Source organism: Rheinheimera muenzenbergensis, assembly GCF_036984005.1.
Taxonomy (GTDB): Bacteria; Pseudomonadota; Gammaproteobacteria; order Enterobacterales; family Alteromonadaceae; genus Alishewanella; species Alishewanella muenzenbergensis.
Map to the genome: position 1 here is coordinate 115344 of NZ_JALAAR010000001.1, position 57671 is coordinate 173014.

The 57671-nt window shown below is 50.3% G+C and carries 53 protein-coding genes and 1 pseudogene (2 of these 54 cut by a window edge); 28 read left to right on the forward strand and 26 right to left on the reverse strand.

What is annotated here, in order from left to right:
* Positions 1–2851 carry the 3' portion of a S8 family peptidase gene (locus MN202_RS00505; RefSeq protein ID WP_335734122.1) on the forward strand. It extends 1163 nt beyond the left edge of the window, so only the last 2851 of its 4014 coding nucleotides appear in the window; the start codon falls outside the window, past its left edge; the stop codon is at positions 2849–2851.
* Between the two features lie 25 nt (positions 2852–2876).
* On the opposite strand, the gene MN202_RS00510 is transcribed toward MN202_RS00505, so the two are convergent.
* On the reverse strand, positions 2877–3323 hold the full coding sequence (locus MN202_RS00510) for a helix-turn-helix domain-containing protein (protein WP_335734123.1): 447 nt from the start codon (positions 3321–3323) through the stop codon (positions 2877–2879).
* Between the two features lie 78 nt (positions 3324–3401).
* On the opposite strand from MN202_RS00510, the gene MN202_RS00515 reads away from it, so the two are divergent.
* Complete coding sequence (locus tag MN202_RS00515; RefSeq protein ID WP_335734124.1) at positions 3402–3893, forward strand: DUF2938 domain-containing protein; 492 nt, start codon at positions 3402–3404, stop codon at positions 3891–3893.
* Positions 3894–3924: 31 nt separating this feature from the next.
* On the opposite strand, the gene MN202_RS00520 is transcribed toward MN202_RS00515, so the two are convergent.
* Genes MN202_RS00520 through MN202_RS00530 form a run of 3 tightly spaced genes read right to left on the reverse strand, consistent with a single transcriptional unit; the run spans position 3925 to position 5531 of the window.
* Positions 3925–4488 carry a flavodoxin family protein gene (locus MN202_RS00520; RefSeq protein ID WP_335734125.1) on the reverse strand — a complete coding sequence of 188 codons (564 nt, stop codon included), beginning with the start codon at positions 4486–4488 and terminating at the stop codon, positions 3925–3927.
* 54 nt (positions 4489–4542) lie between these two features.
* Positions 4543–5094, reverse strand: coding sequence for an NADPH-dependent FMN reductase (locus MN202_RS00525; protein WP_335734126.1), 552 nt, complete (start codon positions 5092–5094; stop codon positions 4543–4545).
* Positions 5091–5531: a VOC family protein gene (locus tag MN202_RS00530; protein ID WP_335734127.1), complete on the reverse strand. Its 441-nt coding sequence runs from the start codon at positions 5529–5531 to the stop codon at positions 5091–5093. Before MN202_RS00530 ends, MN202_RS00525 begins: the two co-directional genes overlap by 4 nt.
* Before the next feature lie 103 nt (positions 5532–5634).
* On the opposite strand from MN202_RS00530, the gene soxR reads away from it, so the two are divergent.
* The 4 genes from soxR (at position 5635) to MN202_RS00550 (ending at position 10325) form a co-directional block, all read left to right on the forward strand.
* Positions 5635–6108: a redox-sensitive transcriptional activator SoxR gene (gene soxR / locus MN202_RS00535; RefSeq protein ID WP_335734128.1), complete on the forward strand. Its 474-nt coding sequence runs from the start codon at positions 5635–5637 to the stop codon at positions 6106–6108.
* Between the two features lie 208 nt (positions 6109–6316).
* Positions 6317–7402 carry a flavin reductase family protein gene (locus MN202_RS00540; protein WP_335734437.1) on the forward strand — a complete coding sequence of 362 codons (1086 nt, stop codon included), beginning with the start codon at positions 6317–6319 and terminating at the stop codon, positions 7400–7402.
* 11 nt (positions 7403–7413) lie between these two features.
* Positions 7414–8523: a fatty acid desaturase family protein gene (locus MN202_RS00545; RefSeq protein WP_335734129.1), complete on the forward strand. Its 1110-nt coding sequence runs from the start codon at positions 7414–7416 to the stop codon at positions 8521–8523.
* A gap of 71 nt (positions 8524–8594) precedes the next feature.
* A complete protein-coding gene (locus tag MN202_RS00550; protein WP_335734130.1) occupies positions 8595–10325 on the forward strand; it encodes a DUF885 domain-containing protein in 1731 nt (576 codons plus the stop codon).
* Between the two features lie 71 nt (positions 10326–10396).
* Here the strand turns inward: MN202_RS00550 and MN202_RS00555 are convergent, their stop codons facing one another.
* Entirely contained in the window at positions 10397–11269 is an 873-nt protein-coding gene (locus MN202_RS00555; RefSeq protein WP_335734131.1) for a DMT family transporter, read from the reverse strand.
* A gap of 166 nt (positions 11270–11435) precedes the next feature.
* On the opposite strand from MN202_RS00555, the gene MN202_RS00560 reads away from it, so the two are divergent.
* Entirely contained in the window at positions 11436–11984 is a 549-nt protein-coding gene (locus MN202_RS00560) for a TetR/AcrR family transcriptional regulator (protein ID WP_335734132.1), read from the forward strand.
* Here MN202_RS00560 and MN202_RS00565 read toward each other — a convergent pair.
* The 3 genes from MN202_RS00565 to MN202_RS00575 form a co-directional block, all read right to left on the reverse strand.
* Positions 11981–13231 carry a DUF2254 domain-containing protein gene (locus tag MN202_RS00565; protein ID WP_335734133.1) on the reverse strand — a complete coding sequence of 417 codons (1251 nt, stop codon included), beginning with the start codon at positions 13229–13231 and terminating at the stop codon, positions 11981–11983. The two genes, MN202_RS00560 and MN202_RS00565, sit on opposite strands and share 4 nt — an antisense overlap.
* A gap of 81 nt (positions 13232–13312) precedes the next feature.
* On the reverse strand, positions 13313–14980 hold the full coding sequence (locus tag MN202_RS00570; RefSeq protein WP_335734134.1) for a M28 family metallopeptidase: 1668 nt from the start codon (positions 14978–14980) through the stop codon (positions 13313–13315).
* Positions 14981–15067: 87 nt separating this feature from the next.
* The gene (locus MN202_RS00575) at positions 15068–15805 is read right to left on the reverse strand and encodes an SIMPL domain-containing protein (protein WP_335734135.1); all 738 of its coding nucleotides are present in this window, start codon (positions 15803–15805) and stop codon (positions 15068–15070) included.
* Between the two features lie 136 nt (positions 15806–15941).
* Between MN202_RS00575 and MN202_RS00580 the strand changes: the two genes are divergently transcribed.
* A complete protein-coding gene (locus tag MN202_RS00580; protein WP_335734136.1) occupies positions 15942–17780 on the forward strand; it encodes a M1 family metallopeptidase in 1839 nt (612 codons plus the stop codon).
* Positions 17781–17820: 40 nt separating this feature from the next.
* On the opposite strand, the gene MN202_RS00585 is transcribed toward MN202_RS00580, so the two are convergent.
* On the reverse strand, positions 17821–18753 hold the full coding sequence (locus tag MN202_RS00585; protein WP_335734137.1) for a LysR family transcriptional regulator: 933 nt from the start codon (positions 18751–18753) through the stop codon (positions 17821–17823).
* Positions 18754–18882: 129 nt separating this feature from the next.
* Here MN202_RS00585 and MN202_RS00590 point away from each other — a divergent pair, with 129 nt between their 5' ends.
* Entirely contained in the window at positions 18883–19818 is a 936-nt protein-coding gene (locus MN202_RS00590) for a sodium-dependent bicarbonate transport family permease (RefSeq protein ID WP_335734138.1), read from the forward strand.
* A 24-nt stretch (positions 19819–19842) separates the two neighbouring features.
* On the opposite strand, the gene MN202_RS00595 is transcribed toward MN202_RS00590, so the two are convergent.
* Complete coding sequence (locus MN202_RS00595) at positions 19843–22089, reverse strand: heavy metal translocating P-type ATPase (RefSeq protein WP_335734139.1); 2247 nt, start codon at positions 22087–22089, stop codon at positions 19843–19845.
* 2 nt (positions 22090–22091) lie between these two features.
* A complete protein-coding gene (gene cueR / locus MN202_RS00600; protein WP_335734140.1) occupies positions 22092–22493 on the reverse strand; it encodes a Cu(I)-responsive transcriptional regulator in 402 nt (133 codons plus the stop codon).
* 387 nt (positions 22494–22880) lie between these two features.
* Here cueR and MN202_RS00605 point away from each other — a divergent pair, with 387 nt between their 5' ends.
* The gene (locus tag MN202_RS00605) at positions 22881–23333 is read left to right on the forward strand and encodes a PA2169 family four-helix-bundle protein (RefSeq protein ID WP_335734141.1); all 453 of its coding nucleotides are present in this window, start codon (positions 22881–22883) and stop codon (positions 23331–23333) included.
* Between the two features lie 359 nt (positions 23334–23692).
* Positions 23693–24043, forward strand: coding sequence for a hypothetical protein (locus tag MN202_RS00610; RefSeq protein ID WP_335734142.1), 351 nt, complete (start codon positions 23693–23695; stop codon positions 24041–24043).
* Between the two features lie 20 nt (positions 24044–24063).
* On the opposite strand, the gene MN202_RS00615 is transcribed toward MN202_RS00610, so the two are convergent.
* Positions 24064–24702 carry an NAD(P)-dependent oxidoreductase gene (locus MN202_RS00615; protein WP_335734143.1) on the reverse strand — a complete coding sequence of 213 codons (639 nt, stop codon included), beginning with the start codon at positions 24700–24702 and terminating at the stop codon, positions 24064–24066.
* Between the two features lie 117 nt (positions 24703–24819).
* On the opposite strand from MN202_RS00615, the gene MN202_RS00620 reads away from it, so the two are divergent.
* The 6 genes from MN202_RS00620 to dinF all read left to right on the forward strand — a co-directional run bounded on the left by MN202_RS00620 (position 24820) and on the right by dinF (position 29844).
* The gene (locus MN202_RS00620; RefSeq protein WP_335734144.1) at positions 24820–25716 is read left to right on the forward strand and encodes a LysR family transcriptional regulator; all 897 of its coding nucleotides are present in this window, start codon (positions 24820–24822) and stop codon (positions 25714–25716) included.
* A 337-nt stretch (positions 25717–26053) separates the two neighbouring features.
* A complete protein-coding gene (locus MN202_RS00625) occupies positions 26054–26347 on the forward strand; it encodes a hypothetical protein (protein ID WP_335734145.1) in 294 nt (97 codons plus the stop codon).
* Between the two features lie 175 nt (positions 26348–26522).
* The gene (locus tag MN202_RS00630) at positions 26523–26675 is read left to right on the forward strand and encodes a hypothetical protein (RefSeq protein WP_335734146.1); all 153 of its coding nucleotides are present in this window, start codon (positions 26523–26525) and stop codon (positions 26673–26675) included.
* A 147-nt stretch (positions 26676–26822) separates the two neighbouring features.
* Positions 26823–27620 carry a PhzF family phenazine biosynthesis protein gene (locus MN202_RS00635; RefSeq protein WP_335734147.1) on the forward strand — a complete coding sequence of 266 codons (798 nt, stop codon included), beginning with the start codon at positions 26823–26825 and terminating at the stop codon, positions 27618–27620.
* Between the two features lie 170 nt (positions 27621–27790).
* On the forward strand, positions 27791–28507 hold the full coding sequence (locus MN202_RS00640; protein WP_335734148.1) for a helix-turn-helix domain-containing protein: 717 nt from the start codon (positions 27791–27793) through the stop codon (positions 28505–28507).
* A gap of 5 nt (positions 28508–28512) precedes the next feature.
* Complete coding sequence (dinF, locus tag MN202_RS00645) at positions 28513–29844, forward strand: MATE family efflux transporter DinF (RefSeq protein WP_335734149.1); 1332 nt, start codon at positions 28513–28515, stop codon at positions 29842–29844.
* Positions 29845–29879: 35 nt separating this feature from the next.
* On the opposite strand, the gene MN202_RS00650 is transcribed toward dinF, so the two are convergent.
* Both MN202_RS00650 and MN202_RS00655 read right to left on the reverse strand, forming a co-directional pair.
* Complete coding sequence (locus MN202_RS00650; protein ID WP_335734150.1) at positions 29880–30932, reverse strand: aldo/keto reductase; 1053 nt, start codon at positions 30930–30932, stop codon at positions 29880–29882.
* A gap of 92 nt (positions 30933–31024) precedes the next feature.
* The gene (locus MN202_RS00655; protein WP_335734151.1) at positions 31025–33484 is read right to left on the reverse strand and encodes a serine/threonine-protein kinase; all 2460 of its coding nucleotides are present in this window, start codon (positions 33482–33484) and stop codon (positions 31025–31027) included.
* Between the two features lie 128 nt (positions 33485–33612).
* On the opposite strand from MN202_RS00655, the gene MN202_RS00660 reads away from it, so the two are divergent.
* Together MN202_RS00660 and MN202_RS00665 are read left to right on the forward strand one after the other, a co-directional pair.
* Positions 33613–34170, forward strand: coding sequence for an ECF-type sigma factor (locus tag MN202_RS00660; protein WP_335734152.1), 558 nt, complete (start codon positions 33613–33615; stop codon positions 34168–34170).
* Positions 34171–34334: 164 nt separating this feature from the next.
* Positions 34335–35267 carry a universal stress protein gene (locus tag MN202_RS00665; RefSeq protein ID WP_335734153.1) on the forward strand — a complete coding sequence of 311 codons (933 nt, stop codon included), beginning with the start codon at positions 34335–34337 and terminating at the stop codon, positions 35265–35267.
* 15 nt (positions 35268–35282) lie between these two features.
* On the opposite strand, the gene MN202_RS00670 is transcribed toward MN202_RS00665, so the two are convergent.
* Positions 35283–35828 carry an OmpA family protein gene (locus tag MN202_RS00670; protein ID WP_335734154.1) on the reverse strand — a complete coding sequence of 182 codons (546 nt, stop codon included), beginning with the start codon at positions 35826–35828 and terminating at the stop codon, positions 35283–35285.
* 204 nt (positions 35829–36032) lie between these two features.
* On the opposite strand from MN202_RS00670, the gene MN202_RS00675 reads away from it, so the two are divergent.
* Complete coding sequence (locus tag MN202_RS00675) at positions 36033–36926, forward strand: hypothetical protein (protein ID WP_335734155.1); 894 nt, start codon at positions 36033–36035, stop codon at positions 36924–36926.
* Between the two features lie 7 nt (positions 36927–36933).
* Here the strand turns inward: MN202_RS00675 and MN202_RS00680 are convergent, their stop codons facing one another.
* Positions 36934–37665, reverse strand: coding sequence for a substrate-binding periplasmic protein (locus tag MN202_RS00680; RefSeq protein ID WP_335734156.1), 732 nt, complete (start codon positions 37663–37665; stop codon positions 36934–36936).
* A gap of 420 nt (positions 37666–38085) precedes the next feature.
* Between MN202_RS00680 and MN202_RS00685 the strand changes: the two are divergent.
* The 4 genes and pseudogenes from MN202_RS00685 to MN202_RS00700 form a co-directional block, all read left to right on the forward strand.
* A pseudogene (locus MN202_RS00685) lies at positions 38086–38346 on the forward strand (GreA/GreB family elongation factor); the annotation flags it as partial.
* Between the two features lie 69 nt (positions 38347–38415).
* Positions 38416–38820: a nucleoside diphosphate kinase regulator gene (gene rnk / locus MN202_RS00690; protein ID WP_335734438.1), complete on the forward strand. Its 405-nt coding sequence runs from the start codon at positions 38416–38418 to the stop codon at positions 38818–38820.
* Positions 38821–38949: 129 nt separating this feature from the next.
* On the forward strand, positions 38950–39336 hold the full coding sequence (locus tag MN202_RS00695) for a glutathione S-transferase N-terminal domain-containing protein (protein WP_335734157.1): 387 nt from the start codon (positions 38950–38952) through the stop codon (positions 39334–39336).
* A gap of 107 nt (positions 39337–39443) precedes the next feature.
* Positions 39444–40196: a class I SAM-dependent DNA methyltransferase gene (locus tag MN202_RS00700; RefSeq protein WP_335734158.1), complete on the forward strand. Its 753-nt coding sequence runs from the start codon at positions 39444–39446 to the stop codon at positions 40194–40196.
* A 145-nt stretch (positions 40197–40341) separates the two neighbouring features.
* On the opposite strand, the gene MN202_RS00705 is transcribed toward MN202_RS00700, so the two are convergent.
* From MN202_RS00705 to MN202_RS00725, 5 genes are all read right to left on the reverse strand, one after another.
* Positions 40342–42900 (reverse strand): TonB-dependent receptor, encoded by a 2559-nt coding sequence (locus tag MN202_RS00705; RefSeq protein ID WP_335734159.1) that lies wholly within the window; start codon positions 42898–42900, stop codon positions 40342–40344.
* A gap of 67 nt (positions 42901–42967) precedes the next feature.
* The gene (locus MN202_RS00710) at positions 42968–44605 is read right to left on the reverse strand and encodes a glycoside hydrolase family 3 protein (protein ID WP_335734160.1); all 1638 of its coding nucleotides are present in this window, start codon (positions 44603–44605) and stop codon (positions 42968–42970) included.
* Positions 44606–44615: 10 nt separating this feature from the next.
* Entirely contained in the window at positions 44616–45404 is a 789-nt protein-coding gene (locus MN202_RS00715; RefSeq protein ID WP_335734161.1) for an ATP-binding cassette domain-containing protein, read from the reverse strand.
* Complete coding sequence (locus MN202_RS00720; protein ID WP_335734162.1) at positions 45397–46371, reverse strand: ABC transporter permease; 975 nt, start codon at positions 46369–46371, stop codon at positions 45397–45399. Before MN202_RS00720 ends, MN202_RS00715 begins: the two co-directional genes overlap by 8 nt.
* A 4-nt stretch (positions 46372–46375) precedes the next feature.
* Positions 46376–47410 carry a substrate-binding domain-containing protein gene (locus MN202_RS00725; RefSeq protein ID WP_335734163.1) on the reverse strand — a complete coding sequence of 345 codons (1035 nt, stop codon included), beginning with the start codon at positions 47408–47410 and terminating at the stop codon, positions 46376–46378.
* A gap of 179 nt (positions 47411–47589) precedes the next feature.
* On the opposite strand from MN202_RS00725, the gene MN202_RS00730 reads away from it, so the two are divergent.
* Positions 47590–48789: an ROK family transcriptional regulator gene (locus MN202_RS00730; protein WP_335734164.1), complete on the forward strand. Its 1200-nt coding sequence runs from the start codon at positions 47590–47592 to the stop codon at positions 48787–48789.
* A gap of 11 nt (positions 48790–48800) precedes the next feature.
* Here MN202_RS00730 and MN202_RS00735 read toward each other — a convergent pair whose 3' ends face one another.
* Entirely contained in the window at positions 48801–50171 is a 1371-nt protein-coding gene (locus MN202_RS00735) for a ribonuclease J (protein WP_335734165.1), read from the reverse strand.
* Positions 50172–50276: 105 nt separating this feature from the next.
* Positions 50277–50837 (reverse strand): GNAT family N-acetyltransferase, encoded by a 561-nt coding sequence (locus MN202_RS00740; protein WP_335734166.1) that lies wholly within the window; start codon positions 50835–50837, stop codon positions 50277–50279.
* Positions 50838–51203: 366 nt separating this feature from the next.
* On the opposite strand from MN202_RS00740, the gene katG reads away from it, so the two are divergent.
* On the forward strand, positions 51204–53366 hold the full coding sequence (katG, locus tag MN202_RS00745; RefSeq protein ID WP_418333813.1) for a catalase/peroxidase HPI: 2163 nt from the start codon (positions 51204–51206) through the stop codon (positions 53364–53366).
* A gap of 53 nt (positions 53367–53419) precedes the next feature.
* Here katG and MN202_RS00750 read toward each other — a convergent pair whose 3' ends face one another.
* Positions 53420–53935: a SixA phosphatase family protein gene (locus MN202_RS00750; protein WP_335734168.1), complete on the reverse strand. Its 516-nt coding sequence runs from the start codon at positions 53933–53935 to the stop codon at positions 53420–53422.
* A gap of 54 nt (positions 53936–53989) precedes the next feature.
* A complete protein-coding gene (locus MN202_RS00755; RefSeq protein ID WP_335734169.1) occupies positions 53990–54301 on the reverse strand; it encodes a cupin domain-containing protein in 312 nt (103 codons plus the stop codon).
* A 204-nt stretch (positions 54302–54505) separates the two neighbouring features.
* Between MN202_RS00755 and MN202_RS00760 the strand changes: the two genes are divergently transcribed.
* Both MN202_RS00760 and MN202_RS00765 read left to right on the forward strand, forming a co-directional pair.
* Positions 54506–54958: a CreA family protein gene (locus MN202_RS00760; protein WP_335734170.1), complete on the forward strand. Its 453-nt coding sequence runs from the start codon at positions 54506–54508 to the stop codon at positions 54956–54958.
* Between the two features lie 236 nt (positions 54959–55194).
* Positions 55195–56316: a hypothetical protein gene (locus MN202_RS00765; RefSeq protein ID WP_335734171.1), complete on the forward strand. Its 1122-nt coding sequence runs from the start codon at positions 55195–55197 to the stop codon at positions 56314–56316.
* Positions 56317–56771: 455 nt separating this feature from the next.
* Here the strand turns inward: MN202_RS00765 and MN202_RS00770 are convergent, their stop codons facing one another.
* On the reverse strand, positions 56772–57671 hold the 3' portion of the coding sequence (locus MN202_RS00770; RefSeq protein ID WP_335734172.1) for a hypothetical protein. The gene runs 156 nt beyond the window's last position; only the last 900 of its 1056 coding nucleotides appear in the window; the start codon falls outside the window, past its right edge; its stop codon occupies positions 56772–56774.

A 57671-nucleotide genomic window follows, 5' to 3' on the forward strand; every position in this document is an offset into this window, starting at 1 on the left:
CGAATCGATTGCCGGTGCCGGCTTAAAGCCCGAACTTGCCGCCCCCGGTAGCGATATCATTGCACCTTACCTTTCACATGATACGGCGTCGTTAAGCGGAACCAGCATGGCCAGCCCGCATGTTGCAGGTGCCGCCGCACTGTTACGTCAACTCTATCCGCAGGCCAGTGTAGCCGATATTCGCGGCATGCTAATGGCCAGCAGTGTTGATTTGGGCCTGCTACCCTATGAGCAGGGCGCCGGCCGGCTGGATATTACCGCCGCCACCAAGGTCAGTTTTTATGCCGACAAGGGCATACTGGCGTTTGGCAATATAGATAACAGCCTGAGCCAATGGCAAAGCAGCTTACCACTAACACTGCAAAACCTGACAGCAGAAGATATTGCTATAACGTTGGCCTTAAGTGAGGATATTGCCTCAACTATGCCGGCAAATGTGCAAATTAGCTGGCCGCAACAAGACTATGTCATTCCGGCCAACGCCAGCCTAAGCATCGATGTTAGCTTAACCGTAAGCGATGCCCAGTCTTTGCCTTACCCTGATAATGGCGCTTACGCCTTTGTTGATCGTATAGTTATCAGCTCTGCCCAACAGTCCTTAACCGTACCGGTGACGTTTGATAAGGCAACTGAGCTTACGATTAAGATGGATAACGAGGTGGCGGGCAATTTGGTGTTGCACTCGGATGACAATACGTTTCAACGAAATTTCTATATGGAGCCGGCCAGTTCTCGCACCATTAAAGTGCCACAAAAAGCCCTTAATGCTAAGGTTCTGTTTGAGGCGCATTTCCCCATTTTCTACCCACAGTTTAATTTGCCAGACAACGTCGCAATTCATTCTTTTGACCTAAGGCGAATTAACCCGACAACAAATACCGCTATTGAGTTTCAACTTAGCGATATTGATACCCTCGTCGGCTTTGACGAGTTATTAGATGCCAATGGTGACAAAGCTGATACAGATGATGTCGCACTTAATTTTTTGTCTTACGGCAATTTTTATTACGGCGACAATCAACATTACGGTTTTTTTGCTGGCGGCTATGAACGGCCACCTTTGTTGGGAATATCCAGCAGACATAGTTTTATTTATGCCGACATTGGCACATCAGGTGTTATACCAGCGGCAAGCGCGACTGAGCCTCCAACCATTCTGCTATTGCAACGTAAAATCGAGCAACCTGCGGCAGGGTTGGATTTGTTTAGCCCGAGCCTTGCACAGCTACGTAACTTTACTGTTTGGCTTCCTGAACAGCAGACAACCGATGTCAGGACCGTAAGTTACAGTCTGCACGCTCTATCGGGAAATAGCATAAGTAGTAGAATAAACACCAATTTCGCTTTCGCCAATATCGCGGTAATTCCGGAATTGGCAACTCAGAGTAGTTTTGATGTCGGTGTGGTGAAAGATGAGGTGCCCTGGCTCGACTATCAGGCAAGATCAGAGCAGTTAACACCGCTAGAAACAAAAGGTATTAATGCCAAACAGTTTTATGGGCCAGGTCAAATTACTTACCCGGGCGATATCATAGATTTTCGCCGTGCTGGCAGCTATTTTAGTGGAACGTTTTACTCATCAGACAGCGGCATACAGTTTAATATTGGCATGTCTATGTCGTTTGTATCCTTTGTCGCCGATATTAACCTGAACCGCTTCGGCCACGGTGCGACAAATCTGCAGTTAAGCTGGTTTTGTGATGGTGAGTTACAGCAGCAATACCCTATCTATCCAACGCAAGCTGAAGCCATCCCAATACCTGAGCTGTCGTGCGACTTAGCTACGCTTGAACTTGGTTTTAACAGCTGGCTGCATGGAATACCTTATTGGTCGTGGTTAACGCTTAATGAAGTTGACATTACCAATTTTTCTGTTCAGGCAATAAACAATATTAGTGTTTTCGAAGCAGAGCAGAGCGTCAGCGACCAGATAGTTAACCAGCTTAATGCCCGTATAGAAATACACCTTCCCTACCACGCAGCTAATCTGAATCTGAAGGCTGAGTTAAAACTTGGTAACGGCGAGTTTATGCAGCTGACGCCAATACCCGAGCTTAACAACGCTGACTATGCCATCTTTGCCTTGCCAATGGTTGCCGGCGAGCATGTCGCCTCTATCAGGCTGACATATGGATATAGGAGTCACATCACGCAAACTCTTAATGGCCTATTCTTGCTAGGTGCCGATGCCGGAGAGGCTGATGTCGACGGCGATGGCACACCAAATAGTGAAGATGCCGACAATGACAATGATGGTGTAAACGATACCGACGACGCCTTTCCTTATGATGCGACCGAATGGCTGGATACCGATGGCGATGGTATTGGCAATAACGCTGATACCGATGATGATAACGATGGTGTTGCTGATACGCAGGATGCGTTTCCATTAGACGCCACAGAATGGCAGGATAACGACGGCGATGACATCGGCAACAACGCTGATCCTGATGATGATAACGATGGCGTCGCTGATACGCAGGATGCCTTTCCGTTATATGCCGCAGAATGGCTGGATAACGACGGCGATGGTATCGGCAATAACGCCGATACTGATGATGATAACGATGGTGTCGCGGATACGCAGGATGCCTTCCCATTAGATGCCACTGAATGGCTGGATACCGACGGCGATGGTGTCGGCAATAACGCCGATACCGATGATGATAACGACGGCGTAGCCGATACGCAGGATGCCTTCCCGCTGGATCCCAGTCGCAGTGCCTTGCCGACGCCACCGGCTAAAGCTAAAGATTCAGGCGGCGGTAGTCTCTCGCTGTTTTGGCTGTTATTGCTAACGCTGTTGCCAGCCATACGCCAGCAAAAACGCAACTCCGTTAAGCAGATCTAAACACTAGCGCCCGACTTCACTGCAATCATTTTGCAGTGCTTCGGGCCATTGGCTTCTTCGGCAACTTAGCTTTGCTATCTGCATTTATAACACCTTTAGCGGCTAGCCCCAGCAATCTGCGAAACTTGGGGCACTGCAGATGGCTTGGTGCAGAGCAAACTGCAGCATGGCGCAGGCCAACACGCATTGCGCTTAGCTGCGTAATGGTTTTGTCCAGTTCATCTGCTTTACTCAGCAGTAGCGTGCGATCTATATCCGGCGGGCCTTTTTCACCTAACATCGGCGCTATTTCATCCAGGGTAAAGCCAGCGGCACGGCCCAGCGCAATCAGTGCCAGTCGCTCTAATACATTGTCATGAAACACCCGGCGGATGCCCTGACGGCCAATCGAGCGGATTAAACCTTTTTCTTCATAGTAGCGTAAAGCTGACGCCGGCACGCCCGAGCGTTTGGCTACTTCGGCAATATCCATTACCACCCCTTGACTTAAAGTGAACTTGAAGTTGTACGCTAGCATCAGTGTCAACTTCACACAAGCCAGGAGAGCTAAATGAATCAACTTCTTTCAATCGTAATCATTGGCATCGGCGCTACAGCGCTAATGGATGTATGGACTGTGCTGCGTAAAGCACTGTTCGGGGTAGCGCCGGCCAACTATGGCATGGTTGGCCGCTGGCTGCTGCATATGACTAAGGGCCAGTTCCGTCACGACGCCATTGCTACAGCGCCAGCTATGCCCTTCGAGCATAGTGTTGGCTGGATTGCCCACTATTTAATTGGCATTGCCTTTGCCGGCTTATTAATTGCTGTGTGCGGCGAAACCTGGCTGCATAACCCGGCACTGCTACCAGCACTGGCTGTTGGCATAGTTACTGTTGCTGCGCCTTTTTTGCTGATGCAACCGGGTATGGGGGCAGGTATCGCTGCCAGTCGCACACCGCATCCGCCAACCGCCCGGCTGCACAGCCTGATCACCCACGCGGTTTTTGGCCTGGGCTTATATGCATCAGGCTGGCTGGTTAAGCTGTTGTCGATACTCTGAAGCCAAATCGCTGTCGTCTGGACAACAAATTTTAGGTTATCAGCCTGTTACAGATCTGAGCCACGCGCTGGCCTAAGTAGCGCGCCGTGAGTAAATCGGTTTCGTGTAGCACTCCGTCAGCAGATTGGGCGATAAGGCCGGACTGCGCACCCAACCGGTTAAGGCCGGCGCTGTTGTGGTTGCCGGCAATATTCAACCCTGCCCATAGCATGCCGTGCTGATTGGCCAGAATTTGCAAGTACTGCAAGGTATGCAGCTGATCGCCACTAAAATTGCTGCCGATGGTAAAGCCGGCAGCAATTTTATTAGCCCAGAGCTGACTCTCCCATCGTTCACTTGTCGCATCAGCAAAGGCTTTAAACTGCGCTGACACTGAGCCCATATAAGTAGGAGAGCCAAAAACTATTGCATCAGCGCTGTCTAGTTGCGCCAGCAGTTTGTGATTACAAAAGCGCCCGGCGTTAATATCAGCGCCGGTAATTTCGGCCTGTATTACAGTAACGTCAGGCATAGCAGCAACACCGGCCGCCAGCGCCATAGCCAGTTGCCTGGTAGTGCCACCGGCAGAATGAAACACCACTGCGATATTTTTCACCTAACAGCCCTAATCATTTATTATTCAATAACTTATATTGATGACCAGCCGCCATTAGGCGGCTTTGGTCTGGACAATATGCTGCTGCAGCGTTAACGCCGCTTGTTGCAGTTGTAAAAACAGCGAGCTGTCTTTTACCTGCTGATGCTGTGCATCAAACACCTGATGAAAATTAGGCACCGACACTGTAGCGCTTAGCTCTGCCCCCATATAAGGCGCCGCTTGCACTGCTGCCTGCAGCACACTTTTGGCACCACCCGGCCCGGGTGCGGCGGCTAAAAATAAGGCCGGTTTATGCTGAAAAATGCGCCGCTCACTGCGCGAAGCCCAGTCGTACAAATTTTTAAATGCTGCAGTAAAGCTGCCGTTATGCTCAGCAAAGGACACGATAAGGCCATCAGCCCTGGCGATTTGCTGTAAAAATGCCGTTACCAGGGCTGGCTTGCCCAGCTCAGCTTCGCGCCGCTCGCTGTAGATCGGCAGTTCGTAGTCATCAATATTTAATGTCACCACCTGCGCCTGTGGCAGCAACCGCGCCACGCTCAGCGCCAGTTGCTGATTAATAGACTGCGGGTTATTGCTGGCAGCAAAAGCAAGTACTCTCATAACACCTCCTTGCGGGCTTTTTCCAGGTTTAAGTTACGCTCGGCTGGCAGATCACTTAAATACTCGACAAACTCCACTTCAAAGCCTGCCGGATCAACAAAGTAGATATTTTTACGGTAAGGGTCTTCTGCACCGGGCTTGGCAATGGCATACCCCGCATCCTGCAACCTTGCGATAACCGCATCCAGGTTGTTAGTTACATAAGCAAAATGGGCAAAACCAACACTGTGTCCGGCCAGGTCACGGTTTTCACCTTCGCCATGATCGCTCAGCGCCAGATAATGATAATCGTCACCAAAATGCAGCCATTTACGTGGCTTGCCATACCAACTGCCGTGGCCTTCATCGCGGATACGCCAGTGCGGAAAAACAGCGCGGTAAAAATGCAGCATGGCATCAATGTCGGCCACTACCAGGTTTACATGTTCCAGATACATAGTTGTCTCCTTGCAATTAACTTGGCAGCAGGTTAAAACCTCAACTAAAGTTGAGGTAAAGTGTTTTTTTCAAAAAAATCGCAGAAAAATTAAGGAGCTTAAAATGACAGACGCAAACTGGAGTGTCGGCCGTGTAGCAAAACGCTGTGGGATCAACGTCAGCACACTGCATTTTTACGAGCAAAAAGGCCTGATTAAAAGCTGGCGTAATGACGGCAATCAACGCCGCTACAAGCCGGAAGTACTGCGGCGGATAGCCGTAATTAAAGCCGCACAAAAAGTGGGCATTAGCCTGGAAGAGGTTAAACAGGCTTTTTTATCTTTGCCGGATAACCGCACACCAACACAGGAAGACTGGCAGCTGTTATCTAAAAATTGGCACACTATGCTTGATGCACGCATTGCCTATATGCAAAAGCTACGGGATTACCTGACCGGCTGTATCGGCTGCGGCTGCCTGAGTATGGTCAAATGCCCGCTGTATAACCCGGAAGATCGGATGGCCGCTGAAGGCACCGGCGCTGTGATCCTGGATAACGAAGAAAAGCGGGTATTAGCCGGTGAAACACCGGACTAGCACCGGGCAACTGCAAACTAAAAAAAGAACAGCTGTGCGCTTAAAATAATCAGAGATAAATTTAAGCTTAATTTTTTTATACATATATTCATGAATTTAGCAAAATCACATAGCAAGCTCTGATAGTTTAACTGGCCTTACCAGATATTTTAGTGTACAACTGTACGCCGAAATACCAGGCAAAGCTGCGAGCTAATTTACTGTGAAGATGTTTTTACGCCGTCTGTGGCGCAATTTTTGTTTAATGCTGGGCAACCAGCACTCGTTAACGCTATATTTTTTGCCCTTGCTACAGCGGCTTTGGCCAGGCTTTTTGCCCGGTCAGTACCGCGCCCACCTGCTGACTAAACAGTGGCAAACAGCTGATATGCTGCAGTTAACCTTTAAGGTATCCGGCCGTTGGCCCGGCTTTATAGCGGGCCAGCATCTGCTTCTGACCATTCACCACAATGGCCGCTGTAGCAGCCGGCCTTTCAGTATTTGCTCGCCTGTCAGCCTGTGGCAAAGCCGACGGCAAATACAGCTGTGCTGTAAAATTAACCACGCCGGCGAAATTACCCCTTTGCTACAACAATTACAGAGCGGTGCTGTGGTAAATATCAGTGCGGCGCAGGGTAATTTTTACTGGCAGCAACCGGCAACACCAGCGGTGTTTGTTGCCGCCGGCTCCGGCATTACGCCCATTGCAGCTATGTTGCTAAGCCAACGCCACTGGTTGGCAGCGGTCACTTTGTATTACAGGGTACGGGGTACAGAAAACGCCGCCTTGCTGTCAGAGCTGCAGCAGTTGGCCGCCAGACAGCCATTGTTTACATTAGCGCTGTCAGACAGTCGTACTGAGCCGGCAGAAACACTGCAACAACAGCTGTGTACTGATAGCTGCAACAAGCAATTTTATTTGTGTGGCCCGGCAGCCTTTATGCAGCAACTACGCCTGGCACTAAGCCAGAGCGGCGTCAAACCGGCGAGTATCCGGCACGAGCAATTTGGTCTAACCATGCCGACAGCGTCAGAACCCGCTAGTGCAACAAAGCAATTGACGGCCAGCTTTATCCGCGCCGGCATCAGCACCGAGGTAACACTTAGCACGCAACACAGCCTACTGCAAAACGCCGAGCAACAAGGCTTAGCACCGCGCTTTGGCTGTCGTATCGGCGTGTGTTTTCAATGTGTCTGCGACAAGGTATCCGGCCAGGTGCGTGATATCCGCAGCGGTGCGCTAAGCGGGCTTGGCGCCGAGCAAATTCAGCTCTGTGTCAGCCAACCGGTAACCGCATTAGTGATTAAGCTGTAACAGGACTTATGATGAAACTTTCCACTGAACAATTTACCGCGCTGCAGCAGGAGCTGGACAGCATAAAACAGCAGGTGCAGGCACAATTGGGTGAGGCCGATGCACGCTATATCCGCCGCGTATTACTGCTGCAGCGCTTAAGCGCGATCAGCGGGCGCATTTTGCTGGTATTGGGTTTTATTACCCCCTGGCTTTGGCTTGCCGGTGTGTTGCTGTTGGCGCTGGCGAAGATACTCGACAACATGGAAATTGGCCACAATGTGCTGCATGGCCAGTATGACTGGATGAATGATCCGGTGTTACATTCCAAACGCTTTGAGTGGGATATTGCCTGTGATGCAGCCAGCTGGCAACGTACGCATAATTTTGAACACCACACTTACACCAATATTATAGGCTTGGACCGCGATTTCGGTTATGGCCTGCTGCGCTTAAGTAACGATTTTCGCTGGCGTCTGCGTAACCTGTGGCAAGGCGGCACTTACCTGCTACTTAGCATGTTATTTCAATGGGGCGTGTCCTATCACGAACTGGCCGCGCAGCGGGTATTTTTTGGCAAAAAGAAAGCCGATCGCCATACACAGGTAAGCGATAGCGAGCTGAAACGGGCATTTTTTGGCAAGGGCGCTCGCCAATTGATTAAAGACTACCTGTTTTTTCCACTGATTGCCGGGCCTATGTGGTTGTGGGTGCTAGGCGGTAATCTGCTGGCCAATTTATTGCGCAATGTATGGACATCGACAGTGATTTTTTGCGGCCACTTTACCAAAGAGGTATACGCCTTCAGGCCAGAAGATTGCGAAAACGAAAGCCGTGGCCAGTGGTATTACCGCCAAATGCTGGGTTCATCTAACTTTACCGGCCCTACCTGGCTGCATATTTTAACCGGCCATTTAAGCTGCCAGATAGAGCATCATCTGTTTCCTGACATTCCGGCGCGGCACTATCCGGCTATGGCCAGGCAGGTGCAGGCTATTGCGGCTAAATACGGCATCCCCTACAACAGCGGCAGTTTTGTGCGCCAGTACAGTACAGTGTTTTGGCGTATTATGCGCTATTCGCTGCCCGGTGGTAACCGCGCTACTGCGCCTGGCCAGTTGCAGCAAATCGGGCCGGTATAACACCGGCCATGACGGCGCAGCGCCGGCTATGGTATAACAGGGCAAAACGCTAACTCACGTCGGACCCTATTATGCTATTTCGTGCTATTTTCGTCGCTATGGCGGCGCTGCTGTTATCTCATCAGGCTGAGGCCACAAGTGCCAGCGAACAGCTACAACAGCTGTTGGACGAGCACTGGCAGCACGCCAACCAGGAACAGATATTTTTTCGCAAAGACCCCGATACCTTTCGCATGAATGGCCCGCTGCCGGATGTATCGGCAAAAGGGCGCGAACGGCGGCAAGCCTTTAACCAAAAAATGCTGCAACAAGCGGCAAAAATAACATTAAGCCAGCTAACTGCGGCAGAGCAAGTGACCTTACGGCTATTTAACTACGAGCGTGAAGCCGAAGCGAAAAGCTACCTGCAGTTCGACCATTTGTTCCCAATGCAGGCGTACGCCGGCTATCACAGCTATTTTGCCGGCGCAGTTGATAATATGTCGTTTTTAACAACAGCTGACTACGACAATTACCTGATCAGCCTGGCCGACTTTACGCGCTATAACCAGCAGCATATCGACAACCTGAAACAAGCCATTGCCAAGGGATATACCCACTATTGCGCCAGTTTTGCCGGTTACGATAAAACCATTAGCAAACATATCGTCGACGATGTCACCGACAGCGTTTTTTATGCGCCGCTGGCGCAGCAACCCGCCCGGTTTAGTGACAAGCAGCGCCAGCATTATTTAACTGCCGGCAGCAAACTGATTACTGACACAATATTTCCCGGGTATAAAAAGCTACATCGCTTTTTTACTGACGAATATATGCCGGCCTGTCGCAATGTTGTTGGCATCGCTGAGTTAGAAGACGGCGCGGCCTATTATCAGTACCTGATAAATTTTTACACCACCACCAATATGACGCCAGAACAGATCCATCAGTTAGGACTGGACGAAGTAAAACGTATTCGCAACCAGATGGACAATATTATTCAAAAGCTACAATTTAACGGCGACTTCGCAGCTTTTGTCCGCTTTTTACGCACAGATCCGCAGTTTTACGCCAGTAACTCTCAGCAACTACTGGAAAAGGCCAGTTTTATCAGCCGTAAAATGGCCGGCCAACTGCCCAAATGGTTTAGTACCCTGCCCCGCGGCACCTTTGATATTAAAGCCAGCCCCAATGGCGGCGCTTATTATGTTGCATCCGACGGCAGTGGCACCACATCCGGCACCTACTTTATCGGCGCCAATGATGTACGTAGCGAACCGCTATATAACCTTGAAGCCCTGACCTTTCATGAAGCCGAGCCGGGACATCACCTGCAAAGTGCACTGGCACAGGAAATGGATATGGCGGAGTTCCGTAAAACCTTGTATCACAGCGCTTACGGCGAGGGCTGGGGTTTGTATGCCGAAAGTCTGGGTAAAGAAATGGGCTTTTATCAGGACCCTTACAGCGACTTTGGCCGCTTAACCTATGAAGCCTGGCGTGCCTGCCGTTTAGTGGTTGATACCGGTATGCATGCTATGGGCTGGAGCCGCCAGCAAGCGATTGACTATCTGGCCGCCAATACTGCGCTGACTATGGCGGAAGTAACAGCGCAAATAGACCGTTACATAACCTGGCCGGCACAGGCGTTATCCTACAAAATTGGTGAAATTAAGATCCGCCAGTTGCGCCAACAGGCCGAACAACAACTGGGCGCTAAATTTGATATCCGCGCCTTTCACGACCACATTTTAAGCTCTGGCAGCCTGCCGCTGGATTTACTGCAAAAGCTGACACTAGAGTGGATTGCAAGCCAACGATAAAGCGGAAATGCCGCTCAGGCTAACTGAGCGGCTTTGCCAGGCCGGTACGCTTTTACTGCAGTAGCAGCAGATCAGCGACGGTGCTGCCACAGCAGATAAAGGCCGCTTAGCATTATTACCGCCGCGCCGGCCAGCATTGAAAACGCCGGGTACAGCTGCCACAGTACAATATCAAAACCTATACCCCATAACAGCGCGGTATATTCAAACGGCGCAACCAAAGCCGCCGGTGCCACCTTAAACGCCTGGGTAATGGCAATTTGTCCGCCGAAACCGGTAACGCCAAGCAAAACAAAACTCAGCCACAGCTCACTGGTCAGCGGCTGCCAGTCGGGCCAGGCTAAGATGCCGGCACCGAGTGATAACAGCGTCATTAACCAGAACACCATATTGCCGGTGCCTTCGGTACGGCCGAGAATACGTACCGTAACGGCTGACACCGCATAGCAAAATGCCGCCAGCAGCGCCATTAACGCACCAAAGCTAATTAATTTGTCGCCATCCGGCTTTAGCATAAACAACACGCTGACAAGACCAATAGCTATGGCGATCCAGTGCCTGGGCGCAACATATTCTTTTAGCCAGAATGCCGACATAGCAGTAATTAACAGCGGCGCGGTAAAAAAGATACTATAGGCTTCGGCCAGCGCCAGTGTTTGCAGGCTAAACACAAAGGCCCACAACATGACAACACCCAGTACAGCCCGCAACATATGCAGGCGCCAGCGGGTTTTTAACAGGGTTTTATGCCGCCCGCTACTAACCAGCCACACCACCACTAACGGCCAGGCCAAAGCCCCGCGCAAGCAGGCTATTTGCATGGCGCTGTAATAAGGCGTCAGCGATTTCATTGCCGCATCCATCGCAGCAAACAGCGCCACAGCAACAAGCATGCACAAAATTCCGCGCAGCGGGTTATCAACATTAGATACAGCAGCAGACATTGAAAAAACACCAGATTAGACAGGGCGCTATTGTAGCGCCCTGTAAGCGTAAAACGGCAGTAGCCTAAGTTATTTTTTTGCTGCAGCGCCGCCATATAAATATGTATTGCCAGCGGTTTACCCGGAGCTATCTATACTTAAAGCCTGCACAAACCAGGGAGCGCCAATGCAACAGCAAATTCTCGATACCGCACTGCAACTGGCCGCGAAAACCGGCTGGGAGCAGCTGACGCTGCAGCAACTTGCCAGCACGATGCAGATCAGCCTGGCTGATATTTACTGCCATTACCGCACTAAAGATGAGTTAGTTGATGCCTGGTTTGACCGCGCCGATTTGGCACTGCTAAGCACGCACATAAGTACAGAATTACCGGCCAGCGCCAGGCTAAAACAGGCAATACAGCACTGGCTGGCAGCGCTTGCGCCATACCGCAAGCTTAGCGGCCAGATGTTGTTATATAAACTGGAACCGGGCCATATTCATTTGCAGTTAGGCGGTATTTTGCGCATTAGCCGCACCGTACAATGGCTGCGCGAAGCGTCGCATTTACAGGCCAGCGGTGTGGCACGTATTGGCCAGGAACTGGCACTGAGCACAATGTTTGTTGCAGTGTTTATTTGCTGGCTAAATGACACTACTGCACAGCAACAATGCAGCCTGCAATTATTGCAGCGTAAACTGGCACTTGGCGCAGCGGTTAATTTATGGCATTAAGCGTCCATCAACTTACGGTGTAAAGCTTTAAGCCGGGCAAGATCACTGGCATTGCTTAGTGCCTGTTCGGCCCTCTGCAGTGCCGCTTCAGAATGACGCCGAGCCTGTAACCGTAGCTGAGTATTAATTTTTGCCAGGGCTATAAAGCTTTTTTGCAAGCGGATATGGATCTCGACCAGCGTGGCACCATCACGCGCTATCGGCGTAAAAAAATCATCGAATAAATCGGTCAGTTCAAGCCCCAATTGCCATACCTTTGGATAATTGATTGCCGCTTCAGACGGTTCAGGCATTTGCCAGTTACTCAGCACACGCATACCGCGGCCAATAATTTCTATCGCAGTTCCCGGGTCATTTACCGCTGGCGATAACGCTTTAGAGGCAATCTCTGCCAATACCAGTAAGCCAAAGCGCGGGTCCTGATCGAAGCTACGAAAATCATCAATGCTAAACGCCTTGTTTAAGCTGTCAGTATTGTCTGGCAGCTCGCCGTCTATCCACAACAATGGCCGGCTCGGATCAATAAAGACACCGGCACGGACAACGATAAATATTCTGCAGTCATTTGCTTCAGCCCAGCTATTGAGCGCTTTTACATCAACATGCTGAATATAGCCTATGGTTTGGGTTAAAAAGGCTTTAGCCCGCGTTGGCACATCGGCCAATGAATGCAACGGGTTGGCACCAAGCCAGGGCTGTTTAACCGTTGCGATTAGCGCAGCATAGGCTTTGTCTTCTACCCGGTTAGCCGTTTCGCCAACCCGGCCCAGGCCGGATAAATGGTTAATCCATACCAGGATGGTAATAACAATCAGCGTAGTCACGACGATAGTGGTTAAAAACAACACCACTTCGCCACGCTCGTTATACAGCTGGGTGTTCAGCAATATAATGCTGACAATACTGTATAAAAACGAACCGACAAAGGTAGCCAGCGCATTATGCGTTGTGCTGTCTTCCATTAGCAGACGTGTAGCCCGCGGCGATACACTATTAGTAGAGGCACTAAAGGCGGCAATCATAATGCTAAGTGAAAAGGTGGTCACCGCCAGCATACTGGAGGCCAAAATAGTGAGGATTTTTTCCGCAGCGCCAGCGCCAATAATGTCAGCCAATGCTGGCGGGATCAGGTCTTGCAACAGCACAGCAACCAGTGCCGATAGCAAGGCCAGCACGGCAAACGCTACCGTACGCACCCACAGCTTGCGGCTTAACTGCAATAACTGCCAACCCCATTTTGATACCATTATTCAGCCCTTAGTATCCAGGCAATGCCTGTTAAAAACCGACACCCGCAGGCCTGTTTGCTGCGGGTGCAATTAGCTCAGCTACTGCGCTAAAGATGCATCCCGCACGGCACGGAACTCTTTGCCCTGATACCAGTTTGGCCAGCTGTCGCTGTTGGCTAACTCTTGCCCTACCTGGTAATACAGGTGTAAATCCTGCTGGGCACCGCGTAAATCCCAATTGGCATCAAATTCGTCATTTACTTTGTGGTAGTAATCGCGCACATATAGGCGTCGCTGCTCCAGGCCCCAGTCTTTACCATGGATAAAACTGTCTACCCCGCCACGGGCGTACAACATAGGCACGCCTTTTTTGGCCAGGTTAAAGTGATCAGAGCGGTAGTAAAAACCGTCCTGCGGCGTAGGCTCAGGCGCTATATAGCGGTTTTGCGCTCGGGCGTATTTTTCCAGGATAGGCTCCAGCTCAGAGCTGCCATAGCCAAACACCATCACATCACGCATAGGACCATAGACGTTAATCACGTCCATATTGATCCCGGCAACTGTTTTATTTAACGCAAATAAAGGGTTACTGGCATACCAGGCCGAACCCAACAGGCCACGTTCTTCTACCGTTACCGCTAAAAATGCTACCGAGCGTTTAGGTGGCGGACCAGCTTTAAACTGCTCAGCCAACGCGAGTAAGGCAGCAACGCCACCGGCGTTGTCTTGGGCACCGTTAAACACTTTGTCATCAGGGCGGCTAAAGTCCAGACCGAAATGATCCCAATGCGCCATATAAATAATGGCTTCGTCGGGCTTTTCGCTGCCTTCGATATAACCAATAACATTGCTGGAGTTAAGCTCTCGCAAATTATTGCTAATGCTTAAACTGGCTTTAGCGTTAAGTGGTACCGGCTTAAACGCTTTGCTCAGTGCCTGCTGACGCAATTGCTGCAGTGAGGTGCCATTGGCGGCAAACAGCTTTTCCGCCGCGTCGAGCGACAACCAGCCTTCTACCGGGGCTTTGTGCAGGTTTTTGTTGTCGTTCGCCAGCTCAAACCGAATTGGCGAGGTGCCCGCTACCACATTCCAGCCATAACTGGCGGCATCGGTTTCGTGCACAATCAGCGCCATAGCAGCGCCCTGGCGGGCGGCTTCTTCGTATTTGTAAGTCCAGCGGCCGTAGTACGTCATAGCATTGCCGGTAAACAATGTCGGATCCTGAGTGGCATAACCGGGGTCATTAACCAGCATTACCACGGTTTTGCCTGTTACATCCAAACCGGCGTAGTCATTCCAGTTATATTCCGGCGCCACTATGCCATAGCCGACAAACACCACGTCACTGCCGGCGACATCAATTTGCCCCAGCATACGGGTAGACCAGGCCATCATATCGGTTTTATAGCTCAAGCTGGTATTGCCACCATTATTATCGGTTAGCGTTAAAGCCGATACCTTTACCGGGTCGATTTGCACCACAGGTACGCTCTGACGATAGCTGTCAGCGCTGTACGGGGTTAACCCAAGGCGGGAAAACTGCTGCTCCAGATACTGCACCGTGTTTTCTTCACCTTTGGTTGCTGGGGCGCGGCCTTGCATGTCGTCTGAAGCAATTTTCTGAAAATAACCGGCGAAATTGGCATTAAAACTGGTTTGCAACAAGGATTGCTCTGGCGGTGCTGTCGTGTTTTGGTTGGAACACGACAGCAGTAACAGGCTGGCGCTAGCCGCAGCTAGCAACAAAGGGGTGAACTGCAGTGTCATCAGATTTCCTTAAATACCGCTAAGATAAACACTTACCTTAGCCCATTCACGGCGCTGACACGACAGTATTGAGACAAACAACCCGGATCAGGGTTTAATTTTGTAAATCACATTGACCGATTTTTGCAACGTAATATGCCGAGGTAACACCAGGTTGGCGCTACTGTCAGCCATTTCAGGCTTACGCATAGTACTAAAGCTTACCGCGCCACCGCTAAAGCCAAAATCGCCAGCCAACTGGCCCCAGCCACCCGCTTCAGTAATGGCAAATACCGAGGAAATTTTTACACCCTGTGCACCAGCCAGTTGATCGGCACGACGACGGGCATCGGCACCAGCCTGCTGGCTCAGCTTTAATTCAAGCTGTTCGCGCTGGCTGCTATCAAAACTGCCGTGAATAGAGAAAATATGCGGTTGTTTAAACAGGTAATCCATTACTGCCACATAGTTGGCCAGCTGGTTCAACGTTACCGTGATCGGCTGGCTCGTTTCGTAGCCGGTAATGGTTCTGTCGTTGTAGTCTTTATACAGCGCTTCTTTATTAATTTGCGCCGCATCGATATCCGCTTCTGTCACCCCTTGTGCCGCCAGAAACTGCATTAAATCGCGGCCCTGCTTGTACACAGCTTGTGTAGCCGCATCGGCTTTCGCTGCAGTGTGACGGATCACAAACTGAATACGTGCTTTGTCGGGTGCCACCTCCAGCCTGGCTTCACCGCTGACGCTAATAAACGGAAAATCCGGTAACGGGCTGGCCTGTGCAGCGCCGCTCAGGCCCAGGCTTAAAGCAGTGGTTAAAGCCGTGGCTAAAATAGTTAACTTCATAAACACCTCGTTATTGAACAGGATTTAATGTCTATTACAGCAAAACTGCTGCCGTTAAGTTGTCATTATTTGTAGAGTTGTATTTGGCCTGAGTTTGCCCTTACACTCTGCTTTCATTCGCTTTTAAGGAAACAACATGTCTGCACGCCTGCTTACTCTTGGCACTGCTTTGCTCTGCAGCAGCTATGCTTTTGCCGCTTCCGACGCCTACACTTATGCCAACTTTGATGCGGTAACAGTAAAACACCTGCATCTGGATTTAGCCGTTAACTTTGAGCAAAAAGCCTTAACCGGCTTTGCCGATTTACAACTAAACTGGCTAAACAGCAGCGACAATACGGTATATCTGGACACCCGCGATCTGGTTATCGAGCGCATTTACGCCAAAAGGGCCGACGGTAACTGGCAAAAAGTGCCGTTTAGTCTGGGGCAGCGTGATGCGGTGCTCGGCAGCAAGCTAACCATAAGCCCATCATTTCAGGCACAGACGCTGCGCATTTATTACAGCTCTACCGATAAAGCCTCTGGTCTGCAGTGGTTAACGCCACAGCAAACCGCCGGTAAAACCACGCCCTTTATGTTCAGCCAGAATCAGGCCATTCATGCCCGCAGCTGGATCCCGATTCAGGACACACCGGCAGTGCGCATGACCTACAGCGCCCGTATTCAAACCCGCGACGATGTTCTGGCTATTATGAGCGCCAATAATGAACTTGGCATGAGCCGCGACGGCGATTATCAGTTTGTTATGCCCAAGGCTATTCCGGCTTATTTAATTGCCATTGCCGCCGGTGATTTACAATTTAAAGCCATGAGCGAGCAAACCGGTGTCTATGCTGAGCCATATATTTTGCAGGCTTCGGCAGAAGAATTTGCCAGTACTCAGGCGATGATCGATGCCACCGAGCAGCTGTACGGCGACTATCGCTGGGGCCGTTATGACTTGCTGATTTTACCGCCGAGCTTTCCGTTTGGTGGGATGGAAAACCCGGTGCTGAGCTTTATTACGCCCACTGTAGTGGCCGGAGATGGCAGCCTGGTAAATTTAATTGCCCACGAGCTGGCGCACTCCTGGTCCGGCAATCTGGTAACTAATGCCAGCTGGCGCGATCTGTGGCTGAATGAAGGTTTTACCTCTTATGTCGAAAACCGCATTATGGAGCAGGTATTCGGTACCGATCGCGCCGTAATGGAGCAAGCTTTATCTGTGCAGGGTTTAAAAGATGAGCTGACAGAATTAGCGCCTGCCGACAGTATTTTGCACATCGATTTACAGGGCCGCGATCCGGATGACGCTTTTAGCGGTGTGCCTTACACCAAAGGCCAGCTGTTTTTAATGTACCTGGAGCAAAAGTTTGGCCGCGATAAATTCGACCCCTTTGTACGGCAGTACTTTGACGATCATGCCTTTCAAAGCCTGGATACCGCGCGCTTTGTAAAATACTTAAACACCCACTTACTGCAAAAATACCCCGGTATAGTGTCACTGGATGAAGCGAACAGCTGGATTTATCAACCGGGTTTGCCTGCTACCACGCCACAGCCACAATCGGATGCGTTTGATAAAGTGCAGCAGCATGCCGCCAGCTGGCTGGCCGGCACCAGTGCATTAAGCAGCCTGCCAACAGCCAACTGGACGGTACACGAATGGCTGTATTTTATTAATAATCTGCCGCTGACGATTACACCACAGCAACTGGCCGAGCTGGACAGCACCTTTAGCCTGACACAATCGAGCAACAGCGAAATTGCCCATGCCTGGTATTTACTGGCACTCAAAACCGGTTATCAGGACATTGCTGCCGCGCTGGAACAATATCTGATTAATATCGGCCGGCGTAAGCTGATTATCCCGCTGTACAAACAGCTGGCCAGCACGCCAGAAGGCCTGGCCTTTGCCCGTGCCGTGTACCAGAAAGCCCGCCCCGGCTACCACCCGCTGGCGCAGGGCTCAGTGGATGACCTGTTAAAATAACAGCTAAACAGCGCTGTCGTCTTAACCGGCGGCAGCGCAGTTACAGTGTAACCTTGTCTAACAACCATTCCGGCTCGATACAGTCTGGCAAGTGGGCGGCAATAAAGCCGGTTAGCGACTCTGCAGCATAAGATAAGCGTTTATCGGCATTACGTACCAGATACCAATGGCTGTTTAGCGGAAAGCCTGCCACGTTCAGCACCGCCAGTTTTTCCCGCCCTTCCAGCAGGGTATGGCCGGAGATCAGCGCCAGTCCCAATCCTGCCGCAACGCTAAGCCGTATCGCTTCATTACTTTCAATTTGCATGCTGTGGCTAAGTTGTATGCCCTGGCTGCTAAGCCAGGCTTCAAACATCATTCTGGTGGCACTGCCGGGTTCACGCAGCAAAAACCGTTCTTGTTTCAGCTGGTTAAAGCTAAGCGGCTGTTGTTCTACCGCCCAATGATCTAAAGGTGCAATCAGCTGCAGCGGGTTTTTTACTATCGGCGTCGCCACTACATGCTCGCCCCCCGGCGGGTGGCTAAACAGGTAAATATCATCTTGTTGCTGTTCAAAGCGGCTTAAAATATGTGCCCGGTTGCCAATATGTAAGGTCACTTCAATTTGCGGAAAACGGCGGTAAAATGGTGCCAGTATGCGCGGCATTAAATACTGCGCAGTATTCACCACCGCTATGCTTAGGCTGCCGCGTCGCCCGGCGTGCAGCTCGCTGATTTCACTACCTAAATCATCAAACCGGCTAAGCACATCACAGGCCGCCTGATACAACGCCTGGCCGGCTGCGGTAGGCTGCAGAGCACCGGCGTGGCTGTGCAGTAACGGCTCGTTTAATACATCAGACAGTTTTTTCAGCTGCAGCGATACCGTCGGCTGGGTTAAATGCAACGCCCGTGCTGCGGCGGAAATACTGCCCAGCTGCACTACCCTGATATACACCTGCAACAGGCGAAAACTCAGTTGCCGTACGTCCATTGCGCCTCTTTTAGTAAGCTTCAGCCAACACCCATAGATAATAATCTATATAAAACACTTATATTATTAATTAGGCAATAAGAATTTTATTCGGCACACTGCGCCGGTTTTAATTCACGGAGAGCTGCAATGCCTGATGTTGTAATAGCGTTTTTCGCCCTGGGGCTGCTGGCCGGGCTGGTAAAGTCAGATTTAAAAGTCCCGCTGCCAATATACGAAACCCTGTCAATTTTACTGATGCTAACCCTGGGCTTAAAAGGCGGTATGGCGCTGCATGGTGTGCCTCTGGCGCCAATACTGCCTGAGCTTGGCCTGATTGCTGCCACCGGCGTAGCCTTGCCGTTATTGCTATATCCGCTGCTGCGTAAAGTTGTTCGGCTAAGCAGCGCCAACGCCGCCAGTGTGGCAGCGCATTACGGCTCGGTCAGCGCCGGTACCTTTGCGGTGGTAATGGCGCTGGCAATACAGCAAGAGCTGCCGATGGCACCACAAACCACACTGTATCTGGTGCTGCTGGAATTACCGGCCATTGTCACCATGTTGTGGTTATACCGCTATGTTAATGGCAGTAAAGCCAGCTCTTTGGCTATCCTGCATGAAGCTTTAACCAGCCGTGGCGTGTTGCTGCTCGGCGGGGGCTTGCTGATTGGCTGGTTGTATGGCCCTGCAGGCTTATCCGGCATTACACCAGTGTTAATGGGCGGCTTTAGTACTCTGTTAGCGCTGTTTTTACTGGAAATGGGCCTGTGTACTGCCAAAGTGTGCTCGCCACTGCCCTTTAAACAATGGCGGCTGATGCTGTTTGCCCTGATCACTCCTCTGATCCTGGCCTGGTTCGGCATAGCGCTGGGTTTTCTGCTCGGTCTTAGCAGTGGCAGCATACTGGTACTGGCAACATTAATGGCTAGCGCCTCCTATATCGCCGCCCCTGCGGCTATCCGGGCTGCGATACCGGATGCTGACATTGGATTGGCCCTGTTAGCTGCACTGGGTATTACCTTCCCGCTTAACGTGCTGTTCGGTGTGCCATTGTATTTAAGCTGGATTATGGCACTGACACCTTAAAACAGGCTGGTTAAAGCGGGCGAACTACGGCGCTAAGCCGCGCAGCCGCAGCGCGTTTGTGACCACAAACACACTGGATAACGCCATAGCACCAGCGGCCAGCATAGGTGATAACAATATGCCAAAGGCCGGGTACAACACCCCGGCCGCAACCGGTAATAGCAGCGCGTTATAGCCAAAGGCCCAGAACAAATTCTGGCGGATGTTATCCAGGGTGGCTTTGCTAAGCGCTATGGCATGCACTACCGCCCTAATATCAGCGTGCATTAACACCACATCGGCTGCCTCAATGGCGATGTCGGTGCCGTTACCCACCGCCAGGCCAATATCAGCCTCTGCCAGCACCGGCGCATCGTTAATACCGTCGCCGACAAAGGCCACGGCACCAAACTCAGCGCGCAGCTGCTTTACCGCCGCAACCTTGCCTTGCGGCAACACTTCGGCCACCACGGTATCAATTTGCAACTGTTTGGCAATCGCATTGGCGGTATGGCGATTATCGCCGCTTACCATTGCTACTTTTAAACCCAGTTGATGCATCAACGCTATCGCATCCAGCGAGCCGGCTTTTAGCGTGTCGGCTACCGCCAGCATGGCAGCAAGCTTATTATCCAGCGCCAGATACAACACGGTTTTACCACTTTTGGCCAGCGCCTCAGCCTGAGCATGCTGCGCAGATACGTCCAACTTTAGCTGCCGCATAAAACGCCCGGCACCAATAGCAAGCTGTTGGCCATTAACCGTGCCGCTTAGCCCCATACCACTGTGTACTTTAACGTCGCTTACCTCTGGCATTGTCAATTGCTGCTGCGCGGCGGCAGCCACTAAAGCTTCAGCCAGCGGATGCTCGGATTGTTGCTCCAGTGCCGCAGCCAGTGCCAGCAGTTCTTGCTCGTTCAGGCCGGATTGCAATAGCAAGATGTCGGTCAGATGCGGCTTTCCCTCGGTCAGAGTGCCGGTTTTATCCAGCGCTATCACTTTACAATCGCGCAGCGTTTGCAGTGCCCTGCCCTGGCGAAACAAGATCCCAAGCTGCGCCGCACGACCGGTACCCACCATTATAGACGTCGGGGTAGCCAGGCCCATAGCGCAGGGGCAGGCAATAATCAGCACAGCAACCGCATTGACCAGTGCCAGACTAAGTGCCGGCTCAGGTCCCCAAAGCAACCAAATAGCAAAGGTAATACCCGCCAGCAACATAACCAGTGGCACAAAAATGGCGGTGACTTTATCAACCAGTGACTGTATAGGTAATTTGTCGCTTTGCGCTTGTTGCACCAGGGCAATTATTTGTGCCAGAACGGTATCACCGGCGGCTTTACTAACACGTACCTGCAGCACGCCTTGCTTATTTACCGTACCGGCATACACCGCATCGCCAGGTTTTTTCGCTTTGGCCAGCGGCTCGCCACTTAGCATCGACTCATCGATATAGGACTCGCCCTGCTCTACCCTGGCATCCAGTGCAATACGTTCACCTGCCCGCACTAATAACAGATCGCCGGGCATTATTTCCGCCAGCGCAACCTTAAGCTGCACACCATCTTTTAACAGTGTTGCCGTCGCCGGCTGCAAACTTAATAATTGCTGTATCGCCGCGCCGGTTTGGCCTTTGGCACGCGCTTCCAGATAGCGCCCGAGTAAAATCAGCGTAACAATGACTGCGGCAGCTTCAAAATACACTTGCGCTGTGCCTTGCGGTAGCAGCTGCGGTATAAAGGTAGCTAACAGCGAAAAGCCCCAGGCCGATAAGGTGCCCAGTGCCACCAACGAATTCATCTCAGGTTGGCCTTTTAACAGCAGCGGAATACCGGTTGTAATAAAACGTCTGCCTGGCCCCAGCAACACCAACGTGGTTAGCAGCGCCTGAAGTTGCCAGTTCAGGCTTTGACCCAAATTAGCCATTAACCAATGGTGAAACGCTGGAATAAGATGGGCGCCCATTTCCAATATAAACACTGGCAAAGTTAACCCGGCTGCCAGCCATAAATCGCGCAGTAACAGCGCTTGCTCTGTTTGTTTTTCGGCTGCTTTATGTTGTATTACTGCCTGGTTATCGGTTTTTGCTGTTAATGCCTGCGCCTGATAACCGCCGCGCTGCAGTGCAGCCAACAACTCTGCCGTCGCGGCGCTGCCCTCAACCTGTGCCTGCTCTGTTGCCAGGTTAACGGTTGCCACGCTTACACCCGGCACGGCCTGTAAGATTTTCTCTACTTTACCAACGCATGAGCCGCAGTGCATGCCACTGATACTAAGGGTTATGTGGTTCATAATCAGGCCTTTGTGCTATCGTCTGTTAAGTGCTGCAAAATGGCACAGTCTGCGCCACCGTCGCCGGCACATTGCGCTATGGTTTGTTGAAGTGTATGTTTCATCGCCTGTAGCTCCTGCAGTTTCAGTTCAACTTGTTGCAGATGATGCTGCGCCACTTGCTTTACCGCAGTGTTGGAACGCTTGGGGTTTTGCCACAGCGCCAACAGGCCGGCGATATCGGCCAATGGAAAGCCGAGCAAACGAGCACGGCGGATAAACTTAAGTATTTCAATATCTTTGCTCTGATATCGCCGGTAGCCGGCATCGCTGCGCGAGGTTGGCTGTATCAGCCCACTTTGCTCATAATGACGGATCATTTTTGCGCTTAGACCACTTGCCGCGGCTGCCTGACCAATATTCATTACTGTCTCCTGCTATATCGCAATAACAGCAGTATGAACCTTACCCGCATGGCAAGGTCAAGCGCCAACCGTGCTTAGATTAAAATGACGGCTGTGTTTATTTGTTGTTGCTGGTAAAAATTACCGACATGTTAATCAGATTGTGAAGTTAATGCAGAGCCAGCCAGACAATGACAACATGGCGCAAAGCTAAACACACTAAACCAGAAACAAACAAAAATATAGTATTCAATGAGTTAAATAAAAATAACCAGCTGTTTTACATGCGCTGTGCTATCTGGCGTGCAAACTGCAGCTACCTTAGGTGTACCGTCATACGGTGGTATTACCGGTGGCGCGTGCTGATAAATTATCACCGATAACTTTTCAACACGGAGAACCCAAATTATGGCAAATTTAAATACCCCTGAAATGAAACATGTATCTGATATTATTCAGGTATTAAATAGCGGCATTGATTTTTACCGCGATGCAAAAGACAAGGTCGATGACAAGCAGCTGGAGCAGTTTTTTGACCGCATGCTCAACGCACGCCGCCTGGTGAAAGAGCAGTTGCAACCTTTTGCCGTGCAAGACGACGGTAAACGCGAAGAAGGTTCAGCACTGTCGGTAGAAGCCAGAAAGGTATACACCAAAGTAATAGGTGCAGTGTCATCTGACAAAGCCCATACCTATATCAGCCAGCTGGAAGAAGTGGAAGACAAAACGCTGGAGGAGATAAGATCAGCGCTGACTGAGAACCAGCGGCCGCAATATGAAGCAGCGTTGCTGCAGTCGCTGGCGACCATGCAAGAGTGTCATGATGAAATGCGGGCACTAAAACAGTCAACCCGCCACTAAACCTCTGCTTTAACGACACAACCAAAATCGGCCGCTGTGGCCGTTTTTGGTATTATCCCACCTGCGTCATGCAGCAATATTGTGTTACTGCAACCCTATCCCGGGTAGTGTTAGCGGCCATAACGTTAAACCAAAACGACCACGATATTGCTCAGGCGCAGCTAGCAAGGCGGCCGATAAAATCCGTATTGAACGCCACCGTCAACCTTGCACTATTGGCAGCTTGCCGGACATAGCTGGTTGGTAGCGCTGTTGCGCTTGCCGCCTTTTTATTGGCTGGCAAAAGAAGTCTATGCTTACTGGGCGGCCAAACGCCATAACTGTTCAAACAACGACTGCGCCATGTAAGATAACGCACTATGACACTCCCCCCAATACGCCAGCGCAGTGTCAGCAAATCAACTGCGGCCACTGACAAGCACATATTGCAATTACACCGTGCCATGGCCGATAAACTGCTGGCCGAGCCGTGGCGTATAGCTGATGTACGCCAAACACTGGAACGTCGTTATCAGGCCGGTCAAATAAGACACAGCGGTTATATTCACTGGCACAGTATTTTAGATTGTATCGACCAACCCGAGCTGTTTTTAGCCGCCCTGCTCGATACTGGCGAGCGCATGAGTAAATTACGCCGGCGCACTGTGCTGGTGGGGATGCTCACCGAAGCAGAACGCAGCGCCGCTTTGCAGGCGGCCGCTACCGGTTAAATCCTACTGCCCCATACATTTTAGTAAGCGAGGCTAAAGCGCTTGTTCTGATGCTGCGGTTGCTCGGCTTCATTAAGCATCGCAACGGCATAATCGCCGGTAGAAATACGGCTTTTGCCTTCGCTGTCAGTTAATAGATGATCAAGCCCCAACCGGTACTGCCCTGTTTTATCGCCAGGGAAAATCTCCGCTGCCGGTGATAAAAAGCTCCAGCTAAGCGCGCTTTGCTCACGTAGTTGCTGCAGTACTGCAGCGGCGCCTTCGGCAGTAGCGCGGTATTCTGCCGGAAAGCCCGGGCTATCGAGCAAGCGGCTGCCATCGGGCAGTTTTAATGTTGCCGCACCGCCTACCACCAGTAAACGTGGTGTGTTAGCCGCCACTGCCGCCTTGTACACAGAGTTAAAAGCCGCGACATAATAGCCTTTTACATCCTGCTGGGCATGGCCGCTAAAAGCACTGATCACAACCGCTTTATTACTTAACAGCTCAGTTAATGCTGCGGTATCGTTAATATCCAGCCCCACTACGGTTAAGCCCGCTTGCGCCACAATACGCTCAGGCCGGCTTACCACGGCGGTGACCTGATGCCCACGGCTTAATGCCTCAGCCGTAATGGCCGAACCAATAAAGCCAGACGCACCTAAAATAACTAATTCCATACTATTTACCTCACAAAATTGCGGTTTGAACAATGAATGTGCAGGCATTATCGTGGCTCGATTAGCAATGAAAAATAACCTAATATAAAAATCACTGTTTAATAAATTAAAACAATCATGCCAAACCAACCCGATTTGAATAGCTTACAACTGGTGCAGCGTTTACAGCAGGCTGGCAGCTTTACCGCCGCGGCCGAGCAGCTTGGCTGCAGTAAAACCACACTAAGCCTGCAGTTAAAAGCGCTGGAGCAACAGCTTGGCACAGCCCTGTTTCGCCGCACCACGCGCCAGCTCAGCTTAACCCGTGCCGGCGAGCAACTGCTGCAAAACTGTATACCACTGCTGGAGCAGTTACAGCAGGCACTGCAAAGCGTGCAAAGCGGCGACAAAGTGCTGCAGGGCAAACTGGTTGTCAGTGCGCCGGAAGATTACAGCAACCGCCAACTGGTACCGGCAGCCGTGGCGTTTCGCCGTCGCCACCCGGCGCTGGAATTTGAGTTTCGCAGTAGTGATCAGGTAAAGGACGCAGTAAAAGAAAACATCGACTTATCAATACGTATTGGCTGGCTGCGAGACTCCAGCCAGACAGCACGTAAACTGGCTGACTTTGAGCAATGGTTGCTGGCCGCGCCGGCTTACCTGCAACAAGCTGGCACTCCCACTACCCCTTCGCAGCTACGCCAGCACGAATTTATCGCCTTTACCGCACTACGCCAGCCCCTGACCTGGCAACTTCAGCAGGATACACAGCAAGTTGAAGTACAGTTGACTGCCGCCTATAAAAGCAGCTCTACACAAACCATTACCGCGCTAATGCTGGCTGGCGCCGGCCTTGGCGTACTGCCCGATTACAGCGCGCAGCACCTTGTGCAGCAAGGCACTTTGATAAGGGTGTTGCCAGACTGGTCGTTAAGCAGCGGCGGTATCTATGCGGTGTATCCCCCGGGGCGCTTCCGCCCGGCACGGGTAACCGCTTTTGTCGATTTTTTGCAGCAGTATCAGCAGCAGATTTAAACAACGGCTTGCAACATGGCAGAGCAAGAGGTTAGCTCTGACTTTGCTACTTATTGCCTTTAGTAACAGCAGTGTTTTGTGCTGTTAGATACAGCGTTAGCGGAAATATCGGCTATTGCAGGTCAAACGTGATGCAAACATTTTACACATAACAATTGCACACCATGATTACACACTATAAATTATCTGATTACAAATTGGCGACGCCGAAATATAACGCAATGCTAGCCAGATATAATGCATACTTGATTTGGCAGATGAAAAATCGAGCATGTTCAATAATAGAGTGTCAGCAAAATTAAATTTCACCACAGCTGTCCAAATAAGGAAGTTAGACATGATCCAGACAATACTTTGCCTGATAGTTTTTATAAATGTCTGTGCCATTTACTACTTTCGAAGTTACTCAAGTACAAATGAGAAAGTTGCATTTTACAGTGGTATTACTGGGTTAGTTTGCATGCCTTTATCCGGTATGGGTTTATTACTTGCCGCCACAAACATTCAGGGTGTCCATGGAAACTTAGGTGGGTATTCATTTGTAATTATTATTTTGCTTTTTGCAACTTGTGCTTCGGCCTATTCACTCGTAAAACTATTTTTAAAAAGAATTAAACTAAAGCAGGATTAACAAAGTTACCTGTTTTGCATTTTTTAAACCCTAATCATTCTGATGATGACAAACTACAGCAGTGGAAAAATAATTCGCTGACACTCGTCATTTTACGCTGATTAGAACGTGACATTACCAAGAATGCTTGGATTTTAACTATCAGCATTATTCACCAATAAAAAGGAAGGAAATTATGCAGGATTTAGGCTTTGTATTTGGGATAATAGGAATGTCGATGGGAATTGCAGGTTTTTCTTTCGCCATCATAACAATGAAAAAATTGGACAACCTTGAGAGCAAACTAAAAGAACTCAATGTATTAAGTAACGATTTCAAATCTGGATAACAAAGCCATGCCTGTCGGCAAAAAAAACCAGCCGGCTTATTTTGACCAGCCTTGCAGGTACAATAAGCGACACCGGGCCAATCTATACCCTGCAGTAGCCATAGCCCTGCAACTTGGGCCTGGACCACTCTCAATCAGGAAGCATTGATGGACGTAAATATTTATCAGGTTGACGCCTTTACCAATCAAGTGTTTAAGGGCAACCCCGCCGGGGTCTGTATTACTGAACATGGCCTTGACGAGAACATGATGTTGGCGATTGCCGCTGAAATGGCAGTGTCTGAAACAGCTTTTTTGGCACTGGATAGCATGCAGTTACGCTGGTTTACACCGGAGGTAGAAGTACGTTTGTGCGGCCACGGCACCTTAGCAACAGCGCATATACTGCAGCAGTTGGGCCATTATAGCCGCGGTGACAGCATTGCTTTTCATACCTTATCCGGGGTGTTAACTGCAGAATTAGATAGCCATTGTATTCATATCACCCTGCCGGCGCCTGAGCTGAATATGACAGCCGAGATTAACCCCGAACTGCTGCGCCTGCTCGGCATAGCGCCAGAGCATATCGTCGATTATGCCAGCTTTGATACCAAGCAACTTATCGTGATTGATAGTGAAGAACAGCTGATGCAGCTTAAGCCGGATTTTAGCGGCATGGTTAAGCTTGCCGGCCGTGGCGTGCTGGTAAGCGCTAAAGCGGCAAAGGTCGATGTGGTATCGCGCTATTTTGCGCCCTGGGTGGGCGTGAATGAAGATCCGGTAACCGGCTCGGCGCATTGTGCGTTGGCAGTGTACTGGGCAGAAAAGCTAAACAAAACCCGGATGACAGCATTTCAATGCTCACGCCGTGGTGGTTTTGTTGATGTTGAGTTTTTAACCAGCAGTGCCGTTAAATTATCAGGCCAGGCTGTTACAGTGCTGCAGGGCAAAATGAAAGTTGCCTGAGTAACAACTTAAACACGGGGACGGGTAAAAGGGTGCGTCCCTAATTAATCGATATTTTGGCATATTCATTAATATCACTTATTATTCACCTCGCTTTCCTAACTGGAATACTCAAGAATTTAGCTGTTAATTCAACATATTGTGCTGATTACAGCAATGAGGAGAATAGGATGAAATTTGGTGAATATTTAAAAACACAGCGGGAAAGTGCAGGCTGGACGCAACCCGAAGCGGCTACCAAGATAGCAATAGAGCAATCTTACCTGTCAAAGCTGGAAAACGACAAAGCCGTACCTTCGGCGGAGATTTTTGACCGGCTGATGCAAGTGTATCAGTTCAGCATTAAGCAAATTAGTGAACAGGTAACAAGTACTGAACTTGAGAAACTTAAAGACATTGTGATGGTGCGCGAGTTTATTGTTACCAGTAAAAGAGCTGACAGCGCTAACAGAAGAAAATGGCTGATAGCAGGCCTGGTGATGGCTATGTTGGGCAGCCTGATATTCTCAGCCGGTGTCGTCATGAAAGACGGCTTTTACCTGGCATATTTTTATGAATCTAAGGGCCTGATCAAAGAAAATGAACCCCTCACTTTGTTTATCGAAATGCCGGGCTATCGTGGGTTTGAAGCCAAAATGCGCAGTGAGCCAGAGCGAATAAAACTGGCTGAACACCAACTGTTTTCGCGTCTGGATTATCAACAAATCAGTTGGAACTACGATCGTGGCGCATTTTATGATACCGACCTTGACGGTGGCAAAAGACGGTTTTATCGCACACAAGAAAAAAGCTATCCCAATCCTACCCCGCATTATATTTTCGTTGCATTAGGCGCCATGTTTATTATCGGCGGCTTAAGTTGTTTTTATATCGGTAGAAAGTGGTAACGCGTTTGATTTATAACATGCCCAAAGCCAATGGCCTTAAGCAACGGCAGCTGCTGTTAATTGCCCTGCCGATGATTGCCTCTAACCTGACAATACCGCTGCTGTCACTGGTCGACACCGCCGTGGTGGGGCACCTTGAACACCCCTGGTACTTGGGCGGTGTAGCGCTGGGTAGCAGCCTTATCAGCCTGCTGTTTTTGCTGCTTGGCTTTTTGCGGATGAGCACCACCGGCCTGACAGCGCAGGCGTTTGGTGCAAACAATACTGTGGCTATCCGCAACAGCCTGTTGCAGGGCGGCCTGGTTGCCTTGCTGCTAGCCGCACTGTTGTTACTGCTGCATCCGTTTGTAATGCCACTAGTATCTCTGTTTAGTGATGCCAGTAACGCGGTGCTGCAGCAAGCCGGCATTTATTTTCAGATCCGCATTTGGAGCGCACCGGCCGCGCTGCTAAATATGGTGTTACTGGGCTGGTTTTTAGGCCTGCATAATGCCCGTTACCCAATGTGGCTGCTGCTGATGAGCCAGAGCCTGAATATCGTGCTGGACATTGTCTTTGTGCTGGGGTTTGGCTGGAAAGTCGCCGGTGTCGCAGCAGCATCAGTGATAGCTGACTACAGTACTTTGCTACTGGGTATAGTGCTGGCGCGGCGGCTGTGGCAGCGCCAGCAACTTGGCCCGTTATGTCGGTTAATGCTGCAGCAACTTAGCGGCTATGGCCGGCTGTTTGCACTTAATCGCGATATTTTTATCCGCAGCCTGTGCCTGCAATTGGTATTTGTGTTTATCGCCTTTCGCGGCGCCGGCTTTGGCGATACGGTGGTGGCCGCCAATGCTGTTTTACTTAGCTTCCTGATGCTGGTGTCGTATGCGCTGGATGGCTTTGCTTATGCCGCTGAAGCCATTACCGGTAAGGCCGTTGGTGCCAAAGATCAGCGAGAATTAAAACAGCTGTTTGCGATACTGGCGCAGTGGGGCTTGGTGCTAGGGCTTTTATTCAGCCTGCTGTTTTGGCTTGGCGGCCCGGCGCTGATTGGCTTACTTACCTCTATTAGCGAAGTACAGCAAACAGCAGCCGTTTACTTGCCCTGGCTTATTGCCCTCCCCCTGCTGTCGGTTTGGAGCTATCTGCTCGACGGCATTTACATTGGCGCTACCCAGGCGCGGGCCATGCGTAACAGCATGTTATTGTCATTCGCTGGCTTTGCGCTGTGTTATGCCATCACTGACAATCTGGCTAACCATGCGTTGTGGCTGGCGCTGTGTATTTTTATGCTGCTTAGAGGCCTTAGCCTGGCCTGGCCGCTGCGACGTACAGCGGCAGTGTTGTTCAATTAATCTGCACGGCTTTGACTCGGCCGGTACATTTTTGCTTAAAACGGTGCCGGAAACTGCTGCAAAAACTGGCCAATGTCATCCAGCATCGCCGGGGTTAGCTGCAGTGAAAAAGCCGCAATATTTTGCTGCAGTTGCGCCATACTGGTGGCGCCGATAATGGTAGAGCTGACACCGTCGACCTGATTAACCCAGGCCAGTGCCAATTGAGCCGGTGCTACCCCATGCGCAGCAGCCAGTTCAACAAAGGCCGCAACAGCCTGATTTGACTGCGGCGTATCACGAAACAAACCATGGCGCTGTAGCATACTCCAGCGTGTACCGGCTGGCCGGGCGCCGCCAAGGTATTTGCCAGCCAGAGCGCCGGTGGCCAACGGGGACCAGGGCAAATAGGCCATATTTTCATGCACGCATTGCTCAATTAAATAGGGCCAGTCTTTGGTATGCAGCAGACTAAATTCATTTTGAATAGACACCATGCGCGGCACCTTGTGCTGCCGGCTTAACTGCAAATACTGGCTTATACCCCAGGGTGTTTCATTAGACAGGCCGCAAAAGCGGATTTTGCCGGCTTTTACGCAGCTGTCCAGCGCCTGCAACAAGCCCAGCATTTGTTCAATGTATTCTGCAGCATCAACATTTGAAAACGCCATGCGGCCAGGGTGATGTTTACCAAAGTGTGGTGAAACCCGGTTAGGCCAGTGCAATTGGTAAAGGTCGATATAATCGGTTTGCAGCCGAACTAAAGAATCATCCACCGCTTGCAGCAAGGTTGCCGGTGTCATATCGCCACCGCCGCGGATATAAGCCAGACCACTGCCAGCCATTTTTGTTGCCAGTACAATATTGCTGCGCTGGCTACGATTGCGGTTTAACCAGTTACCGATAATACCTTCGGTAGCGCCGTAGGTATCCGCCGTCGGTGGTATAGCATACATCTCGGCGGTATCGATAAAATTAACGCCCTGCGCCAGCGCATAATTAAGCTGCGCATCGGCATCGGCCTGAGTATTCTGACAGCCCCAGGTCATAGTGCCCAAACATACCCGTGATACCGCTAAGCCACTGCTACCAAGTTGAGAAAATTGCATTGCTTTCCTTTAGCTATGTTATAAGTTGGCGTAAGTCAGCATCATACCAAGCCTCAACGTCCGTGACAGCTTTAAGCTGCACTACAGCCATGTTATTGCTGCATCAGTGACGTTTTAATCTTCTGCAAACGCTTACTGTTATGCTGTGGAAACTGCTGCGCTAACTGCTCGGCTTGCTGCAGCCTTTGCTGTGCCTGGTCTGGCTCTTGCAGCTGAAAGTGCACTTGTGCCAAGGCTGCCAATGTATCGACAGAATCCGGATGCGGCCCCTGGCGCTGCTCTCTTTGCTGCAGGATTTGCAGATACAGGGTAAATGCTGACTGATAATTTTGCTGTGTCAGATAAACATCGGCCAGCAACTGGCCGGCCGTTAATGCTGACGGATGATCGGCCCCTAGCTGGCTTTGCATTTTAGTATAGGCTTCTATCAGCAATGGCTGCGCTTCGGCTGTTTGCTGTTGCAATAACAGCACCCGTGCCAGTTTCATTTGGCTTTGTAGTGTTTCAATATTGTCGTGCCCCAATACCACCCTGCGCTGAGCCAGGACCTGGCGAAACAAGGCTTCAGCGTCAGCTAAACGCCCCAGACCACGGTAAGTGTCGGCCAGATTGTGCTTTGAGCGCAGCGTATCAGGGTGCTTTGCCCCCAATACCTGCTGCGCTAATGCAATATGGCGCAGGATCACAGGCTCGGCTTCTGCGTAGCGGCCGCTGACTTCATAAACTGAACCTAACGTACTCATACATTGCAGTGTTGTTGGATGCATTTCTGTCAATAGCTCAATGGCTTTATCCAGGCACTGCTGGTAGTACTGCTCTGCCTGCAGATAACGCCCAAGCCAGTGATTAATAATACCGAGGTTAACCAGTGAGTTAACTATATCAGGGTGCTGATCGCCGAGCAGCGTTAACCGCTGCTGGTATAGCCGCTGCCACATTTGCTCAGCCTTTACTAATTCTCCGGCGGTATGATAAGCACTGGCTAAATCACTTAGCGCGCCCAGGGTTTTAATGTCACCTACACCATATAGCTGCTCGGCCAGACTAAGCGCCTGGTACGACAGGCGTAATACTTCTGCGGTTTGATAACGATCTTTATACAGACCAGCCAAGGTGCTAATAATCGACAGATATAATTCGGTGTCGGTAAACTGATGCTGCTCTGCCAAAACTTTAGCCTGTTCAAGATGCCCCTGCGCTGACGCCAGGTCGCCCAGCGAAAAATATGTGCGTCCTATCACTTGTCGCACAGCGGCTTCGACCTCGGGTTGTTGTAGTAACGCATGCCGGCTGCCGCGTTGCAGGCTCTGGCTGCTCTGATCCAGTATTTGTTGCACTGTCGGCACCTGGCCTTGCGCAACAAAGGGGTCAACACTAGCCAGCATACCAGTGACAAAAGCTGTGATGGCCTGCGCTTTATCGCGCTGTATGCGGGCCTGATCGCGCTGCTGCGCTACCTGTAAAGACTGCAACCAGAGCACCAGACTAAAGCCCCCTACTGCAACCAACCCCAGGCCAGCTAACACACTACTGGCCCGGTTGCGTCTGACAAACATCTGGCTGCGATACCACCAGCTATCCGGCCTGGCGTACACCGGATAACGCCCGAGATAACGCTTTAGATCACTGGCAAAGGCAGCAACGGAATGATAACGCTGTGCCGGTTGACTCTGCAGTGCCCGTGTCAGGATCCATTGCAGATCTGTCGTTTGCTGCTGGCCCAGTAACTGCTGTAATACCACCGCCAGCGAGTAGACATCGCTTAATGTAGTGACGCTGCCAGATTGAATTAATTCTGGCGCAGCATAGTGCGGTGTCAGCCGGCGTGATTGCTGCACCGGATCTGTTGCGGCTGCGCGGCCCAGTAAGCGGGCAATGCCAAAATCGAGCAGTTTCGGCTCGCCGCCCGCAGCAATAAGAATGTTCGACGGCTTTAAATCACAATGCACCACCATATTCTGATGAGCATACGCTACTGCGCTGGCAACTTTAACCATCAGCTGCAATCTGGCGATAACCGACAACTGCCGGGCATGGCAGTAGTGGTCTATTGATTCGCCCTGAATATATTCCATCACCAGATATGGCAAGCCCTGCGCTGTGGTTCCGCCATCAAGTAAGCGGCAAATATAACTGTGCTCTAAATCAGCCAGGATCTGCCGCTCGGTTTTAAAGGCATGCAATAACTCAGGTTGCACCAAGGTGGTATTAATCAGTTTAATTGCTACCTGTTTTTCAAACTGCTGATCGGCCCGCTCTGCCAGATATACCGCGCCCATGCCGCCGCGCCCCAACAAATGTAACAAACGGTATGGCCCCAGTGCTGTGCCGCTAAGATCCTGTTGCAGGTTTACCACATCTGCAGCCCCGGCAGCTAATAACTGCTGAATATGCACGGTAGCACCTTGCTGACTCAACAATTGCTGTACCAGCCCAGCCAACGCGTCATTATGCTGGCAATTGGAGGCAATAAAGGCTGCGCGCTGCTGCTCGGGTAACTCAATGGCCTGAAAGTAAATCTGCTCAGCCTGCTGCCAGGTTTGTTTATCCATGGCATTTTGTCCCTGTATGCTTATCGTCATGACGCACTTGAAGAAACACTGCAACGTGCGAAAAGTGCGCAGTGCTACTGATACAGCTATACTTTGAAGTCACTAACAGCCTAGTTGAATTTTATATTATGTCTACTTTAGCGGAACGGCAGGATATCACCGTGTTGTTGTCAGATTGGCAAGCAGGCGATGCCGGCGCCCTGACAGAGCTAAGCCAGCTGGTGTATAAAAAACTTCATCAATTGGCTGGCAGTTACATGTTTAAAGAACGCTCTGGCCATACCTTGCAGCCAACAGCGCTGGTAAACGAGGCCTTTATCAGCCTGATGACCAGCAACGTCAGTTTTCAGGACCAGCTGCATTTTTATCGGCTGGCCGCCACGATGATGCGGCGGATACTGGTAGATCATGCCCGGGCCCGCCTGACAGCGAAACGCGGTGACGGCAGCCAGCAGGTTACGCTGACTGAGCAGGCGCAGGTTACTGCCGATCCGGTTAATATTATTGCGTTACATAATGCCATGCTGGCATTAGCTGACTTTGATCCGGACAAAGCGCAGATACTAGAGCTGCAGTTTTTTGCCGGTTTAACCACCAGTCAAATTGCTCAGCTGTATGGCGTGTCAGGTAAAACTATCGAACGTGGCAGCAAATTGGCTAAAGCCTGGTTGTATCAATCTCTGTAAAACGGTTTGCCGGTTTTCTTTTCACTCAGCCGACAAATTTTTTTCTCTGCAGTTGTCGTTTTTTGCCGTACTTCCCGCTTATTACTAATACCAGGTCTATTTTGCTTTATACCTGCTACCGGCCCATGCGGCCTTTGCATATAAACTCATTTTCGGACCACGTTATGAAACAGGCATTTAAACATTTACTGGTAATACAACAAGATGCACCGGACGACGTTCAGGCACTGTCCAGAGCGATTTTGCTGGCAAAGCAGCACAACAGTCAACTTACGGTGTTTAAGTCTTTTTACCGGCAACTACATAGCCGGCACTTTGATAAACAACAAGCGGACGATGATCTGGCATTATTTGTTAAACAACAGCAGCACAGTATTTGCCAGCAAATCCGTAGCCTTACCAAAGAAGATATTGAGTTTGATATTATTATCTCCTGGCGCGAAGCAGAAAAGCCCGCACTGGCACGCTTATTAAGCCATAGCAATATTAGTATGGTAATTAAACTACAACAGCGTCAGCGCGGTTTGCTCTCTGCGCTCCCCGTCGGCCTGGAACACTACTTAATCAGCGACTGCCATTTGCCGGTCTGGCTGGTTAAACCCGGTTATGCCGAGCAGGAAATGAACATTCTGGCTTGTCTTAACATCGACCATGTTGCTGACGACCATCAGCTGATAAATGAAGCCATACTGGACATAGGCACCGAGCTGGTTGGCAATGTCAGCGACCAGTTACACATTATTAATTGCTATTGCAATGATAACTACAGCATGAGCCTGCCATATAACCAACAACAGGGCTTTTTACCCTTGCCTGATATTGCGGCTGAGCACCAGCAAAAGCTAATGCCCTACCTGCAGCAGCACCAACTACCGGCAACATGCCTGCATCTGAGTGAAGGCTTACCTGACGATGAAATTCCCCGCACCGCCACTGAGCTACACAGCCAGCTGGCCATTATAGGCAATAGTCACATGTCGAACATGCTGTCGGCAGTTTTGGGGGATACCGCGCACTACCTGTGCCAACATACACCCTGCGACGTATTGATTGTTAAACCGTTATTACAGCAAGCCGCACCGTCGCGACTGCTGTAATTAACCTCAGATAGCTCAAAACACGACAATCAGCTCTACCCGGCGGTTCGCCGCCCTGCCCTGAGCCGTGTTGTTATCGGCAATCGGCTCGGCAGGCCCGCGGCCCTGTGCAGTAAGCTGCTCTGGCGACACACCTTGTTGTAGCAGAAAAGCTCTTACCTGATCAGCCCGTTGCTGCGACAAAGTATTGTTATAGGCTAATTGACCCGAGCTGTCTGTGTGTCCAAGCACCAGCGCCGTGCTGTAATTGGATTCTTTTAACGCAACTGCGACCTGCAATAACTGTTGTTGCGAAGTGGCGCTTAAACCAGTGCCGTCACGCGCAAACATGGTGTTACCGCTAAAGGCAACTTTGACACTATTATCAGCAACTGCGGTAGTCTGCACACCATCGACTGCCTGCAATCTGGTACTAAATAACATAGCAGCCTGCCCGTTGCTATTTACCTCTGCCTGAGCAGTGTCTGGGCTATCCTTTGCTGTACTAACACAGCCTGTTGTTAACAGCGCCGCGAATACTGCGGCAATAAGCGATGATGTTGGCAAAGATAATGTTGGCAAGATGGCACTCCGGGTTAGTGTTAAATAACTGGGCGAATTTTACCGGAGCAAGCCAGATTAATAAACCCGCGCATTAACATTAAATAAAAATACGCTGACATTTTGTAATCTTAAATGATTAAAAAAACTCTGGGTTATGCACTAATTCTCGCCTATGCTAAAACTGATGTCGGTTAAGCGCCGGTATAGCACAGAGGAGTTTATATGCTGCAGGCCCGGCCATACGTTAGCCATAAATTTGCCCTAGTTATCAGTCTGCTATCACTTTGCTGTTGCGTAAAATATGCTTTGGCAACTGAGGCCGGGGTGCCGGTAGCCTTTTACAGCAAGATGTCTGCCGACTGGTTAAACAGCGAACCAACACCAAATGAACTGCTTAGCTATCAGGCATTGCGTTTGTTATTGCAGGACAACGACAACCTTAAACCCCACTTTGTGCAGGTAAGCCACAGCAGAGCGGAGCGTCTTACCCGCCAGGACCCGTCCGGTTGCCTGGCGGGTGTGCTGGATTTACCCCAACGCCGGCAACAATTTAGCTTCAGTCTGCCATTCACTGCCGTTCAGGGAATAAGGTTGTACATCAATACCAACAACCGTTTTGCCGCTGTTATAGCGCAACAGCAAAACGCCGCCGGCGCCGTTAGCCTGAGCTCTTTATTAATGCAACATCGCACTTTGTTGATCGGTGTTGATCAGGATCGCTCCTATGGGCAGGCGCTGGATACCATTTTGCGTGAACCGGCGTTGCAGCGAAATATTTTGTTCCGCCAAAGTGGTGCTAAGATAGGAGAGCTGTGGCGCATGCTGGAAGAAGGCCGGGTAGATGTGATTCTTGAATACCCTTTTATGCAGCCAGATCTTCTGCCGGCACAAACTGTCAGCCAGCAGCTGACTGAAGCACCGGCAGTTGAAACAGCCTATATTGCCTGTAACAACAGCCCGCAGGGACAAGCAATACTTGAACAGATTAACAGGGAAATTCAGGCAAAACGCTTTTTACCCGCCTACCTTGACATTCATCTGGCTGTAGTCGCCGCCGGGCAGCAGCAACAATACCTGCAACAATATCGTCAGGCTATGCAATCTGAAGATAATTAGCAGCAGCTTACTGGTTAGGCGCGGGTTCAGCTCTGGCGGCATTATCATGATAGCGGCTAATGGCGGCATTTAAGCGCTGCAAAAAGTCCGGCTGCAAAGACAAGTAGTTATTGCTGACGTAAAAACCAAACGGCAATGTTAATTCCTGCTGCATATTGTAGCGCGACGCATCCAGTTGCTGCTTGGCGATAAGCGCTGTGGCCACGTCGGATGGCAACATAATGGCATCTACCCGGTTAAAATCCAGCAGTTTAAACAGGCCATGAATGTTATTGGTACCAGCAGTAATTTTGTATTTATGCTGCTGTAACCAGGAAAAGATATTACTGTTCATTTGTGCCGACACCAGCGCATCTTGTCTGAACTGCTCACTACCCGGCACCACATCTTTGCGCGCTTTCAGCCACACCCAACTCCAGTCGGTAGTAATAACCGGCAGAGAAAACTGCGCCACATGGCTGCGTTCTGCGTTTTCTGTAGCCAGAAAAAACATATCAATCTGCTGATTTTGCATATCGATTAAGGCGCGGCCAAAATTGGGTACAGGGATCAGCTGATACTGCAGACCGGCTTCGGTCATAATGCTGATAAAGGCATCGTAGCCCGGCCCACTGAACTCCCCCTGCGCCAGCACGGTATAAGGTGGATAATCCGGTATTGCTACACGCAGCGCGGTTACTTCAGCACTGCTAAGCGCTGTACTCAGACATAGCAACAAACCACTCCACAACAGCCTCATTTACTACAACCCTGTATTAAGTATCCACCACAGAGTACCAGCATGGATTTGTTAACAACCTAAATATCGCCCATAAATGCAGATTGTGCAATGCTGAGCGGTTAACAGCTGCCAATGAGATTGCAGTTGTACCGTTAATGCATTATGGTTACCCGATGCAAAGGTACAAACAACACTCGGCGCTAAACGACAACGTTTATTGCCCACACCATATCGCTATCGCCTTCCATTCTTAGGCCGGTTTTGCCCTGGGCGAAACCGGCTAAATACTTGCTTATCACCCAAACCATTTTGTCTCTGTAAAGCGGAGCTGTAATGTATTTTTGCTACCCCAAACTATCCAACAAGTTTGTTGCCTGTGTTATTGCCAGATTGGCCTGTCGGCAATTATTTCCGCTAACCGCGCAGCAACTAAGCTGCATGGTGCATGCTATTGCCGACAGCAAAAATCAAAGTCGGCTTAACAGTAGCGGCTGCATTCGTCCGGGCAGTACGGTTGAACTGCAAAACCTTGATACCGGCGAGCGTGGCTGGCTGCAACTGGTTAATCCGGCACAAGCGGATTATCGCCAAGGCCGCATTTCGTTGTTATCGCCGCTGGGCTGTGTCTTGCCGGGTAAAACGGCTGACATGGTTATCTCGCTGCCACTGTTAGGTTGCGTCTTGCGCTTTCGCATTCTCACTGTGCTGTACGTACAGCACTCTGTTAAACACGACACACTAAACATGTCTAAAATGAAGGAGCTAAAAATGAAAACCCCCGATATCGTCCTGTCCACTACCGATTATGACCGGCTGGATGCCTTACTTGGCAACCTGAGTACGGACAGCATGGGTTATGACACCTTAAGCCAGGAACTGGAACGCGCCAGTGTGGTGGCACCAGAGCAACTTCCGGCCAATGTGATCAGTATGAACTCCAGTGTACGTTTTCGCCTGGGTAACGGTAAAACCAGCACCCTAACTCTGGTGTACCCGAAAGATGTCAGCCAAAACGGCAATACTATTTCGGTGCTGGCACCGGTAGGTTGCGCCTTGCTCGGCCTGAAAACCGGCGATACGATTAACTGGCCATTACCGGGCGGCGACATGTCGACTATTACAGTTGAAGAGCTGCTATACCAGCCAGAACGCGCTGGCGCTTATTATCGCTGAGCGGCTAAAACCGTGCGCTGCGGTTAAGCCATTTGGGCTGGCCGCAGCATAGGCATAACCGGGATGGTAATGTTACACTAGCACCTTATTAGTCAACCATCTGATACAACCCAACCAACAGAGTCGTATATGCGTGTGTTTATTCGTTTATTTTTCCGCCTGGTTCGTCTTATCTTAACCCCTTTTATGCTGCTGGCAGAAAAGCTCACAACGCCAAAAGCCATAGCGCGCAACCCCGCTGAGCAACAGCAGGTAGACGCCGCCTGCCAACAACTGGCGCTGTATCAATTCGCAGCCTGCCCGTTTTGTATCAAAGTGCGCAAGCAGATGGCGCGGCTGGGGCTTAATATTGAAAAGCGTGACGCACAGCACAATCAACTGCACCGTAACGAGCTGGAACAAAGCGGCGGCAAAGTGAAAGTACCCTGCCTGCGCATTGAAACAGCAACCGGCGAGGTACAATGGTTATATGAATCTGCCGATATTATTGCTTATTTGCAGCAACGTTTTGCCTAAAACCCGGCCGCGGTTTTACAGCAACTGCGGCTAAAAATCCTGCTTCGCAAAACGCCGCAACTGCTATAAAATGCGCCACCCAAATTTCGCCTGAGCAGTATGCAGCGATGCTGTCATCCAATGCGTTATACACCGATTTATCCACCTACTATGATTTAATGTGTTGCGACATCAACTACCCTGCACAAAGCAATACTGTGCACCGGTTGCAGCAACTGCTGGGTAACGGCGGCAAAAACCATCTTGATCTGGCCTGCGGCAGTGCGCCGCATATCCGCCATTTTATTGATTATGGTTATCAGTGCAGCGGGCTGGATATTAACCAACCGATGTTAGATTTAGCTAAAGCCCGCTGCCCACAAGCGCATTTTATGCTGCAGAATATGTGCAGCTTTACGCTGGATAAGCCGGTCGATTTAATCACCTGCTTTTTATACTCTATTCATTACAACCAGAGCATAGCTACGCTTGCGCAATGCATTACCAGTGCGCACGCCGCTTTAACGCCTGGTGGCATGCTGTGTTTCAATGCAGTTGATAAGGTCACCATCTGTAACAACAGCAGGGTACGCCACAGCACTATGCTGCACGATAGTCATTTTCAGTTTGAATCTGGCTGGCATTACAGCGGCGACGGTGAGCAGCAAAGCTTAAAGCTGCAGATCATAAAAACCAGTGCCGGTCAGCGCCAGCTGTGGCAGGATGAGCATGCGATGGTCGCAATTAGCTTTGCCCAGTTACAAGCGCTGTTATTGCCGTATTTTGACGTGCATATATTGGCGCATAACTATGACAGCATAGCGCCCTGGGATCAAAAAGCCGGCAATGCTTTATTTGCCTGTATCAAGCGCGCGGACTAACAACTGACAGCTTTAAACTTTGGTGGTCAGCCGACGCATTATGCCAGATAGCACAGAGAAACAGAGAAACAGAGAAACAGAGAAACAGAGAGTAAGGTACAACCTGGATCCTTACCCTCTGCAGTCTGCCGGGAGCAGCAGTCGGTTACATTTTAAAGCTGACGCCGATAAAGTAACGGGCGCCAAATTGATCAACAGAGTGGGTATAACCATATTCTGGCCGGTTAATACGCCGAACTTCGTTCAGAATATTCACCGCTTCCAGCGAAATATCGATGTTGTCGGTCATATGCCAGACAAAAGATGCGTCCAGCGACTTAAACGGCTGGGCTGTACCGGCCTGATCATTATAAATTTGCCGCCACTCATCCCGGGCGTTATAGGCAAGACGCGCACTTAACAGCTCGTTTTCGTAATACGCTGACAGGTTATAGGAGTTCTCCGATACACCATACAAAGGGCCTTTACCGGTAGTAATGCTGTTTAGCTCGCTGTCGGTGTAGGTGTAATTTGCCAGCACGCCAAAACCGTTGCCAAAGTCCTGTTGAAACTGCAGCTCTATGCCATTTACTGACGCCTTACCGGCATTACGGTAGCGGGTAACGATACAACCGCTGCAGCCTTCAATTGACTCAAGCTCGCTGGTTGACTCTATGTAATCGCTGATGTCTTTGCGAAACAGCGTTGCGCTTAATAAAGATGAGGCATTGAAGTACCACTCCAGCCCAAGATCAAACTGATTAGAACGATAAGGCGTAATATCCGGGTTACCAATACTGGCGGTTTTTTGGTGCACTTCAATATTGCTGGCCATCTTCATTTGTTCATACTGTGGCCGCGCTACCGACTTGCTGGCGGCAAAGCGTAGCAACAGATCCTGCTGTATGTCATACACCAGGTTTAAACTTGGCAGCAAATTGCTATAGCTAATGCTCTGGCGCAGGCTATCGTTACTTGACGTCACCTCGGTATCAACCCAGCGCAGGCCAACATTACCGCGCAAACGCTCGGTATTAAAATTAGCTTTAACATAGGCCGCGCTGATATCTTCGTCTATGGCAAAGTAGTTTGTACTGACACCAGTGGCTTTGTTCGCTTCGGCATAGGCCAGCACACTGCTGTTAATCACAGCAAAGTCTGTCAGTGCAGTATTGGCCGGTAATTCACTTAAAATACCCGTTACCGTACCGCCGTTAAATGTTTGCATTGACAGGCCGGCTGCTTCGGCTTTGGCCAGCAGGCCATCATCCCTGACGAATTGTGATGCGCTAAAACTCTGTTGCTGATACTTCACACCGCCTTCAATGCTGCTAAAACCAAAACTGTCCAGATGGTATTTGTAGTCGGCCTGATAATAGTCGATGTCATTGTCACGAATGTTGTCCAGATAACTGAACTCCATAAAGACTTTCATCTTGTTATGGTCGAGCAAAATGTCGGCATTATCCGGCATAAATTTGTGCGTACCGCGTATATCCCAGCTTACGCCAGAACTGGATTTATCTACCGTATCGCCAAACCAGATACTGGATTGTTTACCACGTGATGTCGCACCGGAGCGACCGGCAATGGCGGCCAGCTCCCAGTTGTCGGCCTGATAATCCAGCTGCAGATTAAGCACATCTGACACCATTTTAGGTGTTCTGACCACAGTGTTGTTAAACAACGGCACGCCATAGTCATCCGGATCGCGGCTGCGGCTATGCGCCGCCACCAACACGCCCTGATCGTTATATACCGCCGACTCAGCATCAACAATGCCGTTAACATGCATAAAATTAAAAATAGCAGTATTTACATGCGGGTTGGCTAATTCAAAGCGGTTGTAATCGGCTGACAGCAGCAGCTTATCGCTGGCCTGAAATTGCACAGACAGCTGCGAGCTGGTCCTTTTACGCTGTTCATCAAACAGGATGCTGGCCAGCCCCAACGGCATAACCGGATGATTACCTTCGGTATCAGGTACTTCAGGCTTGTTGATGCCATCCCAGCTAATAGCACCACCAAAGGTGCTTTGTGTTTCCCGGGCCACTTTATTTTTTTCGACCGAATGGGCCAGCAGCACACCAAAACGCGCCGCGCTATCTTTCCAGCTGTACAAACCGGACAGGCTCGGCTTCCAGCCATCGGTATTAGTGTTATGGCTGGCCTCAACCGAGCCAAACAGCGTATTGGCATCCAGCTCTAACGGCTTGCGGGTTTTCAGGTTAATAGTACCGCCCATTGCACCTTCGTTGATCTGGGCTTCATTAGATTTATACACGTCCATGCCGGCTATTTGCTCGGCAGACACCATTTCAAAATTAAAGCTGCGGGTAAAAGGGTCATTATCAAACCAGCCTACCGTCGCCACATTCTGACCATTTAGCAGCAACAGGCTGTGCTCAGGTGCCGTACCACGTATATTCACGCCATCCACTTCGCCATACGTTCTGGATACGGTAATACCAGGAATACGCTGCAGTGCATCACCGATATTTTTATCGGGAAAATCGCCTATGTCTTCCGCCGACACACTGTCCTGTACTGAGTCGGCGATACGTTTAGTTGCCAGTGATTTGCTCAGGCTGCCACGAATACCGCGTACCTGAATAATTTCGGTGTTATCGGCCGACGGTTGCGCCTGGGTGGATTGTGCCGCAACGGGGGCCGCGCAGCAGCCTGCCAGCACGGCAATGGCTAAACGACTAAGTGATACATGCATGTTCTTCTCCTGTTGATTTATTAGGTGTCACTGACAAATTATTATGTCTTTTGTTTTGACTTATTATTTATCCATCATTTTTACTAATGTCAACTACTAAATTTTTTTCCGGCGTTTTACAGATAACATCGGCCAGCGCCCGGGCTGCTACCCAGCGGCTGGAATAGCTACATACACAGCTGTTCGCTGGTGGCGTTATTGCTGCCGGTAAATAGTCCGGCCCCAGACATAGCAGCAGCACATTGGCCGGATAATGTTGCAACAAAACCTGCAGCCGCTGCCGTTGTTGTGGGTCAAAATTTTCGCCGGGTAACGGATAATCCTGCCACACTGCCACTATGGGCTTGTCGGCAAAACACTGGTCCGGTTGCTGTAAAAAGCGCTCTAACCTTGCAAAACTAACCTCTTCCAGCACAAATGGTTGTTGTTGCAGTGCTAACAGCAGTTCGGTATCTGCTGCTCTGGGGTCATTGGGGCCAATACCGCGGCTGTTAACCAGCTTTAACCGGTTGGATGGCTGCGCCAGCGAAATAAAATAGGCATCCTGGCGCAGCGGCAACAGCTTGTTATCATCACGGAGCACCCGCACAGCGCGCTGCGCCGCATCACGCGCTAATGCCTGATGTTCCGGCTTGCTGCTATGGCGGCGGCTGTGTTGCAGCTTCAGATAACGCAGTGCCAGCACTTTACTCAAACGCTGATCCAGCAAACTTTCACTCAGCCGGCCCTGGCGCACCGCAGCAATAACACCATCCAGCGTTAATTGCTGCAGCGCTTTATAATCGGTGGTCTGATTTTCATAGTGCTCTTCCGATAACATAATTAAATGGGCTCCGGCCTCCAGCGCCAGTAAGACAGCGTCAACCGGATCAAACTGCTTGCGCATAGCCCACATATTCATACTGTCGCTGATCACCAGGCCATCAAAGCCAAGTTGCCGGGTTAACAGCTGCGTCAGGATCGGCGCTGACAAGGTTGCCGGTAGTTTGGGGTCCAGCTGGGGGTAGCAAATATGGCTGGTCATCATCAGATCAACGCCTACCCCGGCCGCTGCAGTAAATGGCAATAAATCCTGCTGCAGCAGCTGTGCCAGCGATTTGTCTACCACAGGTAATGTCTGGTGGCTGTCTTTAGCGGTATCGCCATGGCCGGGAAAATGCTTGGCACAAGCCAGTAAGCCAGCCTGCTGTATACCCTGACAGGCGGCAACAACATGGCGTGATACCAGTTGCGGGCAAGCGCCAAAGCTGCGCTGGCCGATAATAGGGTTGTCCGGATTGGCGTTAACATCGGCACAGGGCCCGAGGATACAGTTATACCCCAGGTTACCGACTTGCTCGGCAAACATCTGATACATCGCCTGCGTTAACGCCGTATCATCTACCTGCCCCAGCGCCAGATTGCCCGGCCCCAGATCCAGATAACGGGTTAAAATGCCCCAGGCGCCTTCCTGGTCAACCGCCAGTAACAGTGGCGCATCGCACAGATTTAAACTGGCCTGATGTTGCAGCGCAGCTGTCAGTTGCTGTGCCTGTTGTGGTGTGGCAGCGTTATCATCGGTCAGATAAAAGCCACCAATATGGCGCTCCCGCACCAGATAACGGGCGTATTCTACATCCTGGCCGGCAAAAGCCAGTACAAACAGCTGGCCCACTTTTTGTTCGATGGTCATCGCCGACAGCAGCTGCATAATATTTTTTTGCATGGCGGCCTCCTTAAGCCGGTTGCGCCAGCGTCATATCCGCCGCGCCGGTAATTAAGGCCACCAGGGTATTTTTATCAACGTCGCCAATAGCCACATCGGCATTGCAGCGGCCCTGATACAAAACGACGGCTCTGTCGCAGGTATCGATAACGTGCTGCATATTGTGGCTAATCAATACCACTGCCACGCCTTGCGAGCTGATAAGACGGATTAACTCATTTACCTGGGCACTTTGCTCAACACCAAGCGCGGCGGTCGGTTCATCCATAATGACAATTTCTGCGCCCCAGCTTACCGCTCTGGCAATGGCCACGGCCTGACGCTGGCCACCCGATAAGTTGCTGATCTTCTCCGTTAAGCTGGGAATACGGCTGTTCAACCGGTTCAGCGATTTTTGGCTGCGTTTCGCCATGGCTTTACTGTCAAGCCAGCCGAACCAGCGCAAGATTGGATTGGCCGAACGGATCTCACGGTTTAGGTACAGGTTTTGTACCACATCAAATTCAGGAATAATCGCCAGATCCTGAAACACGGTTTCAATGCCGGCGTTTCGGGCTTGCATCGGTGAATCCAGCTTAACGGCCTTGCCGGCAATCAGTATCTCGCCTTCGTCCGGACTGTGAATACCGGAAATACAGCGCACCAGGGTAGATTTGCCCGCACCATTGTCGCCCAGTAACCCTACCACTTCGCCCTTTTTCACACTAAAGCTTACGCCGCGCAGCGCTTCTACGCCGCCAAACCGCTTGGTAATGTTTTTTACTTCCAGAATGGTCTGACTTAATGCCGTTCTAACCATGACGTGCCTCCCTTGCCCCTATTGCTACCGCGCTGATCAAAATAACGCCACGGGTGATCATTTGCTCATCGGTTGAAAAACCGGACAGGATCAAACCATTGTTAATCATCCCCATCAGCCAGGAGCCTATAACAGCGCCGATAATACTGACGCGGCCGCCAAACAGGCTGGCACCGCCGATGGCAACTGCTGCAATCACGGTTAAAAGATCGGCTTCGCCAAGGGTGTAGCGCGCTCCGGCCAGCCTGCCGGCGTATAACAAGCCGGCAATGGCAGCGCACACTGAACACAAGACCAGAGCCTGAATGCGCACTTTGCTGATGTTAATCCCCATGGCCCTTGCCGCCTCAGGGTTACCGCCTACGGCCAGCAAATGCCGGCCAAAAACCAGCTTATTCATTACCAGGTAACCGAACAATGCAAACAGCAGGGTCCAGCATAACAAGCCCGGCAGGGCTAAAAATTCACCCGCGCCAAACAGCATTAAAAACAGGGGCGCAATGATCGGTATAGATTCCAGGCCGCTAATCTGCCGCGCCAGGCCGGTGATGACGCCCATAGTGCCCAGAGTGACCAGCAGCGACGACACTCTGAGGCGCTCTATCAGCACACCATTGACCAGACCAACCAGCACACCGCTTAACAAGGCGCCGGCAACCGCCAGCGGCACCGAGGTATATTGCAATAATAGCGCGGCCACTATGGCGCTAAGCGCAACCACAGCACCGATAGATAAATCGATATGGCCAACCGCCAGCGCAAAGCTTAAACCGACCGCCATCAGGGTGATAGGTGCCGTCTGACGGACAATGTTCATAAAATTGGCCAGGCTAAAAAAGCCGGTATCGTGCAAAAAAATGCTAAAGGCGGCCAGCACCAAGATAAACATGTAGTAAATAAAGTATTGCCGTTGCAGTAAGCGGCTTTTCCAGGGCGCGCGCAGTGGCGCCGATGTTATAGCGGACATAAACTTAGTCTCCGAGCGCAATAGAAATAATACGGGGTAATTCAGTACGATAAGCTTGCTGCCATACGTCACTGATATTCTGTTTTGTTACCAGCTCAAACGGTACCAGCGTAAAAAGTGGTGTGCCCTGCCCCAGCTCTGCCAACAGGGCGATGCGGGCCATGGCCGCACCAATTTCGTAAGGCCGATCTGACACCGACGCCAGCATATTGCCGTTCTGGGCCATATTCAGCAGGTTATTTATGCCCAAGTCGTGGGAGACAACCCGCACCGCGCTATAGCCATCGCTGCGCAGCGCTTGCACCACGCCCTCGGCAGCAGTATCCCAGGACACATAAATCAGCTGCAACTCCGGGTGACGCAACAACATGGCCGAGGCAATAGCACTGGTATCATGCTCTTTAACAAAGCCGCTTTGCGCCACCACTTCAATACCGCTATAGGCTTTCAGCGCTGTGATAAACGCATTGTCGCGGGTATTGGTAATAAAATAGTTGGCATCGTGCACTATTAAGCCCACCTTACCTTTGCCACCAAGGTGCTGAAATACCGCTTCTGCCGCTTGCTTGCCCATGCCTTGCATATCATCGGTAACGATGCCAAAAAAATCCTTGCCATGCTCAAAGCCAGGCACCGGATTACTTAGCAACACCAGCTTAGTTCCTTGTCGGGTCGCTTTTTGCAATGCCGCTTTGGCGCTTATGCCATCGATAATCAGCGACAACAGCATATCTGGTTTAAGCGCCTGAATATTCTCGATATCGGCAACTTGCTTTACCGGATCATACTGGGCATCGGTGCTAACTAACACTTTTACGCCATAGCGCTCAAAGGTGTCACGCGCGCCGCGATTTACCGCATTTATCCAGGGGCTGGCACCGTGCCATGCCAGGGCTGCAGTTAACTGCATGTTGTTGAGTTGCTCGGCTTGGACTGCGCTTAACTGCACAGCTGACGCATGGCTGGCAGAGGCCAACTGGTTAACAAAGGCGTTATCCGCCCGGGCCGGCACACACAGCAACATGATAGAAAAAATCATTGCATAACAGTGTATTGACATCAAAAACCCTACTATTCTATGTTGGCATTTCAACTTAGTGTAGGGGTTAGATTTTATATGTCAATCATTTTTACTTAACTAGCTAGGAGAATAAAACTGACGACCATTCGGATATTACGTACAATATCTTCGCAGAATAAATACGGGGGCATGCTGACTTGCTGGCATCGAATTCCAAACAAAACAAAGCACTGAATTTACGACTGGTATTGTCATACATCGCCACACTCAGCCCGATATCCCGTGCCGAGATCGCCAGGATCAGCGGTTTAACCAAGCAAACCATCACCAATATGGTCGATGAGTTGTTAGCGGCAGCCTTAGTAACTGAAGTGGGTGTAAAAAAAGACGGTGTCGTTGGCAAGCCATCAAAGATGTTGGCGTTATGCGCCAGCGGTACTTATAGCGTTGGCATCAGAGTTTTCGAGCATTACTGCGTACTGGCGCTCTTTAATCTGACCAACCAAAAACTGGCGCAAAGTCGCATTGCGCGCAGTGACGATTTGCCACAGGCGCTTAACCAGGCCGTTATCACTTTACTTAGCCAGCACCAGCTATCTATTGCTTCCTTATTAGGTATCGGCTTAAGTTTTGCCGATCAGGCCGATCAGCACTATCCCAACCATCAGGCCAGGCTGGATTTTGTGCAACAGCTGGCCAACACCAGTGGCCAACCGGTAACGCTTGAAACTACCGCCTCAGCCTGTGCCGCCTGCCATATGCTCTATGGCGAGGCCAGAGGCCTTAACAGCTTTGTTTATGTGCATCTTGGCCGGCAAATCGAATCTACCGTAGTATTTGGCCGGCGCATTATGCTGGGCCACAACCAGTTAAGTGGGCATTTAGGCGAAATTTTCGTTTCTGCTGAAACCAGCAGCAAAGATGGCGAACTGGGCCGGTTAAATGATTTTGCCTCGCTAAGTGCGCTGCAACAGTTAAGCCGGCAAAGCGAACTGGATTTAGATAGCCTGACAAGCCTGATGCAGCAACAACCACAGCTTATCGATAAATGGCTGGAACACGCCGCCGAGCCCATGCGCATTGCTATTCATATGTTGGAATCGGTATTTAACAGCCAGACCATTATTTTTGGTGGCGATGTCACGACAGAATTACTTGATCTGTTTATTGCCCGATTACGGCCACTTATTCCGTCTATCGCACAGTTTGGCAGTCGTGATGTACCACGGATGATTAAAACGCCGAATGTTTACGACATTGCCATCAGTGGTATTGCCACCTTACCCTTACACAGCGCGCTGGATATGGATCGGCCCTACTCTGCCTGTTTACCGCAATTTAGCGCATTAACCAGCAAACAGGCGTTATTGTACCTAAATGACAGCCAGCAAAACTAAACAACCAGTCGCTAATGCTCTGCAGCAATACGGCCGATAGCAACAGCCTGCGGCCAGATGCGCGCCTTTGGTGCCAGCACAAAAATATCGCCATTTTGCCCGGTTAATTGCACCGGTACACCAGCGGCACGGGCAACAGCGGCATTAGCCTGCATATGCCCGGCTTCGCCATGCACAGGTACCGCGATAGCAGGCTTAACATAGCGGTACAGTAAGTCCAGCTCGCCCTGGTTTGGATGGCCAGACACATGAATAGGTAATAAGCTGTCGGCAGGCTGCAGGGTCCGCACTTTTAACAATTTAAGTTTATCCAGCAAACGACTGACCAGCATGTCATTACCCGGGATCAAGTTGGCGCTAAACAGCACTAAGTCATTTTCCTGCAACAACAACTGTGGATGGCGCTGCTCGGCCAGCCGGGTTAGTGCGGCTTTGGGCTCCCCCTGGCTGCCAGTGGCGGCAACCAGCACTTCTTCAGCCGGCAGGTAACCAACATGGCTGGCGTCAATCAGCGGTATATCATCCGGCCAGTAGCCGCAGACACGGGCGGCGCCAACCATATTCTCCATGGCGCGGCCAAATAACGCCAGATATCGCCCGGTGCGTTGGGCTATTCGGCCAAGGCTAATTAAACGGCCTATATTGCTGCTAAAACCTGTAACCACCACCCGCTGTTTTTCCTGGCTGATAACTTCATACAATGCCTGGTAGCAGGCGGTTTCAGACAATGAAAAGCCGCTTTTTAGGGCATTGGTCGAATCACAGACCATTGCCGTAATGCCCTGCGTTGCCAGCCGTTTAAACACCTGACTTTTAAACGCCCGGCCGGTAATGGGTGCAGCGTCCATCTTCCAGTCGGCGGTGTGAAACACCTTAGCCGCCGGTGTGGTAATTAACAGTGCCTGCGGCTCGGGTATCGAATGGGTAATATTGAGCCAGTTAATTAAGAATGACCCTATATTGCAGGTACCGCCCGGCGCAATTTCAATGATCGGCATAGCCTGTGATGTGCCACTGCGTGCCAGTTTACGCCGCAGGATCTCTGCGGTAAAAGGCGTGCAATACACCGGACAATTAAAGCGCGGCCACAAAAAAGGCAAAGCGCCGATATGGTCTTCGTGGGCATGGGTAATGATAATGCCGCACAGTTGCTCGCGGCGCTGGCTGATAAAGGCCGGATCGGCGGCTTGCACTTCGGCGGTTATCGGGCTGGGGGTTGGCTGCAGCGGGTTATAAAAGGTCACGCCGCAGTCGACCATCAGCCATTGGCCGTCATGACCATACAGATTCAGGTTCATGCCTATTTCGCCGCAACCACCCAAGGGCAAAAACCACAGATCGTTTGGCCCGGGCGTCAGGTGCTCCGGTACGGATGCAGTCAATTCAACTACCTACTGCTTAGTCAATACACTATGCCAGGCGGCTAATATAGCAAAGCGTCGTCAGGCAACCAAATTTGATTGCCCACCAGCGCAATATCAGGCTGCCTAGCTGGCTTCAGCAATAGATACCGCCTTGCGGTACAGCACGGCGTCCACTTCACCTAATGCATCCTGATGCATATAGCGTTTTACAAACTGCATACCCAGTTTACGCATAACACCAATAGAGCCGGCGTTATCCGGCACCGTAATAGCCGATAAAAACTGTACATTGCGGTTTTGTGCCAATACCGCAGCAGCCACAGCCGCGGCAGCTTCACTGGCAAAGCCCTGGCGCCAGTACGCACGCTTAAAACGCCAGCCAAGCTCAACATCATCACGGCTTGGGTTGGCAGTATTAAAGCCCATAGGGCGGATCAGTACCCAGCCAAGATAAGCATTGTCCTGTAAGCGGCGCACCTGCCAAATGCCGTAACCTTGCTCCGGGTTGCGGTACTGCGCCATGCGCGGCAAAAATATATCGGTTATGGCCTGCATCGTGGTTAACTTACCACCGCTTAGGTGGCGCATCACTTCTTCATCCTGATCGACTTCAAATAACAGCTCTGCATCCTGCTCTGACAGCAGGGCGAAGCTTAATCTTTCTGTTGCAGCAACCTTTAGCATTACAAAACTTCCTGTATTTTGCCGGCGACTGACGCCAGCAGCCCATTACATATCGATAATATAGATTAAGGCAATCGCTTTAATTCGCATAAAACAATCAGCGTCTTACTATACTCTTTTTGTTGTCGTTTTCCTAAGCGGGTAAGGCCCTGCTAAGTCCGACAGATTAAAAAACTGTCACGCCAAAGTACAGAATTAATGCTGGCAGACAGTTTTGATAAGTATCAGGGCCTTACGGTGTGCAATCAACATACGTTAACTAAAAGGAAGCCAATAATGAAACATCACATAATGGCCAGAAAAACCCTGCTCAGCGTTATAACTATGCTGCTGGTATCCGGGGCCACCTTCGCCAGTGACAAAACCATGACCAAGCCAGCCGGCGCCTCAGGCCACGGTATGGTCCAAGCCGGTGCCATAAGAAGCAACCAGTTTTGGTGGCCACAGCAACTGGATCTGTCAGTGCTGCGTGATCACGATGACCGCTCTAACCCTTATGGTGCCAATTTCAGTTACGCAGACGCCTTTAGCAAGCTTAATCTGGACAATGTAAAGCAGGATATCAATGCACTGCTGACTGAATCACAAGACTGGTGGCCAGCCGACTTTGGTAACTACGGGCCGTTTTTCATCCGCATGACCTGGCACAGTGCTGGCACCTACCGTACTTTGGATGGCCGCGGCGGTGCCGGCGGTGGCCAGCAACGTTTTGATCCGCTAAACAGCTGGCCGGATAATGCCAGCCTGGATAAAGCCCGCCGCTTACTGTGGCCGGTAAAACAAAAATATGGCGCGGCCCTGTCCTGGTCAGATCTGATAGTACTGGCCGGTAATGTCGCGCTGGAAAATATGGGCTTTAAAACCTTTGGCTTTGCCGGCGGCCGCGCTGACGACTGGGAACCGGATATGGTGTACTGGGGACCGGAAGTAGAAATGCTGGCCAGTGACCGCGAAGAAAAAGACGGCAAACTGCAGCGCCCGCTCGGCGCCACCCACATGGGCCTGATTTATGTTAACCCTGAAGGCCCAAAAGGCGTGCCAGACCCACTGGGTTCGGCAAAGAATATCCGTGTCGCCTTTGGCCGCATGGCAATGAACGATGAAGAAACACTGGCCTTAATCGCCGGCGGCCACACCTTTGGTAAAATGCACGGTGCGCATAAACCAGCCGACTGCCTGGAAGCTGAGCCAGGTGCAGCAGGCGTTGAAGAACAAGGCCTGGGCTGGAAAAACAACTGTGGTAAAGGCCACTCTGAAGATACTATTACCAGTGGTTTAGAAGGTGCCTGGACCCAGACGCCAACGCGCTGGACATCACTGTACTTAAGCAACCTGCTTAACTTTGAATGGCAGCAAACACGCAGCCCGGCCGGTGCTATTCAGTGGATCCCAACCGATGAGTCACTGCATAAAATTGTACCGGATGCCCATGTTAAAGGTAAGTTTAACCCGCCGGTAATGACCACCGCCGATTTAGCGCTGAAATTTGACCCGGAATATCGCAAAATTGCCGAACGCTTTTTAGCCGATCCGGAACAGTACCGCTTAGCCTTTGCCAAGGCCTGGTACAAGTTAACGCACCGCGATATGGGGCCAGCACGCAACTTTTTAGGCAAAGAAGTACCGCAAGGAGTGCTCATTTGGCAAGATCCGATAGACGCTTCAACCCAATCGAACATCAATGAAAAAGATGTGAAGTCGCTCAAAGCCAGCATCTTAAAAAGCGGTTTAACGGTACCAGAGTTAGTGCGTGTTGCCTGGGCCTCGGCTGCCAGCTACCGCCACTCTGATATGCGTGGTGGTGCCAACGGGGCCCGTATTGCCTTAGCTCCGCAAAAAGACTGGGCGGTAAACAACCCGGCCGAAACCGCTAAAGTGTTAGCGGCGCTTAGCAAAGTGCAAGCTGACTTCAATAAAGGTAAACGCAAAGTGTCGCTGGCTGACACTATAGTACTGGGCGGTGCAGCGGCAATAGAAAAAGCCGCTAAAGATTCCGGTTATACCCTAACCGTACCCGTTAAACCGGGCCGTGGCGATGCCAGCCAGCAAATGACCGATGTTAACTCGTTTAGCCTGCTGGAACTGACCGCAGATGGCTTTCGCAACTACTTTGATGCCGCCAGCTATAAATCGCCGACTGAAATGCTGATAGACAAAGCCGATCAGCTGAACCTGACCGTGCCGGAAATGACAGTCTTAGTAGGTGGCCTGCGGACATTGGATGCCAACTATCAGGGGGCAAAGCACGGCGTATTCACTAATAAGCCAGGTACGCTAAACAACGACTTTTTCGTTAACCTGCTGGACATGTCCACGGTATGGAAAAAATCAGCTACCGACGGCGTGTACGACGGTTTTGACCGTAAAACCGGCAATAAAAAATGGACTGCTACGTCGGTTGATCTGATCTTCGGTGCAAACTCAGAACTGCGCGCCGTGGCCGAAGTGTACGCCTTTGATAGTTCGAAGCAGAAGTTTGTCGATGACTTTGTTAAAGCCTGGACAAAGGTAATGAACCTTGACCGCTAACAGGCTAAGCTAAGTCGCCAATAGCGCTGCCCCTGTGACGGAGCAGCGCTTTTTTAGGGTTTACCATCTTGTGCATCGCAGATAAAAGCTTGTCGCATCAATGTAACGCTGGGCTGTTCTCCCAATTCAACCCGATACAACAAGTTGTAATCCTGCTCTGTTAGCGCTGCCATCTCTATCCCACTTAATAAGCTAACCAGTTGCGGTACCGTATTGCTATGTCCGACTATCAAAACCGGCTGGCTAACGGCATTTAGCTGGGCAAGCAATTGCTGTGGCTGACGCGGGTCGTAAGCCGTAACACTAAGTTGCTTAGCCGCCGCAACCGGCGCCGCGGTTTGCTGTGTACGCTGATACGGCGTGGCATATACCGCATTTAGTGCTTTATCAGCAAAATACTCTGCCAACGCTGCGGCTCTGGCCTGGCCGCAGTGGCTCAGCGCCGGATCTTTACCGTCGGGCAACTTTTCAGCATGCCGAACCAGATAAACCGTACTGGCATTGGCCTGGCCAGCCAGCATTAAGCAAGCGCTGGCTAACGATAGCAGCAATTTAGTTATATTTTGCATAGTTTCCGTTATCCCCTGTTGCCGCCTAAGCAGGTCGGCTTTTTCGCACAGCAGTTATACACTACCGGCTGTTTCTACCACTAAAATGCGTGCTTCACCTACCGGATGGGCCACATGCTCACAACCAATACCGGCGTAAAAAATATCTCCGGCAGCTAAGCGGCTAACCTGCTCGGTGCCGGCTTCGCGATAATGCATATCTACTATGCCGTCCAGCACCACAAATACTTCTTCGCCGTCATTGATATGCCATTTGTACGGCTGATTAGTCCAGTGCAACCGGGTGCTAATGCCATTCATACTGGCAATATCCAAGGCGCCCCAGGCGCGGCTGGCGGTAAAATCTTTACTGCGGATGATTTTCATTGTTTACCTTACCTGTGCAGATAGTTGAATCTTATCAGGCTTTTACTGCACAAAGTTACTTATCCCATTCAAATCCAGACAATAAACAAGCCGGCATCAAAAATAAAGCCTGCGCTATTGTGGTTTGGCTTTTTTGTCAGCACACAACATGGCAGTATGGCGTTATTAGTTGTACCGACAGACTTGACCAAAGGAGCCCCCACCATGCGTCCAATTTACGCTGTATTACTACTACTGATGCTTAGCGGCTGTAATAAAAACGAAGTCGGCGATGTATCGCTGGGCGTGTTTACCACCAAAGATATCAAGCTCGATGCTATGGTCGACCCGGTGGTAACAGGCGTTACCTGCCATGTCTCCAGTATCGAGGCTAACCTTAACTTATCTGATCCGTCTGACAGCTCTATCGCCTGCCGGCAAACCGGCCCCATTACCGCAGCAATGATTGCCAGCATAGACAAAAGCAAAAACGGTGAAGTGCTGTTTAGCAAATCAAAAAGCATCTTTTTTAAAACAATGAAAATACGCCGTATTTTTGATGCAGAAAACCAAACCCTGATGTATCTGTCCTACTCCACCAAAGAAACCTCTGGCAGCTTTAAGCACAGCTTATCTACCGTGCCGCTGTGGGGAACAGAAGCTTATGTTGCGCGCTGAAACAGTTGCAGCGGAGCGTAGCATCCCTGGTTGCAGACGTTGATATTGAATTGGATGCACCGCTATCCGCTAAGGATTAATAAACTTGGCTGATCAAGTTCCAGTGGTCGTTAACGGCTGGACGCTTTACAGCCATCCTCTGGCGGCGCGCTATGCCGCCGCGCGGCTCTTGCCAAACTAAAACACTGATGTTACATCTGTGTCGCTATGTATTGCCAGCTTAAAGGGAATTGTTAATGCCTACGCGATTATCGCTATTAGTCAAAACCAGAATTTACTGTCTGATTTATATCAGCCTGCTGTTTGCAGGTGTAAATGACTCAGCTGCAGCAACTCAAGAACAAATAGACACATCGATTCAATATCTGTTGCAGCACACCTGGCCAAGAGAAAGTTCAGCAGATCTTGATACCAATCTGACCGAGCAACATCTGGCAGTCATCAGTACCGTACTTCAGCAGCACCGCTTACAAACCGAGCAAGTTGCTGCTTTTCGCGCTATTCGGGCACATGGTTTGGCAGCAGTTAATTATGTTCGCTTTAATAAAGGGAAAATGGTTGATGTCAGCCAGGCCGAGCAGGCAATAGAGGATTTCAATTTTGCTATTGCCCACCCCGGTACTTTATCGGTTGACGGACTACAGTATCAAGCAGGCCATACCGCTAAGCATTTACTGCAGTCTAATACGCTGGCGTTGCAGTACTGGCATAGCTGTGCAGAACAACATCATGGTGGTTGCATGAATATTCTGGCCCATGATTACTTTGTTGGGTCAGTTAGTGATGGCGCAAACTTAGCTGCGTCAGTGCATTGGCACCGCACCGTTTTTAGTACCGCGACTAATTTTGTCTGTGCGGGCATATTTTCAGCCTACCGGCTGGCACAACTTAGTTCCTATCTGCCAGACAGCAATACAGGCAAAGACTGGTCAGAATGGCATCACGATCTTGATAAGCTATATAGCAAGGTAATTCAAGAACTGGATCCCAATGCTAAATGCGGGATGGGAAAGGCGCTATCCAGCCGTTACGTTATGCAACTTTTGCAAGGTGCCGCAGATCCAGAATTAATCTCACAAGCTCTGGCTGTAACCACAGAAGAAACGGAACAAGCAGTTATTGGCCTGTTACTGCCACAACAAGATCTGACTCTGGCCCCGGAGCTGCTTGATCAGATAATGTTTACAATGGACCGCTGTACCTATGCGTTTGACTTGGCAATAGTCGCAAAACACTATCGCAACATGCGCGCTTTTAAACAGCTTGAAATTTACCTGAGTAATCTTGCACAGTCGGACTGTCAATGGGACGCAACGCTGATGCAGCAACTGCAGATGGCCGGAAAGTGGGATTTCTGAAAATAGCAGAAATCGAATCGATAGAGTCAGATCCATTGATATTGCTAACTCTTCATCCTTAGCGCAGCACAATAGAAACGTTAGAACAGCTAAGCCTCAAAGAATACACTAGACGATTGCCAATTTAAGCGATAAAAAACCCCGGCGCGCTGGCCGGGGTTTTTATTGTTACTACATAAATGTGGTGATTAACGAGGTTACCCGATAGCCCCTCTACATGGCCTTATTTTGATGGGGCTAAAAACCCCAAAATATTAAATAAGTTCCCCGCTAAAATATAAAAGCATAAGTGTTTGTTTTATATAACTTTATGAATTAAAGATCATATATTAAAACATGTAACGTTGTATAAATCGCTACTAATAGTCCTGACACATAACTAACGTTTTGTCTTGACGCTATACGGCAAATCTAGCTGGCTGCTACAAGCAATGAAATTACTAAATTAGACGGTGTTAATATCTAGCATGTAAACCAACAGCCACGTAATTTACTCTTTGAGAGTAATTGTATAGCTCATCCAAATAACCACTGTGGTATCGCAGAACAACTGGTAGAGCGAATAGTTCAGCATTGTCCCACTCGAAAACTTTGGCCAAAGCTCGGCCTATCGGTAAATCAATATAGTAGCGTAGATCAAAAGTGTGATTTTTAAATGGGCTTGCACCAAGCAACTGTCCAGTGCGATATGTTAGCCGCAAAGAACTTTTTAAATTCCACAAATAAAATGGTGAGCTGACATCTATCTCAGTTCCAACGTAGTCTTTTAGTTTATCGCTTTGCCCCTCCTGCCACCACAAATTATCTTCCGGATCTTTGTCTAATTGATAACGAATCTTGCCAAATATATGTATGCAATCGAATAACACTAAGCAATCGGATTTGTATTTGTCTTTTTCTTTGTCTTTACCAATTTGGTAATTGATTCCGAAGCCTAAAAAATTATTAGATCGACTTATGGTTTGCTGAGCCATTTCGAGCAACTCAGAATCAGATACTGATAGATCATTTTCATAGTCCTTCTGAAATCCCTCAATTACTGCGTCGAGTCGTGCCTGCGTATCTGTCACCTGACCGTTTGACTCGTGCTCAAAAGATAAAACCCATGACGACAAACCGAGTTTGTCAGGATCCCACACCTTAGTATAAAAAATACTGGGGTTATGTCTCGTAGTAACAACCGGACTGGAATTGCGAGTTAAAGCAAAGAAATCAAACTCACCTTGATAAGCAATCGCTACGGCATATTCTGATTTATCTCCTTTAGGGAGAGGCGTATTAGTCATTAAATATCGAAAGCCGAGACTAACGTCAACATGTCTCCGCGTCCCTGTAACATCGGTATAACGTGCAAG

What these genes read in the sequence shown, in the direction of transcription:
- MN202_RS00765 (WP_335734171.1), top strand. Translation starts at nt 55,195, where the DNA reads ATGCCTACGCGATTATCGCTATTAGTCAAAACCAGAATTTACTGTCTG.
- MN202_RS00615 (WP_335734143.1), bottom strand. Translation starts at nt 24,702, where the DNA reads ATGGAATTAGTTATTTTAGGTGCGTCTGGCTTTATTGGTTCGGCCATT.
- MN202_RS00610 (WP_335734142.1), top strand. Translation starts at nt 23,693, where the DNA reads ATGACACTCCCCCCAATACGCCAGCGCAGTGTCAGCAAATCAACTGCG.
- MN202_RS00720 (WP_335734162.1), bottom strand. Translation starts at nt 46,371, where the DNA reads ATGTCCGCTATAACATCGGCGCCACTGCGCGCGCCCTGGAAAAGCCGC.
- soxR (WP_335734128.1), top strand. Translation starts at nt 5,635, where the DNA reads ATGACAGACGCAAACTGGAGTGTCGGCCGTGTAGCAAAACGCTGTGGG.
- rnk (WP_335734438.1), top strand. Translation starts at nt 38,416, where the DNA reads ATGAAAACCCCCGATATCGTCCTGTCCACTACCGATTATGACCGGCTG.
- MN202_RS00580 (WP_335734136.1), top strand. Translation starts at nt 15,942, where the DNA reads ATGTCTGCACGCCTGCTTACTCTTGGCACTGCTTTGCTCTGCAGCAGC.
- MN202_RS00525 (WP_335734126.1), bottom strand. Translation starts at nt 5,094, where the DNA reads ATGAGAGTACTTGCTTTTGCTGCCAGCAATAACCCGCAGTCTATTAAT.
- MN202_RS00540 (WP_335734437.1), top strand. Translation starts at nt 6,317, where the DNA reads ATGTTTTTACGCCGTCTGTGGCGCAATTTTTGTTTAATGCTGGGCAAC.
- MN202_RS00715 (WP_335734161.1), bottom strand. Translation starts at nt 45,404, where the DNA reads ATGGTTAGAACGGCATTAAGTCAGACCATTCTGGAAGTAAAAAACATT.
- MN202_RS00575 (WP_335734135.1), bottom strand. Translation starts at nt 15,805, where the DNA reads ATGAAGTTAACTATTTTAGCCACGGCTTTAACCACTGCTTTAAGCCTG.
- MN202_RS00695 (WP_335734157.1), top strand. Translation starts at nt 38,950, where the DNA reads ATGCGTGTGTTTATTCGTTTATTTTTCCGCCTGGTTCGTCTTATCTTA.
- MN202_RS00700 (WP_335734158.1), top strand. Translation starts at nt 39,444, where the DNA reads ATGCTGTCATCCAATGCGTTATACACCGATTTATCCACCTACTATGAT.
- MN202_RS00585 (WP_335734137.1), bottom strand. Translation starts at nt 18,753, where the DNA reads ATGGACGTACGGCAACTGAGTTTTCGCCTGTTGCAGGTGTATATCAGG.
- MN202_RS00510 (WP_335734123.1), bottom strand. Translation starts at nt 3,323, where the DNA reads ATGGATATTGCCGAAGTAGCCAAACGCTCGGGCGTGCCGGCGTCAGCT.
- MN202_RS00640 (WP_335734148.1), top strand. Translation starts at nt 27,791, where the DNA reads ATGAAATTTGGTGAATATTTAAAAACACAGCGGGAAAGTGCAGGCTGG.
- MN202_RS00710 (WP_335734160.1), bottom strand. Translation starts at nt 44,605, where the DNA reads ATGCAAAAAAATATTATGCAGCTGCTGTCGGCGATGACCATCGAACAA.
- cueR (WP_335734140.1), bottom strand. Translation starts at nt 22,493, where the DNA reads ATGAATATTGGTCAGGCAGCCGCGGCAAGTGGTCTAAGCGCAAAAATG.
- MN202_RS00530 (WP_335734127.1), bottom strand. Translation starts at nt 5,531, where the DNA reads ATGTATCTGGAACATGTAAACCTGGTAGTGGCCGACATTGATGCCATG.
- MN202_RS00595 (WP_335734139.1), bottom strand. Translation starts at nt 22,089, where the DNA reads ATGAACCACATAACCCTTAGTATCAGTGGCATGCACTGCGGCTCATGC.
- MN202_RS00650 (WP_335734150.1), bottom strand. Translation starts at nt 30,932, where the DNA reads ATGCAATTTTCTCAACTTGGTAGCAGTGGCTTAGCGGTATCACGGGTA.
- MN202_RS00755 (WP_335734169.1), bottom strand. Translation starts at nt 54,301, where the DNA reads ATGAAAATCATCCGCAGTAAAGATTTTACCGCCAGCCGCGCCTGGGGC.
- MN202_RS00705 (WP_335734159.1), bottom strand. Translation starts at nt 42,900, where the DNA reads ATGCATGTATCACTTAGTCGTTTAGCCATTGCCGTGCTGGCAGGCTGC.
- MN202_RS00675 (WP_335734155.1), top strand. Translation starts at nt 36,033, where the DNA reads ATGCTGCAGGCCCGGCCATACGTTAGCCATAAATTTGCCCTAGTTATC.
- MN202_RS00635 (WP_335734147.1), top strand. Translation starts at nt 26,823, where the DNA reads ATGGACGTAAATATTTATCAGGTTGACGCCTTTACCAATCAAGTGTTT.
- MN202_RS00750 (WP_335734168.1), bottom strand. Translation starts at nt 53,935, where the DNA reads ATGCAAAATATAACTAAATTGCTGCTATCGTTAGCCAGCGCTTGCTTA.
- MN202_RS00665 (WP_335734153.1), top strand. Translation starts at nt 34,335, where the DNA reads ATGAAACAGGCATTTAAACATTTACTGGTAATACAACAAGATGCACCG.
- MN202_RS00565 (WP_335734133.1), bottom strand. Translation starts at nt 13,231, where the DNA reads ATGGTATCAAAATGGGGTTGGCAGTTATTGCAGTTAAGCCGCAAGCTG.
- MN202_RS00760 (WP_335734170.1), top strand. Translation starts at nt 54,506, where the DNA reads ATGCGTCCAATTTACGCTGTATTACTACTACTGATGCTTAGCGGCTGT.
- MN202_RS00625 (WP_335734145.1), top strand. Translation starts at nt 26,054, where the DNA reads ATGATCCAGACAATACTTTGCCTGATAGTTTTTATAAATGTCTGTGCC.
- MN202_RS00555 (WP_335734131.1), bottom strand. Translation starts at nt 11,269, where the DNA reads ATGTCTGCTGCTGTATCTAATGTTGATAACCCGCTGCGCGGAATTTTG.
- MN202_RS00590 (WP_335734138.1), top strand. Translation starts at nt 18,883, where the DNA reads ATGCCTGATGTTGTAATAGCGTTTTTCGCCCTGGGGCTGCTGGCCGGG.
- MN202_RS00550 (WP_335734130.1), top strand. Translation starts at nt 8,595, where the DNA reads ATGCTATTTCGTGCTATTTTCGTCGCTATGGCGGCGCTGCTGTTATCT.
- MN202_RS00605 (WP_335734141.1), top strand. Translation starts at nt 22,881, where the DNA reads ATGGCAAATTTAAATACCCCTGAAATGAAACATGTATCTGATATTATT.
- MN202_RS00680 (WP_335734156.1), bottom strand. Translation starts at nt 37,665, where the DNA reads ATGAGGCTGTTGTGGAGTGGTTTGTTGCTATGTCTGAGTACAGCGCTT.
- MN202_RS00740 (WP_335734166.1), bottom strand. Translation starts at nt 50,837, where the DNA reads ATGCTAAAGGTTGCTGCAACAGAAAGATTAAGCTTCGCCCTGCTGTCA.
- MN202_RS00620 (WP_335734144.1), top strand. Translation starts at nt 24,820, where the DNA reads ATGCCAAACCAACCCGATTTGAATAGCTTACAACTGGTGCAGCGTTTA.
- MN202_RS00655 (WP_335734151.1), bottom strand. Translation starts at nt 33,484, where the DNA reads ATGGATAAACAAACCTGGCAGCAGGCTGAGCAGATTTACTTTCAGGCC.
- MN202_RS00725 (WP_335734163.1), bottom strand. Translation starts at nt 47,410, where the DNA reads ATGATTTTTTCTATCATGTTGCTGTGTGTGCCGGCCCGGGCGGATAAC.
- MN202_RS00630 (WP_335734146.1), top strand. Translation starts at nt 26,523, where the DNA reads ATGCAGGATTTAGGCTTTGTATTTGGGATAATAGGAATGTCGATGGGA.
- MN202_RS00570 (WP_335734134.1), bottom strand. Translation starts at nt 14,980, where the DNA reads ATGACACTGCAGTTCACCCCTTTGTTGCTAGCTGCGGCTAGCGCCAGC.
- MN202_RS00560 (WP_335734132.1), top strand. Translation starts at nt 11,436, where the DNA reads ATGCAACAGCAAATTCTCGATACCGCACTGCAACTGGCCGCGAAAACC.
- MN202_RS00660 (WP_335734152.1), top strand. Translation starts at nt 33,613, where the DNA reads ATGTCTACTTTAGCGGAACGGCAGGATATCACCGTGTTGTTGTCAGAT.
- MN202_RS00515 (WP_335734124.1), top strand. Translation starts at nt 3,402, where the DNA reads ATGAATCAACTTCTTTCAATCGTAATCATTGGCATCGGCGCTACAGCG.
- katG (WP_418333813.1), top strand. Translation starts at nt 51,204, where the DNA reads ATGACCAAGCCAGCCGGCGCCTCAGGCCACGGTATGGTCCAAGCCGGT.
- MN202_RS00545 (WP_335734129.1), top strand. Translation starts at nt 7,414, where the DNA reads ATGAAACTTTCCACTGAACAATTTACCGCGCTGCAGCAGGAGCTGGAC.